This window comes from Peribacillus sp. Bi96 (assembly GCF_918698115.1).
Classification (GTDB): Bacteria; Bacillota; Bacilli; order Bacillales; family DSM-1321; genus Peribacillus.
Map to the genome: position 1 here is coordinate 1 of NZ_CAKKLV010000022.1, position 57,671 is coordinate 57,671.

Annotated in this window: 50 protein-coding genes, 1 rRNA gene and 2 pseudogenes (1 of these 53 running past the window's edge); 17 read left to right on the forward strand and 36 right to left on the reverse strand. The window is 40.9% G+C overall.

Annotated features, from left to right (window positions below; translation table 11 throughout):
- A 16S ribosomal RNA gene (locus tag LQ203_RS21340) occupies positions 1-202 on the reverse strand; the annotation flags it as partial.
- Positions 203-1,038: 836 nt separating this feature from the next.
- Between LQ203_RS21340 and LQ203_RS21345 the strand changes: the two genes are divergently transcribed.
- Entirely contained in the window at positions 1,039-1,797 is a 759-nt protein-coding gene (locus tag LQ203_RS21345) for an alpha/beta fold hydrolase (protein WP_230161150.1), read from the forward strand.
- 79 nt (positions 1,798-1,876) lie between these two features.
- Complete coding sequence (locus LQ203_RS21350) at positions 1,877-2,047, forward strand: CsbD family protein (RefSeq protein ID WP_230161152.1); 171 nt, start codon at positions 1,877-1,879, stop codon at positions 2,045-2,047.
- A gap of 66 nt (positions 2,048-2,113) precedes the next feature.
- Here the strand turns inward: LQ203_RS21350 and LQ203_RS21355 are convergent, their stop codons facing one another.
- From LQ203_RS21355 to LQ203_RS21375, 5 genes are all read right to left on the reverse strand, one after another.
- A complete protein-coding gene (locus LQ203_RS21355; protein WP_230161153.1) occupies positions 2,114-3,256 on the reverse strand; it encodes a fused response regulator/phosphatase in 1,143 nt (380 codons plus the stop codon).
- Between the two features lie 274 nt (positions 3,257-3,530).
- A complete protein-coding gene (locus tag LQ203_RS21360; protein ID WP_230161155.1) occupies positions 3,531-4,364 on the reverse strand; it encodes a protein-glutamate O-methyltransferase CheR in 834 nt (277 codons plus the stop codon).
- Between the two features lie 32 nt (positions 4,365-4,396).
- The gene (locus LQ203_RS21365) at positions 4,397-7,198 is read right to left on the reverse strand and encodes a response regulator (protein WP_230161158.1); all 2,802 of its coding nucleotides are present in this window, start codon (positions 7,196-7,198) and stop codon (positions 4,397-4,399) included.
- 322 nt (positions 7,199-7,520) lie between these two features.
- The gene (locus LQ203_RS21370; protein ID WP_230161278.1) at positions 7,521-8,819 is read right to left on the reverse strand and encodes a hemolysin family protein; all 1,299 of its coding nucleotides are present in this window, start codon (positions 8,817-8,819) and stop codon (positions 7,521-7,523) included.
- 189 nt (positions 8,820-9,008) lie between these two features.
- Entirely contained in the window at positions 9,009-9,380 is a 372-nt protein-coding gene (locus tag LQ203_RS21375; RefSeq protein WP_230161160.1) for a MerR family transcriptional regulator, read from the reverse strand.
- 574 nt (positions 9,381-9,954) lie between these two features.
- Between LQ203_RS21375 and LQ203_RS21380 the strand changes: the two genes are divergently transcribed.
- Positions 9,955-10,380, forward strand: a complete 426-nt coding sequence (locus tag LQ203_RS21380) for a DUF4395 domain-containing protein (RefSeq protein WP_230161162.1) — start codon at positions 9,955-9,957, stop codon at positions 10,378-10,380.
- 40 nt (positions 10,381-10,420) lie between these two features.
- Here the strand turns inward: LQ203_RS21380 and LQ203_RS21385 are convergent, their stop codons facing one another.
- The 4 genes from LQ203_RS21385 to LQ203_RS21400 all read right to left on the reverse strand — a co-directional run bounded on the left by LQ203_RS21385 (position 10,421) and on the right by LQ203_RS21400 (position 15,047).
- Complete coding sequence (locus LQ203_RS21385) at positions 10,421-12,172, reverse strand: FTR1 family protein (protein ID WP_230161165.1); 1,752 nt, start codon at positions 12,170-12,172, stop codon at positions 10,421-10,423.
- Between the two features lie 85 nt (positions 12,173-12,257).
- Positions 12,258-13,544, reverse strand: a complete 1,287-nt coding sequence (gene efeB / locus LQ203_RS21390) for an iron uptake transporter deferrochelatase/peroxidase subunit (RefSeq protein WP_230161166.1) — start codon at positions 13,542-13,544, stop codon at positions 12,258-12,260.
- Complete coding sequence (gene efeO, locus LQ203_RS21395) at positions 13,545-14,390, reverse strand: iron uptake system protein EfeO (RefSeq protein WP_230161168.1); 846 nt, start codon at positions 14,388-14,390, stop codon at positions 13,545-13,547.
- Positions 14,391-14,564: 174 nt separating this feature from the next.
- Positions 14,565-15,047, reverse strand: coding sequence for a MarR family transcriptional regulator (locus LQ203_RS21400; RefSeq protein WP_230161170.1), 483 nt, complete (start codon positions 15,045-15,047; stop codon positions 14,565-14,567).
- A 129-nt stretch (positions 15,048-15,176) separates the two neighbouring features.
- On the opposite strand from LQ203_RS21400, the gene LQ203_RS21405 reads away from it, so the two are divergent.
- Positions 15,177-16,691, forward strand: a complete 1,515-nt coding sequence (locus LQ203_RS21405; RefSeq protein WP_230161172.1) for an MDR family MFS transporter — start codon at positions 15,177-15,179, stop codon at positions 16,689-16,691.
- A gap of 135 nt (positions 16,692-16,826) precedes the next feature.
- A complete protein-coding gene (locus LQ203_RS21410) occupies positions 16,827-17,522 on the forward strand; it encodes an SGNH/GDSL hydrolase family protein (protein ID WP_230161174.1) in 696 nt (231 codons plus the stop codon).
- A gap of 35 nt (positions 17,523-17,557) precedes the next feature.
- On the opposite strand, the gene def is transcribed toward LQ203_RS21410, so the two are convergent.
- The gene (gene def, locus LQ203_RS21415; RefSeq protein ID WP_230161177.1) at positions 17,558-18,136 is read right to left on the reverse strand and encodes a peptide deformylase; all 579 of its coding nucleotides are present in this window, start codon (positions 18,134-18,136) and stop codon (positions 17,558-17,560) included.
- Between the two features lie 257 nt (positions 18,137-18,393).
- Between def and LQ203_RS21420 the strand changes: the two genes are divergently transcribed.
- Positions 18,394-20,118 (forward strand): AAA family ATPase, encoded by a 1,725-nt coding sequence (locus LQ203_RS21420; protein ID WP_230161179.1) that lies wholly within the window; start codon positions 18,394-18,396, stop codon positions 20,116-20,118.
- Positions 20,119-20,251: 133 nt separating this feature from the next.
- Here the strand turns inward: LQ203_RS21420 and LQ203_RS21425 are convergent, their stop codons facing one another.
- Together LQ203_RS21425 and LQ203_RS27730 are read right to left on the reverse strand one after the other, a co-directional pair.
- On the reverse strand, positions 20,252-20,491 hold the full coding sequence (locus LQ203_RS21425; protein WP_230161180.1) for a hypothetical protein: 240 nt from the start codon (positions 20,489-20,491) through the stop codon (positions 20,252-20,254).
- Between the two features lie 26 nt (positions 20,492-20,517).
- On the reverse strand, positions 20,518-20,793 hold the full coding sequence (locus LQ203_RS27730) for an alpha/beta hydrolase-fold protein (protein WP_356715050.1): 276 nt from the start codon (positions 20,791-20,793) through the stop codon (positions 20,518-20,520).
- Here LQ203_RS27730 and LQ203_RS21430 point away from each other — a divergent pair.
- Positions 20,780-21,244, forward strand: a pseudogene (locus LQ203_RS21430) (ABC transporter ATP-binding protein); the annotation flags it as partial. The gene LQ203_RS27730 and the pseudogene LQ203_RS21430 sit on opposite strands and share 14 nt — an antisense overlap.
- Positions 21,245-21,301: 57 nt before the next feature.
- On the opposite strand, the gene nagE reads toward LQ203_RS21430, so the two are convergent.
- Entirely contained in the window at positions 21,302-23,212 is a 1,911-nt protein-coding gene (nagE, locus tag LQ203_RS21435) for an N-acetylglucosamine-specific PTS transporter subunit IIBC (protein WP_230161182.1), read from the reverse strand.
- A gap of 312 nt (positions 23,213-23,524) precedes the next feature.
- Here nagE and nagA point away from each other — a divergent pair, with 312 nt between their 5' ends.
- The 4 genes from nagA (at position 23,525) to LQ203_RS21455 (ending at position 26,960) form a co-directional block, all read left to right on the forward strand.
- Positions 23,525-24,703, forward strand: a complete 1,179-nt coding sequence (gene nagA, locus LQ203_RS21440; protein WP_230161184.1) for an N-acetylglucosamine-6-phosphate deacetylase — start codon at positions 23,525-23,527, stop codon at positions 24,701-24,703.
- Positions 24,703-25,437: a glucosamine-6-phosphate deaminase gene (gene nagB, locus LQ203_RS21445; RefSeq protein WP_230161186.1), complete on the forward strand. Its 735-nt coding sequence runs from the start codon at positions 24,703-24,705 to the stop codon at positions 25,435-25,437. Before nagA ends, nagB begins: the two co-directional genes overlap by 1 nt.
- 15 nt (positions 25,438-25,452) lie before the next feature.
- Positions 25,453-26,175, forward strand: coding sequence for a GntR family transcriptional regulator (locus LQ203_RS21450; protein WP_230161188.1), 723 nt, complete (start codon positions 25,453-25,455; stop codon positions 26,173-26,175).
- 62 nt (positions 26,176-26,237) lie between these two features.
- Positions 26,238-26,960: an SIS domain-containing protein gene (locus LQ203_RS21455; RefSeq protein WP_230161190.1), complete on the forward strand. Its 723-nt coding sequence runs from the start codon at positions 26,238-26,240 to the stop codon at positions 26,958-26,960.
- 117 nt (positions 26,961-27,077) lie between these two features.
- On the opposite strand, the gene LQ203_RS21460 is transcribed toward LQ203_RS21455, so the two are convergent.
- A complete protein-coding gene (locus LQ203_RS21460; RefSeq protein WP_230161192.1) occupies positions 27,078-30,194 on the reverse strand; it encodes an MMPL family transporter in 3,117 nt (1,038 codons plus the stop codon).
- Positions 30,195-30,659 (reverse strand): MarR family transcriptional regulator, encoded by a 465-nt coding sequence (locus LQ203_RS21465; RefSeq protein WP_230161194.1) that lies wholly within the window; start codon positions 30,657-30,659, stop codon positions 30,195-30,197.
- Positions 30,660-30,827: 168 nt separating this feature from the next.
- Here LQ203_RS21465 and LQ203_RS21470 point away from each other — a divergent pair, with 168 nt between their 5' ends.
- Complete coding sequence (locus LQ203_RS21470; RefSeq protein WP_230161197.1) at positions 30,828-31,352, forward strand: YtxH domain-containing protein; 525 nt, start codon at positions 30,828-30,830, stop codon at positions 31,350-31,352.
- Positions 31,353-31,719: 367 nt separating this feature from the next.
- Here LQ203_RS21470 and LQ203_RS21475 read toward each other — a convergent pair whose 3' ends face one another.
- The 9 genes from LQ203_RS21475 to LQ203_RS21515 form a co-directional block, all read right to left on the reverse strand.
- A complete protein-coding gene (locus tag LQ203_RS21475; RefSeq protein ID WP_230161199.1) occupies positions 31,720-32,610 on the reverse strand; it encodes a peptidylprolyl isomerase in 891 nt (296 codons plus the stop codon).
- A gap of 303 nt (positions 32,611-32,913) precedes the next feature.
- Positions 32,914-33,987, reverse strand: coding sequence for an ABC transporter substrate-binding protein (locus LQ203_RS21480; protein ID WP_230161201.1), 1,074 nt, complete (start codon positions 33,985-33,987; stop codon positions 32,914-32,916).
- On the reverse strand, positions 33,984-34,787 hold the full coding sequence (locus LQ203_RS21485; RefSeq protein WP_230161203.1) for an ABC transporter permease: 804 nt from the start codon (positions 34,785-34,787) through the stop codon (positions 33,984-33,986). The genes LQ203_RS21480 and LQ203_RS21485 overlap by 4 nt, the downstream gene beginning before the upstream one ends.
- A gap of 1 nt (position 34,788) precedes the next feature.
- On the reverse strand, positions 34,789-35,592 hold the full coding sequence (locus tag LQ203_RS21490; protein ID WP_230161205.1) for an ABC transporter permease: 804 nt from the start codon (positions 35,590-35,592) through the stop codon (positions 34,789-34,791).
- Positions 35,582-36,691, reverse strand: coding sequence for an ABC transporter ATP-binding protein (locus tag LQ203_RS21495; protein WP_230161206.1), 1,110 nt, complete (start codon positions 36,689-36,691; stop codon positions 35,582-35,584). The genes LQ203_RS21490 and LQ203_RS21495 overlap by 11 nt, the downstream gene beginning before the upstream one ends.
- 71 nt (positions 36,692-36,762) lie before the next feature.
- On the reverse strand, positions 36,763-37,305 hold the full coding sequence (locus LQ203_RS21500) for an XRE family transcriptional regulator (RefSeq protein WP_230161208.1): 543 nt from the start codon (positions 37,303-37,305) through the stop codon (positions 36,763-36,765).
- 176 nt (positions 37,306-37,481) lie between these two features.
- A complete protein-coding gene (locus LQ203_RS21505) occupies positions 37,482-38,867 on the reverse strand; it encodes a protoporphyrinogen oxidase (protein WP_230161210.1) in 1,386 nt (461 codons plus the stop codon).
- Between the two features lie 339 nt (positions 38,868-39,206).
- On the reverse strand, positions 39,207-41,240 hold the full coding sequence (locus LQ203_RS21510; RefSeq protein WP_230161212.1) for a Na+/H+ antiporter: 2,034 nt from the start codon (positions 41,238-41,240) through the stop codon (positions 39,207-39,209).
- Between the two features lie 366 nt (positions 41,241-41,606).
- Complete coding sequence (locus LQ203_RS21515) at positions 41,607-42,497, reverse strand: diacylglycerol kinase family protein (protein WP_230161214.1); 891 nt, start codon at positions 42,495-42,497, stop codon at positions 41,607-41,609.
- A gap of 522 nt (positions 42,498-43,019) precedes the next feature.
- Here LQ203_RS21515 and yhfH (LQ203_RS21520) point away from each other — a divergent pair.
- The 5 genes and pseudogenes from yhfH (LQ203_RS21520) to yhfH (LQ203_RS21540) all read left to right on the forward strand — a co-directional run.
- A pseudogene (yhfH, locus tag LQ203_RS21520) lies at positions 43,020-43,112 on the forward strand (protein YhfH); the annotation flags it as partial.
- A 45-nt stretch (positions 43,113-43,157) separates the two neighbouring features.
- Positions 43,158-43,295, forward strand: coding sequence for a protein YhfH (gene yhfH, locus LQ203_RS21525; RefSeq protein ID WP_098372156.1), 138 nt, complete (start codon positions 43,158-43,160; stop codon positions 43,293-43,295).
- Between the two features lie 28 nt (positions 43,296-43,323).
- Positions 43,324-43,461, forward strand: a complete 138-nt coding sequence (yhfH, locus tag LQ203_RS21530; protein ID WP_230161216.1) for a protein YhfH — start codon at positions 43,324-43,326, stop codon at positions 43,459-43,461.
- Positions 43,462-43,489: 28 nt separating this feature from the next.
- Positions 43,490-43,627, forward strand: a complete 138-nt coding sequence (gene yhfH / locus LQ203_RS21535) for a protein YhfH (protein ID WP_230161218.1) — start codon at positions 43,490-43,492, stop codon at positions 43,625-43,627.
- 28 nt (positions 43,628-43,655) lie between these two features.
- Positions 43,656-43,796: a protein YhfH gene (gene yhfH / locus LQ203_RS21540; RefSeq protein WP_230161219.1), complete on the forward strand. Its 141-nt coding sequence runs from the start codon at positions 43,656-43,658 to the stop codon at positions 43,794-43,796.
- A 139-nt stretch (positions 43,797-43,935) separates the two neighbouring features.
- Here yhfH (LQ203_RS21540) and LQ203_RS21545 read toward each other — a convergent pair whose 3' ends face one another.
- The 11 genes from LQ203_RS21545 to LQ203_RS21595 all read right to left on the reverse strand — a co-directional run.
- Positions 43,936-45,570: a PucR family transcriptional regulator gene (locus LQ203_RS21545; RefSeq protein ID WP_230161221.1), complete on the reverse strand. Its 1,635-nt coding sequence runs from the start codon at positions 45,568-45,570 to the stop codon at positions 43,936-43,938.
- 262 nt (positions 45,571-45,832) lie between these two features.
- Positions 45,833-46,048, reverse strand: a complete 216-nt coding sequence (locus LQ203_RS21550) for a hypothetical protein (protein WP_230161224.1) — start codon at positions 46,046-46,048, stop codon at positions 45,833-45,835.
- A 17-nt stretch (positions 46,049-46,065) separates the two neighbouring features.
- Positions 46,066-47,550 carry an NCS1 family transporter gene (locus LQ203_RS21555; protein WP_230161226.1) on the reverse strand — a complete coding sequence of 495 codons (1,485 nt, stop codon included), beginning with the start codon at positions 47,548-47,550 and terminating at the stop codon, positions 46,066-46,068.
- A gap of 44 nt (positions 47,551-47,594) precedes the next feature.
- Entirely contained in the window at positions 47,595-49,013 is a 1,419-nt protein-coding gene (gene hydA, locus LQ203_RS21560) for a dihydropyrimidinase (protein WP_230161228.1), read from the reverse strand.
- A gap of 14 nt (positions 49,014-49,027) precedes the next feature.
- On the reverse strand, positions 49,028-50,314 hold the full coding sequence (gene preA / locus LQ203_RS21565) for an NAD-dependent dihydropyrimidine dehydrogenase subunit PreA (protein WP_230161230.1): 1,287 nt from the start codon (positions 50,312-50,314) through the stop codon (positions 49,028-49,030).
- Positions 50,315-50,340: 26 nt separating this feature from the next.
- Positions 50,341-51,699 carry an NAD(P)-dependent oxidoreductase gene (locus LQ203_RS21570; RefSeq protein WP_230161280.1) on the reverse strand — a complete coding sequence of 453 codons (1,359 nt, stop codon included), beginning with the start codon at positions 51,697-51,699 and terminating at the stop codon, positions 50,341-50,343.
- A gap of 702 nt (positions 51,700-52,401) precedes the next feature.
- Entirely contained in the window at positions 52,402-53,664 is a 1,263-nt protein-coding gene (hflX, locus tag LQ203_RS21575) for a GTPase HflX (protein ID WP_230161232.1), read from the reverse strand.
- A gap of 271 nt (positions 53,665-53,935) precedes the next feature.
- Positions 53,936-54,664 (reverse strand): anti-sigma factor, encoded by a 729-nt coding sequence (locus LQ203_RS21580; protein ID WP_230161234.1) that lies wholly within the window; start codon positions 54,662-54,664, stop codon positions 53,936-53,938.
- Positions 54,657-55,220 (reverse strand): sigma-70 family RNA polymerase sigma factor, encoded by a 564-nt coding sequence (locus LQ203_RS21585; RefSeq protein ID WP_230161236.1) that lies wholly within the window; start codon positions 55,218-55,220, stop codon positions 54,657-54,659. Before LQ203_RS21585 ends, LQ203_RS21580 begins: the two co-directional genes overlap by 8 nt.
- Before the next feature lie 192 nt (positions 55,221-55,412).
- Positions 55,413-57,536: a heavy metal translocating P-type ATPase gene (locus tag LQ203_RS21590; protein WP_230161238.1), complete on the reverse strand. Its 2,124-nt coding sequence runs from the start codon at positions 57,534-57,536 to the stop codon at positions 55,413-55,415.
- Positions 57,529-57,671, reverse strand: partial view of a metalloregulator ArsR/SmtB family transcription factor gene (locus LQ203_RS21595; RefSeq protein ID WP_230161239.1) — the 3' end only. Its footprint extends 229 nt past the window's final position; only the last 143 of its 372 coding nucleotides appear in the window; the start codon falls outside the window, past its right edge — the gene reads right to left on this strand; it ends in the stop codon at positions 57,529-57,531. Before LQ203_RS21595 ends, LQ203_RS21590 begins: the two co-directional genes overlap by 8 nt.

Consider the following 57,671-nt stretch of genomic DNA (forward strand, 5'->3'; position numbering starts at 1 on the left):
CTTCTCTCATGCGAGAAAAGAACGTATCCGGTATTAGCTCCGGTTTCCCGAAGTTATCCCAGTCTTATAGGCAGGTTGCCCACGTGTTACTCACCCGTCCGCCGCTAATCTCAGGGAGCAAGCTCCCGTCGATTCGCTCGACTTGCATGTATTAGGCACGCCGCCAGCGTTCGTCCTGAGCCAGGATCAAACTCTCCGAAGAAATGTTTGACTTGCTCATTTGCTTTTTTAATAGTGTGTGCTCACTTAAAATTTAACGTTGGCGCTTTGTTTTGTTCAGTTTTCAAAGAGCAATTTCACAAATCGTTCTTTCGAACATTTGTTTATTCATCATAACACGCTATTGATTAGTTGTCAACTTCTGCGAAGTTTTAAACTTATTTTAAATCGCTGTGTTTTTCAGCGACCATTTCATCTTATCATTTTCATAGTAAGAAGTCAATAGTTATTATTTCTTTTAGTTAATCTACCAAAAGTGGATGAAGTTTTTTGTTTGTCGTACTTGGTGCTTATTTATATTAATCCTATTTCACTTTAAAGTCAATGCTTTTTCTATGTAATGATATATTTTATTTCCTGACCAGTTTATTAGCTTATTCTTGATCAACCATTCAAAGTCAGACAGTGCCTTTATAATAGAAAGAGTTGAAAATACACTAGGTTGTCTTGTTGTTGATTAAGTAGTATCCATCTGCCGTGGTATAAAGTAGAAATATAAAAATTCGCCTTGTCCCTCCTCTCAATCAAATCATCTTTTTCCCCTTATTACTATCGCGTCTGTCGGTTCCTTCTCCTCGGAAAAAGCATTCATCAAGGAAAATGAAGATTCCACTGCAGCGATCCACCCTATCCAGCACCATAGATAGGATATCAGGGGTTTTATGCAACATAAGCAGCTTCTTATTCTAATGAAGATAGAGATATATCCAAGTTGACTATCCAATTCCCATTATGCTAATATATAACCAAGTAATATAATCGGAATAGTTAATATTGTGCGTTTACACCTGACTTTTAAAAATTAAAGGAGATGGATATATGACAGCAGCAAAGGTAATACCAGGTGCGGAATCTTTTTTCTTACCCGGCAATTCTATCGGTATCCTCATTTGCCACGGTTTTAATGGAACACCACAAAGCGTAAGGTATTTAGGTGAAAACTTTGCTGCCAAAGGCTTTACTGTCTTCGCTCCTCGTTTGGCTGGTCACGGAACGGATGAATTTGAAATGGAAACGACCCTTTATAAGGAATGGATACATGATGTTGAAATGGCCTATGCAAAATTAAAGCGAACCTGCACCCATGTTTTTGCTATCGGACAATCGATGGGTGGCGCTCTTATCCTTGATTTAGCGACAAAGGTAGCTTGTGATGGGATTCTCACGATCAACGCCGCTCTCCAAGTTCCGGAATATGAAGTATATCGTAACCAATTGGATCCACGCTTCATTCCTGAAGGCAAAGCTGACATAAAGGACGATACCACTAAAGAAATCACCTATGACCAAGTTCCCTCTAAAGCGATTAAACAATTGCTTGATATAATGGAACATACAAGTCAACGACTCAAGAACATTACTTGTCCAATACTTATCTTCCATTCTCCAGAAGATCACGTTGTACCAGACTTATGTTCCTATCAGATATATGAAACTGTCACATCCGATGATAAGGAAATGGTATCCCTTGAAAATTCATATCATGTGGCATCAATGGATCATGATAAAGATCATATTATTGAAAAGTCTTATCAGTTCATTCAAAAGCACAGTAAAAAGGCATCAATTGCTTCGTAACCTCTTTCCTCTATACTAATTGGTTTACGTATACACTTCACGGGTATATATAGTATATAAAGAAAAGGGAGGTAACATAATGAGCGGATTATCAGACAAAGTTAAAAGTACTGTAAATAAGGTAAAAGGTGAAACGAAAGACCAAGTCGGAAACGCGAAAAATGATCCTCACTTACAAGCAGAAGGTAAAGTCGATAAATTAAAAGGCAATCTTCAAGATGACATTAGTAAATTAAAAAATAAACATTAACGAACATTCTAACAGGATCCCACACTATAGAGAAGAGGCGGCAGATAATCTGCCGCCTCTTCCTTTTCAATTAGCTTGAATAACCACAACACACATATCATCGGGTTGATCTTGCTGCATATCCGAAGGCATCACAAAATCAATAGGGGCGGTTTCTTTACAATCAAACCATCTCGTCGTGACCGCTTCTTGTATTTGGTCCAGCCCTTCCGTCCCTTCTCGATCTATAGCCTCCATGACTCCATCCGTGAATAACAGAAGCTGAATCCTTTCTTCATAATGAATGGTGGATTTCTCTATTTTCATCTCAGTGAAGAAACCAACGGGACATGTCCCTTTTGAAAGCGAGGCCACTTTTCCATCATCCATTAAAGCAAAGCCTGGGGGATGTCCAGCATTAACATATTCCACCGTTTTTTGCTCTGTATCTATGATCATATATATCGCGGTAAAATAATAATGCACTTGGTTGTCTTCCTTGTTAAGGATACTCATCCAATGATTCATTTCATTTATGACTGCAACTGGATCCGTATGCGTTCTAATGGCATCCCTCAAAACGGATGAAATGAACATACACACAAGGGAGGCGGAAATGCCATGCCCCATCATGTCCAACAGGATGATCCCATAACGATTTTCATCAATACGATGCCAATAGTACATATCCCCTGCTAATTTATTTGCGGGCAAGTAGGATGCTCTTATGGTTAAATGATCACCTACAATGGGCTCACTTAACAAGCTGCTTTGAACCTGCATGGACAGATCCAATTCGTTGCGAATTTTTTCATCCTGCGTTTTATGCCAATCTTTTTCATATTTAAGCCTTAACCCTACGCGTATTCTCGCGAGTAAATCTATTTTATTTATAGGCTTCATAATATAATCGATTCCGCCCACATCAAGTGCTTCGGCCACTTTGTTTGAATCTTCGAGAGCGGTCACAAAAATAACGGGTATATCTTTAAGGTGAGGAATGCTTTGAAGTCTTCTGCATGCCTCTATCCCATCGATCTCCGGCATCATGATATCAAGAAGAATGATGTCAACGGAAGTCTCTTTTGGTTGCGGACTATCCACCTGTAAATATTCAAACATCTCAACAGCTGAAGTTAATGATAGAAAATCCGTATAGCCAGCCCGTTTTAAAATTTTCTCTATAACGAAAAGGTTTACCTGGTTATCATCTACGATTAAAATCGTCATTCTTTCATTCCCCTTTTGGCTTATATCGAGCGGCAACATTATCTTTATATAGGATCAGTACATTAATAAAGCTCCCATAACGTGTTTATTTCTATTTTATTATAACGAAATGTAGGCTCTAATAATAATAATAGACCACGATGGCAGTTATGCTTGCAGACTAACTTCTTGTATATTCCCTTTCCTTTCGCACCATAAACATAAAAATATAAAAAAACTGAAAAATTCTCTAAATAAAAAAGAAAGAGTCCGCATATAAGCGAACTCTTTCCTTTTATAATTTCCGATAAATTCGTTCTTTTGAGTCAAAGTCCTCATATTCTTCCAAAAAGGTTGATGAATGAAGTGTTTCCTTGCTCCCAACTGCAAGGAATCCATCTTTACATAGACTGTCATAAAACAATTGTTTAACATAGGTCTGCAATTCACCGGTAAAGTAAATCATCACATTCCTGCACATGATGATATGAAACTCATTGAACGAACCATCAGTAACTAAATTATGCTGGAAAAACACAATGTTTTTAAGAAGACTCGAATCAAGATAAGCATTTTGATAATCGGTTGTGTAATACTCCGAAAATTCCTGGTTACCGCCAGCGTGCATATAGTTTTTCGTATAAGACTGCATTCTATTTAAAGGTAGTATTCCTTTTTCCGCGTGACGGAGGACATCTTCATTCATATCGGTCGCATAAATCCTTGCCTTATCATAAAGCCCTTCTTCCTTAAGGATGATGGCCATGGAGAAGGCTTCTTCACCAGTCGAACAACCCGCATGCCAAATTCTGATTTCGGGAAGGTTTTTCAAAAGCGGAACAATATTCAAACGAAAAGCTTTAAAGAATTCCGGGTCGCGAAACATCTCAGTGACGTTTATCGAAAAATCCTTCAAAAGCTTCTCAACATACCCTTTTTCATATAAAACCATTTCAATCATTCCGCTAATTCTGCGAATATGGTCCAGCCTCATTCGATTTTCGATTCTTCTTTTAATTGAAGTACGCATATATTTGCGAAAGTCAAAGCCGGAAACAGAATAAATCGCCTGTAACAATAATTCGATTTCTATATCTTCACGTTCTTCAACAGTTAAAGTATCCTTCATGCAAAACCTTCCTTACCCGTTCTATCAATCAATTAATCAGTCAGCCATACCCTCAGAACCGATAGTAACTGATCTAATTTTAATGGCTTGCTGACATAATCGGACGCGCCGGCCTTCAGGCATTTTTCCCTATCGCCCTTCATCGCTTTGGCAGTTAGCGCGATGATTGGAAGACTCTCGAACTTATTCTGCTCGCGAATTCTAGTCATCGTTTCGTAACCGTCCATGCCTGGCATCATGATGTCCATTAATATTGCATCTATATTATTTCCTTTTTCAAGGAGTTCCAAACATTCATAGCCGTTTTCAGCTGTAAGGATTTTCATTCCCTCGTGCTTCAGGGCATTTTTCAGCGCAAATATATTTCGGTGGTCATCATCGACGACAAGTACTGTTTTATTGCAGAAAGGTTTTGCCTCATTCGGACTTTCTTCATTTTTTATTCCTGCATCAGATTCTTTCTGATCGTCAAAAGGTGCAGCAGACTCATCATGGTTAGCTGCTGCCACTTCTGGAGAAGCAGCTATTGCTTCACCAACATTTTTGAAGCCATCTGGCATGCTTGGAATAAAGAAAGTAAAGGTACTGCCATGCCCCTCTTCACTATCTACAATGACCCAGCCTCCCAAGAGTTTAGCAAACTCCCGGCAAATGGATAGCCCAAGACCTGTTCCTCCATATTTTCTCATTGTAGCTCCGTCACCCTGTTGGAACGCCTCAAAGATAATTTTTTGCTTTTCTTTTGAAATTCCGATGCCGGTATCCGTCACCTTGATTTCAACCCAATTGCTTGCTCCTTTTGTCTGTATCCATTGAGCAACATTTTCTTCCTCAGCTTTTTTGATTCTGACAGTAACTGAACCTTTTTCTGTGAATTTAAACGCATTGGATAACAAGTTTTTCAAAATTTGCTGGAAGCGTTGTTCATCCGTAAAGAAAATATCCGGAACATTTTTATCTTTTTCTATTTTAAAGTCAATGTTCTTTTTCTTCGCTACATGGTCGAAGTTACGATGCAATAACTCAGGGAGTTCACTCATATTCATTTCGTCAAAGACCACTTCGAGCTTTCCAACTTCAACTTTGGATAAATCCAAAATATCATTGATCAACGTTAATAAATCTTGGCCCGATGAGTTAATAACACGGGCGAATTCCTGTTGCTCTTCATTTAATTTACTTTCATTTGTATCAGAAAGCATTTCTGATAAGATCAAAATACTATTGAGCGGTGTCCGCAATTCATGGGACATATTTGCCATGAACTCCGATTTATATTTTGAACTTAACTTTAATTCTTCCGCTTGTTTTTCAAGGTTTAGTTTTGTAACTTGAAGCTCTTTCGATTTATCTTCAGTTTCACGGTTTCTCTCTTCCAATTGTTCATTGATCATTCGTAACTCTTCAGCCTGTGTTTGCAGTTCCTCTGATTGGGCTTGCATTTCCTCTGACTGTGATTGCAATTCTTCTGATTGAGCCTGTAACTCTTCGGTCTGTGCCTGTGATTCTTTCAATAAACGCTCAATTTCCATCCGGCCCTCTACATTATTAATCGTGATGCCTAGAGTATCGAGAACCTGATATAGAAAATGTTTTTGCATCTGCGTAAAGTCTTCCAAACTTGCCAATTCGACCATCGCTGCAACTTCATCCTCAAAAACGACTGGCGCTATGACAATGCTTTTCGGGTTGACTTCACCTAGCCCTGTTGTAACCAACTGGAAGTTTTCAGGGATATCGTTAATGACTTTCGATTTCTTTTCAAGGGCACATTGTCCAATCAAACCCTCTCCCAATCTGAATTCACGTCTGCCTGAGTCCTTGCCATCTCCTGCAAAGCTGGCAAGCTTCACAAAACGCATATCGTCACCCTGACCTCGCTTGACGTAAAAAGCTGCGATTGAAGCTCCCATCATCGGTGCAAGTCTTGTAATGAACCGGTCAGCCAGAACTTCCACATCGACAATGCGCTGATACATGGTGGCCATATCCGCAACACGGGTCTGAATCCAGTTCTGCTCACTGATCTTTTCAGTGAAATCTTTCTCTTTTTGATTATAGACTTCGAGCGATTCCGCCATATCATTAAAGGACCGGGCGATATCACCAATCTCATCATTCGTTCGAACCGGTATTCTTGGTACTACCGATAAATTTTTAAAATCGATATTATTGATGACCTTCGTAATGGACAGCAGATCCTTTGAAGTACTACGAATCATCCAAACAACCGTAACAGAAATAACTAAAATGCTTAGAATAACAGCAAAAATTACAAAACCAATCATATCTTCATAGGTTTGTTTCGAATTACTTAAGGTATCATTCATGACACCTTCTTGGTAATCTTTAAAGTCATCCATTGTACTGATGACTTTCGTCCGTTTTTCCCTTTGATCATCCATCAAATTGGAAAGACTATCCGAAGCGTCTCCCGCTTGTATCTTTTGAATGATTTCAGCCTCTGTTATGGAGTAAGAAGCATATTGAGTTTCGAACTCTTTCAATAATTGCTTTGCTTTTACCTTATTTAATGAACCTGATAAACCAGCAATTTTTGATTCAATCAAACTATGATTCTCATTGATGATTTCAAGGCTTTTTGCTCTTTCTTCTTTGTTTGCATCATTTGCAGCGAACAAAATTTCACGGTCCGACCTTGAAAACAGCTGACGAATTTCCATCGAAGCTTGAACTTTTTCATAGCGATTTTCAACGATTTCAGTCATGCTGCTTTTTAAATTGTTAAGCGTAAACATCATGAAAGAAAGTAATATAGCCAAGAAAAGCAAGATTAAACCGAATCCTAACATTTGCTTCTTCTTAAAACCCATTTTCCCCCCACCTTCAATACTTATTTATAAACAGCCAGTAATAAACGGCAGTGCAAAATAAATCTTTATACTATCAATCAGTAATACTTCATTTCCTTATATGCTTTCATTTAACATGATATATAGATAGATTCATTGCTCAAACTCCATTTTAACATTTTCCAACATAGAATGGTTATCTACAGGGTTATTTAATATGAATTCATTTTCCAATTAAGTGGAAGTCTGCCTTTGCCATGGTCATAAAAAACCAAAGGTCATTCAATATGAACGCATAAAAAAAACCGAAAATTTCACTTTCGGTTTTTTATTGCGGTCCTGTTTATTGAGTTTTCTTTACTTCAACATATAAAACATGGTGGCCGTCCATTTCCTTTACGGTAAATTCATATCCGGCGTATTCAATTTTATCCCCGACCGCAATCTCAAATCTTCCTGTCAGGAACCATCCGCCCAATGTATCGATATCTTCCTCTGGCAAATCTATCGCAAGGGTATCATTGACATCTTCAACTAATGTTTTTGCGTTGAATACATAATGTCCCTCATCAATTTTTTGAATAAGCGGACGTTCATCTTGGTCAAATTCATCACGTATTTCCCCGACAATTTCTTCAAGAATGTCTTCCACCGTAACCAAACCTGCAGTTCCACCATATTCATCTGTCAAAACTGCCATATGAATCCGTTCCTTCTGCATTTTCAGCAGCAGATCATGAATGGCGATCGTTTCAAGAACACGAATGACAGGAGTAACAAATGAATCAACCGTCAATGCTGATACATTTTCTTCTGTAATCGTCGCGGTATAAAGACGCTTGATATTGACCATGCCCACGACATTATCTTTATCACCGTCAATGACCGGGTATCTTGTGTATTGCTCCTCTTGAATCAGTTCAACAACTTCCAATAAAGGCATGCCCTTTTCAATAACAGTCATTTCCGTACGCGGAACCATTATTTCATTGGCTATACGCTCATCAAATTCAAATATCTGATTTACATATTTGTATTCCGATTGATTGATCTCACCGCTTTTATAGCTTTCTGATAAAATGATGCGCAGTTCCTCTTCCGAGTGGGCCATTTCGGACTCAGAAGCCGGCTTTAAACCGAATATGCCTGTTAGGACACGGGCAGAACCATTCAGTAACCATATAAAAGGATACAAAATGCGGTAAAAGAGGATTAATGGCTTGGAAAAAAGTAAGGTTACTTCTTCCGCTTTTTGAATCGCAACAGTTTTTGGCGCCAGTTCCCCTACTACAACGTGCAGGAATGTTACAGAACCAAATGCGATTATGAATGAGATGATGTGACCTACGGATTCCTCTAATCCCCATTTAGTGAACAACGGTTTTAAAATTGCCTCAACGGTCGGTTCACCTAACACCCCTAAGCCTAATGCCGTTACAGTAATACCTAATTGACAGGCAGATAAGTACTCATCGATATGAGTCGTCACTTTCTTGGCTGCAAGTGCATTTCTATGCCCTTCTTCAATCAATTGGTTGATGCGGGAACTTCTGACCTTTACGATTGCAAATTCCGAGGCAACGAAAAATGCGGTTAATGCTATTAATACAGCTACTGCTAATAATTTTATAAAAATCTCCAATATGTGCGGGTTGACCATGAAAGACCTGCCCTTATTACATTTGGACTGGACATACACGGTTTAATCCCAAGCACCTCCTGTATAAATGGTTATTTTTGTTCCAAAAAGCGATTGCCTTATAACAAAACCATTTAGCCTATATCGTTAATATGCACCTTTATGCATTAAACTATAGGGAATAAATTTGAATCATACTAGCAAAACTAATAATGATTGGATCAAGGCCATGCTTTCATGGGAAATCTGTTTTTTTAGAAGAAGCTCATTTTTTTCGTCCTTTTTAATCAGGCTGATGACCTCTTGAATTTCCTCGTTCAGGCCATCCATTTTGTGTTTCAGTTGAAGCCCTGTTTCTTCAATTGCTAATGCAGCTTCCTTGTCTTGTTTCATTATTTTTTTTATGTCTTCTAATGAAAGGTTTTTTCTTTTATATCCCTCGATCAAGCGTAGCCTTTCAAGTTCACCGACTGAATAATAACGGTAATTGGAGGCGGAACGTTCTGCTTTAAGCAAACCTAAATTCGTATAATAATCAACGGTTCGTTTCGTAACATTAGCCATTTCCGCCAACTCGCCAATTTTTAATGTCTCGTTCCCAATATAACCCCTCCAAACCGTCGCGTGATGGTTTAGACAAATTGATTATGTCATTTCCACCGTGACGTTTTATTCTATCCTCTAATCGTACATTATTTTAACTGAAATGAAAAATATTTATTATTGGATAAACAGATATTATATTGCTTTATCTATCCCCTTCATGGGAAAACAAAAAACCGATTAATTGAATAATCGGTTTAATCTATGATTTGACCTATGGATTTTATTTTTTAATTGTTAAATGATTGCTCAATATTTTAGGACCGCACTGGCATAGGGAAGAATGCTTTAGTTTTTTTATTGGTGTCCCGCATGTTTCACAGACTTTTGCTACCATTTATACTGTCCTCCCAACTTTAATAATGCTTGTTAAATATTATTATACCACCTTTCAAGTGATAATCAATACTAAATTAAAATTATTATAAACAAGAGGTAAGACTTTTCATTTTCACCTTTTTAAAGCATCTCACTTCACAAGTGATTATAATAAAGATAAAATGTAACAAAACTCATCAGGAAGGTTGGTATTAGTATGACGAATGAGATCCGCCCAATCCCCCGTCCCTTGGTCCGAACGAATCAATGGGTCATTTTATTAAGCGTAACCACTGCCTTATTAACGGGGCAAATATGGATATTACTGATTCCTTTAGCAGCAGGACTTTCAGGTCTTCTCTTTCATTTCAATCTAGTTATGCGTCTTGCAAAGCTCTTTCTGAAAAAAAAGCCCTCCGATTATATTCCTGAAGATCATTCACAGCAACAGTTCAACCAGGTTATTGCCGTCGTTTGCTTAGGTCTCGGATTAATTTCTTTCTTGCTTGGTTGGACCTTAGTCGGTTATATCTTCACTTTGATGGTCGGATTAGCTTCCCTCATAGCCATTCTTGGATTCTGCATCGGCTGCTTTATCCTTTTTCAGTGGAAACGATATTCCCATCAACGATCTCTTCACTAAAACTAAAAAGATGGGACTGACATACGACAGTCCCATCTTTTTATTCGGATGCATGTAAAGAATTGCTCCTTTTAACCCAATAAGTTGCCAACACGATCAAAAGAATTAAAACAGCTTGCGGCACCAGCGTTTCCACTGTTGGATAAAGACCTATCCATTCTACGAACGGGAAGGAGCTGATTGTATTTGTCTGTATCACTTGCGAAACCTGGAGCGAATGGATAGAGACGCCAAGAATCTTGAAAGCTAAGGCATATATGAGTATCGTTGCCACTTTAAAGAATAGGGTCATCGGTAATTTCACACTGTAGCGCAGCATGATGAAACCAATGACCAATAAAATGAGGAAGGCCAAGAGTATTCCGCTCAGTAGCTGCTTTAATTCCATATAAGGCGCCATTCCAGCATAAAAAATAATGGTCTCCGCCCCTTCACGGAATATGGATAAAAAGCTAATAAGCGCGAAAGAAAGGATACTTCCCGTTGCAATGGCGTGGTTCATTTGCTTGCCGATATACCTGTTCCATGCATGGACATTCGATTTACTATGAAGCCAAAGACCAATTGTCAACATCATCAATACCGCTATTACCCCAGTGATTCCCTCAATATATTCCCGGCTTGACGCAGCCGTAATCTGAGAGAAAACAATATTGATAATGACCGCCAATACGGAGCTGGCAACCAAGCCTGCACCAACCCCTGTCCAAATCCATTTTTGTTTGTCCGCTTGTCCAATTTTCTTTAGGAAAGACAATAATGTAGCTACAATCAAAAGTGCTTCTAACCCTTCACGTAAAAGTATCAGTGCGGCATCCCATGTTGTATAACTCGTATCATCAATCAAGGGGAGTAACCTTGTATTTAAATCGGATACGATTCCCTTCGCTTCCTCAGCCTTTACTTTTTTCGATTGCAATAAGCTGATTGCGGTAGGGACTTTCGTTTCCATATCGCTGTAAAGCTTGCTGTCCCTTGTTGAGACCTCTCCTTCGACATTAGGCCAAATCGTTAAAATTTTGTTTAACTGATCAACCGCCGAATCGATGTCATCCTTATCAATATTCGTTACACTTCCTTGTAAGAGCTGCGTTACATCTCCAAGTGAATAGGTCTTCTGACTTCCTTCTGCAACCTTACCAGCAAGGAAATCCTCCAATAGACCTTTCAATTCAGCCAGGCTCTTTTTGGCTTTATCCGAATCAGGCGGATCTTGTGTAATGGCTATTCGCACAAAGGCCATATTTGTCTCAATTTCACCATATGTAGCAACACTTTTCTCCCTTATAACGACCTCTGCGTCGGTCCATTGATTCAGCAAGTTCGTATATTGAACTTTGGCTTGATCAAAGTCACCTTCCGTTATCAAAGCGTCCAACTCATCTATTAAAGGGATTATCGCTTGTAACCGATCATTATAGTCCGTCTTGTCAACAGGGTTTTCATTCGTATCATATGTAACAAGAGCACTAGATAATGCCGATAGTCGCTTTTTGATTTCATCTTTGTTGGCTTGATCTCTCACAGCACTTTTTACGGCGGATAGTTGCGTATCGACTTTCTTTGCATCTTCGCTGTCCGTTTTAATCGCTTTCCAATCTTTCTCGAATCGATCGATATTTTTCGATACTTCTTCAAGATCCCCGGCTTTTACCTTCATTAAACTATCGCCGATATAAACAAAAAGCTGATCATGGTTTTCACCCGCTGAAACAATCCTTACAGGAGATGAAATTAATAAAAGACCGACTATTAAAATCAATATCCCACTCTTCCATTTAGAAACAGTCATACTGATCCCTCCTATCATGAACTAAAATCGCCAACCCGGATAAGCATCCATGCTGGCGATTTCACGTCCTCGTTTTATATTCCATTTATCTAAAAAGGGAATCTCCAATATACCCGCCCTTTTGCGCACCTGGTAGACAAGCGAACATGGCGCTCCCCCGGTGAACGATATATTCATTAAGCTTATCATTTTTCGCTAGTCGCTCCTGTATAGGAATGAATTGTTTACTAGGTCTGCGCTGAAAACAAATGAATAGCAGGCCCGCATTGAAACTTCCCGTCTTAGGATCCATTCCGTCTGCATATGAATAAGGACGCCGCAGTATCTTTGCTTTTCCGTCACCCTTGGATAGACTCATATGCGAATCTTCTGGAATGATCCGATTTCCATTTGGATCTTTGGCTTCTAAATCCACGCTATCAAACTCTTTTTTCATCCCTAGTGGAGCTCCGCTGTCGCGATGTCGCCCAAACGTATTTTCTTGCTCCCTCAATACGGTACGATCCCAAACCTCAATGTACATCTGAATTCGGCGCACTACCATATAACTGCCGCCAACAAGCCAGTCAGGCCCGTCCCCTGCCTTTACCCATACATGCTCATTCATTTCACTGCTATTATTCGTATCTGGATTGACAGTCCCATCCTTAAACCCGAATAAGTTACGCGGTGTCGTTTTTTGTGAATCGGCTTGCTTAGTTCGTTGAAAACCTGTCTGTGCCCAATGAATGATCACTTTCCCTCTTCCGATTCTCACTAAGTTTCGGACGGCATGAAAAGCGACTTGAAGGTCATCTGCACAGGCCTGAATACAAATATCCCCACCGTTCCATGAATCTTCTAAGGCATCTAAAGGGAATTTGGGCAAGTCCTTTAATTCAGCAGGGCTTTTAGATTTCAAACCAAATCGATCTTTGCCATCTTTCGAAAACAGTGTCGGACCCACTCCAAAAGTTATCGTTAAATTGGAAGGTGATAATTCCTTTGCTTCCCCCGTATCTTTTGGAGGCATATTAGCATTAAGGGATGCTTCACCAATCAAATTTCCCGCCGTCATCTGAGCAGCAGCCTCTGTCCAGTCCTTAAATAATTGGATTAAGTCGGACCTTTTATCTGTCGTAACTTCCAATGATGCAAAATAAAGGTTATCCTGCGTTTCAGTGGTGATGCCAGCTTGATGAGCACCATAAAAGGGGACGACATCTTTAGTTTGCCCCTTTGCCTTTGAATCTGAAAGAGTTAACAACCCACCTAATCCAGATGCTCCTACCATGACTCCGATTCCACCGACTCCTGCTGTCTTTAACATATTTCGACGACTTACTTTTTTAGTAAAAAGCTCGATTTCGTCATTCGGCGTTTTATCTTTCAATTATGATTCCTCCGTTACAATCCCTATTTGCGAAAGTGGTTCAGCTAATGCATCAATGGCTTGGCTTAACTCTTTCACTTCGGACTCTTTTAAATCCGTATAAGAGATATAGCCATCACCATCTTTATGCTTTTCAAGTAAGCCGTATACATCGTCAAAACGTTGTTGGATTTCCGAAGCAAGCTTCTCATCCTTTTCTTTAAGTGCGGGTGTCAACAGTTCGTAAATTTTTTCTGCACCTTCAACATTTGCCACGAAATCATATAAATCCGTATGAGAGTATCGGTCTTCTTCTCCCGTAACTTTACTGGTAGAAACTTCATTCAATAAATCGACCGCACCTGTGATTAACAAATCCGGTGTTACCTCAACCGTTTCAACTTTGGCACGAAGCAGATTGACATCACTCATTAATTGCTTGGCATATTTCTCGTACCCTTTGGTTGTGTTTTCTTCCCATAATCCCATTTCGATTCGGTGGTAACCGCCCCACTCTTCATCTTTGACGTCCCCTTTGCGAGCATCAATTTTGGGATCAAGGTCACCAAATACTTCGGCAATCGGTTCCGCTCTTTCATAATGCATACGGGCTGGAGCATATACTTCCTTCGCCTTTTCAATATCACCAGTTGAAACAGCCGTCGTAAATTCTTCCGTTGCTTTTACAAACTCTTCTATTTCACCAATCGCATATTCACGGTACTCACTAGATACATCATCGAGCTTGCTTGCACTCGTTTCTTTGGCGTTATCATCTGCCGGCTTAGTATCTTCCTTTTCCTGCGAACAGCCAAATAATAGGCTGGTTGATAGTAAGACTGCTAATGACGCTTTTGCTTTCTTCATATTGTATTCTCCCTTTGAATTGTTTTGTAGATTCATATTAGCAGATAATGAAAATCATTATCAATATATATTTTATTGGAAATGTAACATTTTTCATTTCCTTCGAAAATCTTCACCCATGTGACCTTTTCCTTCCCTACAAAAAGCGCCCCTACTTTCAAGGTAGCCTTCATATCAGCTACCTTCACGCTCACTCATTAACTTGTCATTTTCTTTGTCCATGATTTTTGTGATATCCTCAACAAATTGAATGATAAATTTTAACTCTTGCTCACTATAAACGGAACATAAATTTTTGGTGGCACTGGAGAGCGATTGATAGTGTGATTTAATCTGATCCTGTCTTTCGGAAATCGGTGCAATCATAACCCGTCTTCCATCATTTTGATCTCGTTCTCTTTTAACATACCCGGATATCTCAAGGCGATTGATCAATGCGGTAACAGAACCCGTACTCAATCCTGTAATTTTGGATAGTTCACCAGCGGTTATCGGTCCTGTTTCATTCAATATTTCAGCAGTCTTTAAGTCTGTATGGGTCACCCCTATTTTCTGCGCCATGTTTTGTTGAAATAAAACAGATCTCATCCCATACCGTTGCAAGCTATGTGTTAAACTCTCTAACAGAACTGAATTGACCCCATTATCGCTTGACATAAAATGCCACCCCTTTTACACTTGAATTTATCTTGATTTTCAAGATAAATGTTTGGATTTATCTTAACGTTAGCCTTTCAACCATGTAAAGGAAAATCATGAAGTGGTTGATACGAAGGAGGAAAATAAATGAACGAACAAAAAAACCAAAAATTCATTGTTACCGGTTTATTATTGGGTATCTTAATGTCAGCAATGGATAATACGATTGTTGCGACTGCAATGGGAACGATTGTTTCTGAATTAGGCGGGTTTGATAAGTTTGTATGGGTGACGTCTGCCTATATGGTCGCCACGATGGCAAGCATGCCTATTTTCGGTAAGCTTTCCGACATGTATGGACGAAAAAGGTTTTTTATTTTTGGTCTCATAGTCTTTTTAATCGGTTCCGCTTTATGTGGCATGGCGCAAAGCATAGTGCAGTTAAGTATCTTCCGTGCAATCCAAGGGATAGGCGGAGGCGCTTTGATGCCAATTGCCTTTACCATCATTTTTGATATTTTCCCGCCTGAGAAACGCGGAAAATTAACAGGCCTTTTCGGCGCTGTTTTTGGGGCCTCTAGCGTATTGGGCCCGCTATTAGGTGCTTATATTACCGAATATTCGAGCTGGAATTGGATTTTCTACGTCAATGTTCCGATTGGAATCATTTCTTTATTTTTCATTTGGAGATATTACATGGAGTCAGCCAACACACGAGAGCAGAAAATCGATTGGGGTGGCGCAGCAACTCTCGTCATTGCGGTTATTAGCTTAATGTTTGCGCTCGAACTGGGCGGAGAGTATGGTTGGGGTTCTTATCCTATCATCGGTCTGTTTGCTAGCTTTGTGGTTTTCTTCGTTTCTTTCTTCTTTTTCGAAAAAAGAGCAAAGGATCCAATCATTTCATTATGGCTGTTTAAAAGGCGATTGTTTGCCACTTCTCAAATTTTGGCCATTCTTTATGGCGGTACATTCATTATTTTAACCGTCTATATCCCAATTTTCGTACAGGCAGTTTACGGGGGGTCCGCCACAAATGCCGGATTGATCCTCACCCCCATGATGCTTGGTTCTGTATTCGGAAGTGCAATTGGCGGGATCTTCAATACAAAGACAAGCTTTCGCAACTTAATGACGATTTCCGTCATCTGTTATTTTGCAGGGATGCTCCTATTAGGGACCATTACCCCTGATACAAGCAGGACTTTATTAACCTTGTACATGATTCTGACTGGTTTTGGCATGGGCTTTTCCTTCTCCCTTTTACCTATTGCCTCCATTCATAATTTGGAACCGAGATTCCGGGGATCGGCCAACTCAACAAACTCATTCCTCCGGTCCTTTGGGATGACACTCGGTGTCACGATATATGGAGCGATTCAGAACAATGTATTCACAAGCAAAATGACGGATGCATTTAAAGGGATGCAAGGAGGCCCAGATACAAACGGATTGATGGAGGACCCACGTCAGCTCTTCGAGTCGAATGCACGTGCCGAGATTCCGGACTTTGTCTTGGATAAAATTGTTCATGCAATGTCCGATTCGATTTCATTAATATTCACCCTGGCCCTCATTCCGATCGGACTTGCAGCGATCACCGTGTTCTTTATGGGAAAAACAAGAGTAGAAACACCTCCAAAAGAGGAATCAGTACAATAAACAAAAAAGCGCTGGACCTCCAGCGCTTTTTTTGTTGGTTTTCATCGCTTCTATATAAATAGGGGTAAAGATTGCCGAAAAATCATTCTCCCACTAAAATGATAAGTAACACATTCACATACTGAGGTGAGAAATTTGAAGATCGTATGTTTTGGAGACAGTTTAACCAGAGGCATTTCTTATGTTAAAGGCCGGCTACGCATTATCAAAGAAAATTATCCGAACTCTTTAGCCAAGCTTACGGAATCATTGCCATTTGTGGAAGTTTTGAATAAAGGGGTGTTCAATGACAACTCCGACTTATTGGTTAGCAGGGTCGAGAAAGATGTCATGTCTGAAAATCCCGATATCGTATTAATAGAGGTCGGGGGAAACGACTGTAACTTCCATTGGGACGAAGTGGCCAAAAATCCAGAAGGTGATCATCTGCCGATCGTTCCAATCGAACGCTATCTGGAAAATATCACCCAACTTGTCAGACAGGTTCAGGACAAGCATGTTACACCTTTCCTTTTAACACTTCCACCACTGGATCCTGCCAGGTATTACAGATCCATCGCTGATAAGTTCGGGCATTCGATCGGACATTTCGTTTCCCATGTCGGGGGTATCGAACATTGGCATGGGATGTATAACCGCCAATTGAAAAGCCTCGCTGAAGAACTAAAGGTGCCTTTGATTGATGTCCGTTCCTACATTAAATCCTCTGGCGAATTGGATCGCTTGATTAGCGATGATGGCATCCACCTCACTTCCGAAGGATACAAGCAAATGAGCATGGCCATATTCAGTTATTTGCAGAAGTATATGGCTGAGAGAAAAAGCAAATAAAAAAGGCAAAGCATGGCGCTTTGCCTTTTTTCGTTTTACAGACTTTTCGCTTCCACATTTTCCGGAAGCTTGAAAGGGTTCTCGGTATTGATCCGGTCATAAAACATCATCCCATTTAAATGATCTAACTCATGTTGGAACACGATTGAAGCAAAGCCCTTCAGGCGCATCTCTATTTCCTTACCATTACTATCCACCGCTTTAATTTTAACCCGTTCATAACGCGGTACATAGCCTTTAATATCACGGTCGACTGAGAGGCAGCCTTCACTTTGCGGTAAATAAATCATCGTAGCGGAATGACTAATAATTTTCGGATTCACAAGGGCATATTCATACAGCTTCCCTTTTTCATCTGGAAAATATAAGACGAACATGCGTTTATTCAAGCCTATCTGATTTGCAGACAACCCGACACCTTCACGTAAGTTGTATTTCTTTTGGAGTTTTGGGTCCTGGCTGTTTTTCAGATATTGCATCATGCATTCCAACGTTTCACGATCTTCATCTGAAATCGGCAGGCTGACTTCATCCGTTACCTGACGCAGAATTGGATCTCCTTCTCTAACAATATCCTTCATCGTAATTATATAGTCTTTTATAAATTTACTCATAAAAATTCACACTCTTCTACCATTTTATTTTTCATGACTTAGACCTTTTCACTTTAGCATTTCGTATTTAAAAAGTCTAATACGCAGGTTGGATTAAATATTTCAAAATTCCGGACACCATTCTTAACTTTTTCATAATAGAAATGATATTTTCTTGACTTTAACATTATTTACCTTCATTTTAGAGCATAAAGACCTATAGATTACATGTTTAAAAATTCTATACTGAATATATATTCCTTAAAGGAGATGAAAAGTTGAACTCGAACTCTAAATTAGTTTCGAAGTTGCTGCCGTTCTTAACGGCTTTCATTGTGATAATTGGCGGAATCAGTTGGTATGTTGTAACTCAGTCAAAGGATACGGTCATCCCATTTTCTTCGGTAGAAAAGACGATTAAAGCCCAAAATGGAGCCCTTGTCTCTATTGAAGAAAAAAGAAATGGCACTCTTCACATCACCACACCAGATGGAGAATATGTTTCTAATATTCCTCCCAACAGTCAAATGATCAATAAGCTTGTCGAAACTTATAACGTTCAATATTCTTTTTCATCAACTAATAAATCTGCGTTATGGATTTTAGGCGGATTATTGGCGGCTCTCGTTACAACAGCTGTCATTATACAGAAAAAATCAAAGGGCGGTTTGCGGATCGGCAGTAAAAAACAAAGCCTTTCCACCCCAAAGCCCTTGCCAGAGATAACATTGGATGATGTAGGCGGTTTGCAAACCGAAATCAAACAAGAAATCCTACAGACTCTTACTACATTAAAGGAACCTGAGCGTTCAGAAAAGATTGGAATTAAACCGCCTCAAGGCATTTTATTATATGGCCCCCCTGGAACGGGGAAAACCCTGCTAGCACAGGCAATCGCAAAAGAGCTTGGTGCAAACTTCTTCTCAACGAGCGGTTCAGCCTTCAACGAAATGTTTGTTGGAGTCGGTGCAGCCCGGGTGCGCAGCCTTTTCCAAAATGCACGTAAGCAATCGCCAGCTGTCATTTTCATCGATGAAGTGGACGCGTTGGCTGGTAAAAGGAAAGCTCATGGCGGGGAAGAAGGCGAAAAAACGTTAACTGAACTGCTTGTGCAATTGGATGGAGGCCATCCAAATGAAGGCATTTTATTCATTGCAGCGACCAACCGGAAAGATATGCTCGATGAGGCATTTCTACGTCCGGGCAGGATCGATTTCTCTTTCCAAGTTCCACTTCCAGATACACAAGGAAGAAAGGAAATCATCGATATCCATACGAAAGGAAAGCATCTAGCTACAGATGTCCTTGCTTCTCTGGATGAGTTGGCGGAAAGTACATCCGGTTTCTCTGGTGCTGACTTAAGCTCCCTGTTCGATACTGCCTCACGACATGCCCTTAGGAATGAACAGGATATGATTCGTAAACAGGATCTTGATTACGCCATTGACCGTACGATACTTGGAGCGACATCACGTACCTTGAATGATGTGGATACGAAGCGGCGCGTGGCTATTCATGAAAGTGGACATGCCCTGATTGCAGCTTTGACAAAGCCTGGTTCCGTTCGAAAGGCGACCATCATTCCGCGTGGGGAAGCCCTTGGATATGTAGCGCCGATACCAAAAGAACTCCATCTGGCAACAGCCAGTGAATTGCTTGATCAAGTCAAAATGATTTTAGCAGGTGGCGTGGCGGAAAGAATGTATTTAGGAGAACATAGCATCGGTGTAGGCGGAGATGTACAGCAGGCGAAACACCTGCTTGAACAAATGGTCGATACCGGAATGCTTCAAGATGGATTTACCCTCACCTTTAATAAAGGTGAGAAGGAGCAAAAGATGCAGGAATTATTCACGAAGGCGATTTCTGAAACGGAAATGTTGATTGGCTCGAATCGTCCACAGTATGAAGTGCTCGTTGAGGAGCTATTGAAAAAAGAGACACTCGAAGGATCAGAAGTTCAGCGTATCGTTGATGCTTCAGAAATAACCAGTGTATGCTAAAATGCGTAATACTCTTTTTCATTAGGTCTTAAGACCTAATGAAATATGTAGAGCCTGTTTCCAATCGAACAGGCTCTTTTTTTTTTGATCATATATGGAAGCAAGCCGCAAAGCAGAAATGAATGCGGGTAAATTAACCAGATGGAAATAACTCATCCTCAGTCAAAACGAGATGTTCCTTTGCACGTTTCAAAGCAAAACGTAAGGCCCTGTTAATCAAAGGTGGCAAAACTGAAAGATGCCCTTCCCCTTCAAACTCCTTGAATTGAACATTCACTCCACTATCCTTCAAGGATAATCGTTTTGATAATTCTAAAGCATTTTCGTTCATGCCGCTTTTATGGGGACCCTCCAGCTCTCCCACTCCTAGCAATAAGGAAATATCACCTTCTCCTTGATTTAATCGAGAAATAAACCTATCCTCCTTCTCACGGAACCACTTTTTATTCCAATGAGAGATGGGCTTCCAGCTATATAAGTTTGAAAAGCATACGGATTTTCAAAAAGAACATATATAGCGAAAAGGCCACCTAGGGAATGCCCGAAGAGCGTTTGGCTATTCTGATCGACCTTAAATCTTTTATCAATTTCCGGATTTAAATCCTCTTCTATGAATTTCAGAAAGTTTTCCGCTCCTTCATGTGAAGGCCATGGACTTCCATTGAATGGGGCCATGGATATCACAGAAACCCTTTCATTTCGAAACCGGCAGATCGCAAATTTATCCGGTGGCCAACGACAAAAGGTTTGGCTAGCAATGGCTTTAGCACAGCAAACGGAGATTTTATTACTAGATGAACCTACCACCTACCTTGATATGGCTCATCAACTGGAGGTCTTGCAAATTGTTGAAAGACTTAACAGAGAACAAAAAAAAAACATTGTGATGGTACTGCATGATATCAACCATGCGTCTCGGTTTTCACATGAAATCATAACGATGAAGGAAGGAGAAATTATTAAAATCGGTACACCGGGCGAAATCATTACACCTGCCGTTTTAGAAGAAGTCTTTCGTATTCATGCAAGGGTCATGATAGATCCTGCCAATTGGGCTCCCGTTTGTTTTGGTTATGACAATTTATCACAACAAGAAGAATATAAAGAAGCCGTTTTATCCAATTAAAAGGTGCAGCATGTAAAAGGGATGTCGACATTGTCGACATCCCTTTTTTTACACGTTTTATAGTTTTTCCAACTGGATGATACCTGCTGTATTTTGTTTCTGTAACCCTGTCTTCTGCAATTTCACTGCCGTTCCTTCAGGTAAGTTAGTGAATATGATAGGAGTGACCGTTGATGGAGCATTCCGTTTTATGAAATCTAAATCAATATCCAGAAGAGGCGTACCTTTTGTTATCTTTTGGCCTTCATGCACATGAGGTGTAAAGCCTTCTCCATTTAATTTAACTGTATCTAATCCAACATGGATCAGAATTTCCAGACCATTATTCATTTTCAAACCCAATGCATGGTTTGTCGGGAAGATACTAAGTACCTCGCCATCGATTGGTGATACTAGTTTCCCGTTGACTGGCTCGATAGCAAAGCCGTCGCCCATCATTTTCATCGCAAACACTTGATCAGGTACTTGTTCGATCGGTAAAACGGCTCCTTCAATTGGAAGGACAAAATCATTGGCGTCGATAGCTTGGTTTTCTTCCACCCCATCCTCAACTACTTGTGCAGTTGGATCCATTTTCACTTGGATTGGATTGACGTCATTTTTGACAAGTTGTTTCATTGCATTTGCAACGAATTCTACATTCGTTCCAACAATGACTTGCACACTCGATTTATTTAATTTCATGACTCCCCGCGCACCATGCCTTTTTAAGGCTGCTTCATTCACATTTCCTGAATCGGCCACTTCTAAACGTAAGCGTGTTGCACAGTTATCAATTATCTTTATATTCTCTTTACCGCCAAGATCTTGAAGGAAAAGCGATCCCATATCGGTATATTTATCCCCGGTTTTCACAATCGTTTCTTCTTCCACATTTTCCTCATCGTCTTCACGGCCTGGTGTTTTTAAATCCATGATTTTGATGACAAAATAGAAAATCACGAAGTAAACGACCCCGTATACCAATCCAATCGGTATTAACCATAGCGGTTTTTGCGCAATGCCGAAGTTCAAGAAATAATCAATGGCCCCTGCGGAGAATCCAAAACCATGATGGATATCCAACATAACAGCGAGTGCCATAGACACCCCGGTTAAAAGGGCATGTATTACATATAATACTGGGGCGATGAACATGAATAGAAATTCAATCGGTTCTGTGATTCCTGTTAAGAAAGAAGTGAAAGCTAACCCAACAAGCATCCCCGTTACCAATTTACGTTTCTCCTTCTTAGCAGCTGCAATCATCGCTAATGCTGCAGCTGGAAGGCCGAACATCATGATTGGGAAAAAGCCAGTCATGAAGGGCCCAGCTGTCGGGTCTCCTGCGAAGAAACGATTTATATCACCTGTCGCACCATTAAATTCACCAAAAACGAACCAAACCATACTATTCAGGACATGATGCAATCCTACTGGAAGCAATAAGCGATTCAATACGCCGAATACGCCGGCACCCAATGCCCCTGCACCTGTAATCCAGTCTCCAACACTATTGATTACATCCTGAATCGGCGGCCAGACAAAGCCGAATATTCCCGCAAGTATAATCATCGCAAGCGAAGTGATAATCGGGACGAATCTTTTGCCTGAAAAGAATCCAAGCCATTCAGGGAGTCTTATGTCGGAGTATCTATTATATAAAAGAGCTGCAACTATACCTGATATAATACCGCCTAAAACAGCCATATCGATATCTTTATTAATTGCTTGTGTTCCATTCGTTAAAACAAAGTAACCAACAAGACCAGCTAATGCCGCTGCACCGCTACCGTCTTTAGATAATCCTATTGCAATACCTAAAGCGAATAGTAAGGCAAGATTATCAAAAATCGCTTTTCCCGCGGCCGCCATAAATGCTATATCAAGTAAATCTGGCTGACCTAAGCGAAGCAATATAGCCGCTGCTGGCAAAACAGCAATTGGTAGCATAAGAGCTTTACCAATTTTTTGTAAAAAATTCAACATCGAACTCATCTCCCTTGTTCCTAACTTCTTCTATTGATTCTGTTGAATGAGAAGTATAAAGCGTTTTCATTTTATTAATATAATAACTTTTCTTTGGATTATACTAGCATAGAAAACATATAGATGTCTATACCAATTCAGTAGAAAAATTTACTATATCCATTAAATACAGCGGAAATAAGACATTTATGAACCTTATTAACAGCAACTGGTCTAGACAACCACTAATAAAAACGTTAAAATGAGGACAAAAATATATGAGACCAATTCATGACTCATTCATTAAGGTTTACTTCATAAAGGAGATTATGTATGAAAACATTCATTATTAACGATCTAATAGTTTATAGCGAAACGGAAACATACAAAAATGGGTACATTAAAGTTGTGGATGGAAAAATTGCCGAAGTAGGCCCTGTTAACCAGTATAAACATGAAGATGGTATTGAAGTAATCAATCTATCGCCTGATCATCAGGTCATTCCTGGTGCCATCGATGTTCATATTCACGGGGCATCCAATGCTGATGCAATGGATGCCACATACGAAGCATTATCCACTATGGCAGAAACTCTTCCCAAAGAAGGAACAACCAGCTTTCTGGCCACTACAATGACTCAATCTACCGAAGCCATTGAATCAGCTCTTCTTAATGCAGGTAAATATATCGAAAATCAGACTCAAGAACATGCTGAAATAGTTGGGATCCATTTAGAAGGTCCTTTCATTTCACCGGTCCGTAAAGGAGCACAGCCTGAAGATCATATCGTTGATCCTGATGTCACGCTATTTAAGAGGTGGCAGGAAACGGCCCAAAACCAAATCAAGCTTGTAACGCTTGCTCCTGAACAACCAAACGGATTAGACCTTGCCGCTCACTTAAGGGGAACTGGCGTAGTCGCCTCCATTGGACATTCGGATGCAACTTATGACCAAATAGATGAAGCAATCCAGGCTGGAACTACACACGTCACACATCTTTATAATGGGATGCGGGGACTTCATCACCGCGAGCCTGGTGTATTGGGCGCAGCTTATCTCAGAGACGAATTGTTTGTTGAACTTATTGCTGATGGCATTCACTGCCGACCTGAAATGGTGAAGTTAGCTTATAACCAAATTACCAGTGACCGCATGATTTTGATTACGGACTCGCTTCGAGCCAAATGGCTTGAAAAGGGAACCTATGATTTAGGCGGCCAGCCTGTGTATGTTAACGAAACGACAGCTATGCTTTCAAATGGAACACTAGCCGGCAGTATTCTGAAAATGAACGATGCCATTAAGAACACCATGCAATATACCGATTGTTCCATGATTGACATTATAAAAATGACGGCTGAAAATCCAGCCAAACAACTTCGTATTTTTGATAGAAAAGGCAGCATCCAAGTTGGTAAAGACGCCGACCTTGTTATCTTAAATGAACGATTGGACGTTGAAATGACGTTCTGCAGAGGAAATTTAGCTTTTAAAAAGGAGAATGCATAATGAATATCATTAAAGTACAGGACTACGCGGAAATGAGTCGGACAGCCGCAGAAATAGTACTCGGAAAAGTCAAAGGAAATCCGGATATCAAGCTGGGCTTGGCAACTGGCGGTACGCCTAAAGGTATGTACGATACGTTGATTGAAGACCACGTGCGTAATCATACTTCTTATGAACATGTAACATCTTTTAATCTCGATGAGTATATCGGCTTAAAACCAAATGATCCAAACAGTTACCATTATTATATGGATGACTCCTTATTCACTCACATCAATATAAATAAAGAGCGCACTCACCTACCAAATGGCACAGCTGATGACACTAATGGAGAATGCAAACGTTATGACGAAATGATTGATTCAGCAGGGGGAATCGACCTTCAGATACTTGGTATTGGACAAAATGGGCATATTGGGTTTAACGAGCCTGGAACTTCTTTCGCCTCAGGTACACATGTCGTGACACTTGAGGACTCAACACGCCAAGCGAATGCACGTTATTTCGACTCCATAGACGAAGTTCCGACACATGCTGTTACAATGGGCATATCCACCATTATGAAAAGTAAAGAGATACTTCTGTTGATATCCGGAGAAGAAAAAGCCGAAACCTTGAACAAATTGATGGACGGTGATATTACAGAGGATTTCCCTGCATCTATCCTAAAAAAACATAATAATGTTACAATAATCGCAGACCAAAAAGCGTTATCCGGAGTGATCATACCGTAAAAGGAGCGAAAGTCGATGATTGATAAAAGCTCACCTCTTCCGATTTATGCTCAAATCGAAGAACAAATAAAAAGACAAATAGAAAACGGTGAGTTCCAGGCGCACCATGCCCTTCCATCTGAACGTGAATATGCAGAGCAATTCGAAATTAGCCGGATGACCGTCCGGCAAGCCATAAATAATTTGGTTAATGACGGCTACTTATACCGTCAAAAAGGAAGGGGAACCTTTGTTGCCGATAAAAAGCTGGAGCAGCAGCTCAATGGACTGACCAGCTTTACAGAGGATATGAAAGCCAGGGGTCTAAATCCGAGCAGTAAGCTACTGAGCTTTGAAATCATTCCGGCTAATAAGAAAATTGCCAGTGAATTGCACATTTCCCTTTATGCTCCCGTTTATGAAATAAAACGTATTCGGTTGGCCGATGATGTTCCAATGGCGCTCGAGACTGTGTATATGTCTGCGAATTTAATTAAAGGATTAACGGAAGAAATCATTAACCTTTCCCTTTACCAATATATAGAGAATTACGTTAAACTTAAAATGGACTATGCTACACAAACTTTGGAATCATCGATTGCTTCTGAATTGGAAGTCACCCATTTAGCGATTCCAAAGCACTCGCCCATATTATTCATTCAACGGAATACGTTCCTAATAGATGGAACCCCCCTTGAATATGTTAAATCAGCTTATCGTGCGGACAGGTATAAGTTTACTATCACCATAACCAGATAACTTGAATATTTTTGCCATCACTATAATCTTTTCTTGCTAAAGGTAATCGGAGGGTGTCATATATGAACTCATATTTTGAAGAAGTGCAAGCTTTACTATCAACTGTGGTTGAACAGGAAAAGCATTCTATTAAGGAAGCTGTGAAACACATCTCAAAAGCAATATTGTCGGATGGAGTCATCCATCTATTCGGGAGCGGGCACTCTCATATTTTGACGGAAGAGGTATTCTACCGGTCAGGTGGGTTAGCGGCCATTCATCCTATTTTCGTAGAAGACTTGATGCTTTTTAAGGGAGCATCAAGGTCATCGCAACTTGAAAGGCAAAATGACCTATCTGAGAAATTCATGCTTGATGAGGATATCCGTCCTGGCGATGTCTGTATTGTCATTTCATCGTCTGGTGTGAATCCCGTTCCCATCGATGTCGCTATAATCGCAAAAGAAAAGGGCGCCTTTGTCATAGGACTAACATCACCGGAGTATGCAAACAGTTGTCCTTCACGGCATAAAAAGAAGCTTTATCTCCACGATGTCGTTGATTTGGTCATAGACAATCATATTTCTAAAGGTGATACATTGCTGAAATCAAACAATATATCATTTGGATCTGGATCGACCGTAACTGGAGCCGTCCTCCTTAATATGATTTTCACACAAGTCATTGAAGCGATTATTGAAACAGGGGTGACCCCTCCCGTATTCCTAAGCAGTAATATCGAAGGGGCAGATGAGCATAATCAACAGCTTATCGCGAAATATAAAACAAGAATTCCCGAATTGTGAATCATTTCTGCCATTAAGGAATACATAAAGTTTTTTATTCCCCATAAGGAAATCATTATGCAAAAGTAAAGAAGGCATCCACTCGGATGCCTTCTTTACTTTTAGAGGTACTCCCTTTTATTCCTTGTTTTTCAAAAATGGCCACCAATTCGCGTTTCCAAACGTTGCAACCATCACTGGAATGAACAACGGCAATATGACAAACGCATATAAAGCAAGCCCCACCAATATTAAAGTGGCAATCTCCAAGAGCGAAAGAACTCCTGCTGGCATCATGGCAGCAAAGGTACCGCCCAGAATGACCGCAGCCGAGATGATCACCGTTCCCATTTTTCTCATGGATAGTAACATCGCTTCCTTGACAGGTTTATCTTTCATCTCGTTAAAGCGATCCATCAAGAAAATGCTATAGTCGATGCCCAGCGCAATCAAGATGACGAAAGCAAAGAAAGGAACGGCCCAGCCGATGCCTGCATAACCGAGAATATTTACAAAAATCAACTCTGTAATGGCTGCCGCTGTATAATATGTCAAAACAAGCGACACAATCAGGTAAATCGGCATGACCAGGGATCGCAGCATGAAAAAGAGAATGATTGCGATACCCGACAACATCAATACGACAGTACGTGAGAAATCCTCCTCAGACATCATGCTCAAATCATGATGTGTACTTGTGATTCCACCTATCGCCACCTGCGCATTTTCAAGCTTTGTATCTTTCGTTACTCTTTCTACCGTTTCCTCAATCGAATCGATTTGCTCGATTGCTTCATTAGAATATGGATTAGCCTTAAAGACAACATCCATTGTCATGACTTTACCGTCTTCGGATAAATACGCGTTCAATGCTTCTCCAAATTCTTCACTTTCCACTACTTCTTTGGGAATGTACATACCAGTTACTGTCTTATCCGTTTTTGCAAGTCCTGATAAATAGCCCTGTGCATCCGAGAGGCCATCATGGACTTCATTCAGTCCATCCGCACTTTGATTCAAGCCATCCGTCAAATCAGTCAATTGCCCGCCAAGACTTGAAAAACCATTTAGGAGTTCTTGCTGCCCATTATTTAAGCTCGTAAGTCCTCCTTTGAATTCTGACAGATTATTAATGACTTCACCCTGACCATTCGCCATCGTGCTTAGACCTTTTTGTAAAGTATCTACACCTGAAATCAATTGGTTCAGCCCTCCTGCTAAAGAGGTTTGACCATTTACGATGTCAGCCATATTTTTGTTCGCTGTATCCAAACCGCCGGATACTACCCCAAGATTTCTGTTGAGCTCGGAAAGACCTGCTGACATGGGCTCCAAACCACTCTGCGCCCCTTGTACCGTTTGCTTGATCGTTTGATAGGAAGCATCTGCTTGCAATTCTGGATAATTGCTTTCCATTTGCTCAAAGGATGGATTCAAACCAGCAAGGCTTTGCGATACGGTCGTCAGGTTAGTTTGTATCTCCTTGTATCCACCTGTAAGTTCATTTAGTCCATTAGCCGATTGTCGATAGCCTTCGAGGAGCTGTCCGCTTCCAGCTGCGAGCTTCTCCAAGTTGGCCTTGACTTCATTCAGCCCGGATTTTATATCACCTGTCCCTGAAGAGCCGTCACGAATTCCTGCTTCTATGCTCGTTAACGCCCTCTCCACCTGACCTACTCCGCTCTTTAATTCATCGGTACCGGAGATGAGTCCCCCTATCCCGTCCGTTGCTTGCTTCAAGCGTGGTCCAGAATCGGAAAGCTCACTGCCTGCGGTTTTTAAACCGTCACTGATTTGCTTAATTCCTTCATTTCCTTCCCCGATTCCCTTTTCCAACGTTTCGGCTTGTTTGGAGACAAATAAGTCCTTGATGGGCTCACCTGCCGGGCGGGTCATGGATCGAACTACATCGACTTCATCCACCTTGATGACTTCCTGGCTGATTTTTTCCGCAAGTGCGACGTATTCTTCCGAATCCATACGTTCGTCATTTTTTATGACAATCTGTGTTGGCATCGATTGTCCCGGGCCGAATTCATCGGAAATGATATTGAATGCCATGATGGAAGGAACATCATCCCCCGCTTCCTCAAGGGAGTTATAAGAAATTTCCCCATCATACATAAACAAAAAAGGAACACAGATGATGGCAACGATTATTAGTGCCAACAATGGACGGTTCAAGGAGAAATTACCAAGATTCCCCCATAATTTACTTTCACTATGCGCAAGCTTCCCTTTTGCCGGCCAAAATAGCTTTTTGCCAAGAACCATCATGAAAAATGGTACGATCGTATATAGGGCAATCATTAAGATGAAAACCCCTATGGCAACGGCTGCAGCAGATTGATAGAGTTTAAAAGTAGAAAAACCAATTGCCGCAAAACCAATCATTACCGTGAGCCCGCTAAAAAAGACCGTTTTACCAGCAGTTCGGTATGTCTCCACGATCGCTTCAAGTAAAGATTCCTGTGACGATAGTTCCTCTTTGAATCGACTAAGCAGTAGAATGCAATAATCGGTACCGATTCCAAATAAAATACCAACCAGGAATATTTGGGTGTAAGACGAAATCGGAAAGTCCCATCTATCCACTAGGAATGAGACGATGGATTGTGAACATAAATAAGTGAAACCGACCGTGATTAACGGAATGATCGGTGTCACCACTGAACGGAAAACTATCAGCAATACCGCCAAAATGAAGACAACCGTAATGCCTTCCGTTTTTTTCAAGCCTTCTTGGGAATTGGTATTAAGATCTTCATCGATCATCCAGCTGCTTGTGTAATAATGCTCGACATCCACTTGTTCCAATTCTTTATAAAGGGCATCGATCACTTCCTTAGCTTCTCGGTCACCCTTTACCATTTTGATGGATGCCAAGACCGTGGATTCATCTCCCGAGACCAACTGATCCTTAAGTGAGGGATCTTTAAAGTGGGTCATGACCTCAGTTATGCCAAGCTCTGTTTTATTCTTCTCAAGCTTTTGGATGGCAAGGTCTATTTCCTTCAATTCCGAGGAAGATAATTTCTTATTACCATGAAATACGAGAGCTACCCGTGACTCGTCCTCATCCTGTATCTCCTTCATAAGTTCATTGGCCATTCCAGATGAATATTCTGCCGGTACATCCAACTGTCCCTTATCCCGGACTAGCTCCGCCATATTCGGGGCCGCAAACAATAAACCCGTTGTAATGGCCACCCAAAGGATAATGACGAACCATCTTCCCTTTATGATCCCCCTCATTTATATTTCCTCCTGTTCCCCATTCTTCATTTGAATGAAAATTTGTGAAAGCTTCTCATATGTATCAAGGAATTTAACAATCTCTTCATATTCAAATTTCGTCATGATTCTCTCCACCAAATTATGAATCTTATTTTCCGTTTCCTGTAACAATCCTTCACCCTCCTTGGAAAGCTTCAAGTGAAAGACCCTCCGGTCATCCAGGTCCTGTTCCCGTTCGATCAATCCTTTGCCTTCAAGCCTGTTGATGTTGGAAGTGACGGCACTCTTATTTATATAAAAGGCATCACTGATTTCCGTCGAGGTACATAATCGTTGTTGTTCGATAAACCGTAAAGTGTAGTATTGTTCGTTCGTCAGCACATCACAAATTTGATCTTTTATTAAAAGTTCACCCATTTTATTAACATAGAAGGAAACTTTCATATATCGATCAATCAATCCAGAAACTTTTTCATTAGTCATGGTTACACCTCTTAAATATTAGTTCAGTCATTTAACTATATGTAGCTTACTACTGTTTTATTTATTGTGTCAATCCCATTACAGTTTATTATTTCCAGTTTAACCTATGGTAAATAAGGGAAAAACATATTAAGCAAACAATCTACTATTCTTAAGGAGGAAATATTAATGACTCAATCGACTATCGAAACTCAAAGGAATAGCAAACTATTAAAAGGAATTCTCATCGGAGGACTCGTTGGCGGTGCTTTGACATTACTTGACTCCAACACAAGGAATAAAGTAAAGCGGTCAGCCGTCCTTTTAAAAGACAACTCCATGAATATGATTGAACAAGTTAAGGAAAACCCCGGAGAAATGAAGGAACAGATGGTGTCTGGAGTCAAAGGGGCAACCGAGACGATTAAAGAGGCAATCAATGACGTGGGAACCTTATATGAAACCGTCAATGAAGACGTTGTGGGAAAAGTATCCGAAGTAAAAGATATCTCCACTAATGCTCTTGGTACAGCTAAGGAAGCAACAAATGAAATAAAGGACATCAGCTCAAAAGTGGTCGTTGCCGGTAAACAACTGAAAGAAACGCCAGCACAATCGATGAATTCCGATCATCGAAAAGATGAAAAAGAGAGTGATGAAATCGTTACACAATCAGGATTATCCAATGAAAAATCCATTTCATCCAACTTTTAATATATAAAAAAGCTGAGGCATTACGCCTCAGCTTTAGTTTGTAGACAAAGGGGTCCGGAAAATGCACCCTTCATCAAATGAAGTTCCCGAACCCATTGACCCAAAGTAACACCTTCAACTCCATAGGTATGATTTCTATCTAAATGTTATAACAAACTTGATCGGAGCGGATGGTGCGAGACTCCTGCGGGAAAAGCGCGTCTAGGGGAGACCCCGCAGGCGCATGCCGAGGAGGCTCCCCGGCCGCCCGCGGAAAGCGAGTGCCTGGAGCGGAAATCAACTTCCATTGTATAAACCATAAAAAAACAAAAGCTGAGGCATTATGTCCCAGCTTTTGTTTTTCCATATATCATTTCACTTGATGATCTTAGTTAGAACCCTCTAATTTATTCGTTATCTCATGGTCTTTTTTTACTTCTGCTAACCAAACGGGATATTCCTCTTGTAATCTTTCAGAAAGAAGCGTTTCTTTAATGACTTCTTTACTGTCTTCTAAATTAGCTTTTTTTGCTTCCTTCTTACCTGTTACTTTTATGATATGGTACCCGTAATCGGATTTGACTGGATCACTGACTTTATCTATACCAAGATCAAAGGCAACATCTTCAAACTCGTCCACCATTTCACCTTTTCCGAAATACCCTAAGCTTCCACCGTTATCGGCCGTTTTTGTATCTGTGGAATACTCAGCTGCCAATTTAGCGAAGTCACCGCCGTCTGCAATTTCTTTCGCAACTTTTTTAGCTGTCTGTTCGTCTTTGACTAAAATATGACTAGCCTCCACTTGTTCCGCTTGATCAAATGTATCTTTATTATCTTCAAAATACGTACTGATTTCATCATCTGTCACGGTAATTCTCGGCTCGATCATCTTTTTCGTTTGCAAATAAACGACGATGTCTTTTTTCAAGGCATCCATGGAAGAGCCGCTTGCTTCCAATTGCTCTTTGAATGTTTTTTCATCACCATAGGATTCAACCATCGTATCGATTTCTTTCTGGATTTCTTCATCCTTTATTTTAATTCCTTCTTTTTCCGCTTCCAATTCAACCAATTTATTCGTAATTAAAAGTTCTAACGTATCAGTTCCATACCCCGCAACAAGCGCGTCGTATAGTTCATCCTTATTGATTTTCTCGCCATCGATACTCGCCATTGTCTTATCCTTGGACGAAACCATAGCAAATACCATGATACCAGCAATGATTAAAATGCTCCCTGCCCAAATATATGCCTTCGTGCTTCTTAATAGTTTCATGAATGCTCTCCCTTAATTTTTCTATTATGATAGCTTTGAAATATTAATTAATCCTTAAGATTTTAGTTCCACCTTCAATATGTACTAACTCAATCATTATACTAACATACTTATATCCCTACAGATATTTTAGAGTATTTTATTCTGCTACAATTTACATTGAGATTTTGGTTGATCATTACAAAAAACGAAATTATACCGTTATTTGGACTTTTGATATACAGGTAACAAAGTGCCAAAAACACAGAAACGAAAAAGCATGGTGTAAGGAGGTAATTCCTACACCATGCTTTTTTTGTTGTGTTATTTACGATGCATCTTAAATTCAAGGAAGAGTTCGTTGTAACGGGCCAAGTTTTTCTTCCCTAGGTTTTCGTACACTTCCAGCTTCTCGGTCAGCTCTGGTGATGGATAGAAACGTTCGTCCTTCACCACTTCTTCCGGCATATATTTCAGTGCTTCCTTATTGGGTGTCGAGTAGCTTACATAATCAGCATTCTGTGCCGCCACTTCCGGGTCCAGCATGAAGTTAATGAACTGATGAGCCGCCTCGACATTTTTGGTCGTTTTCGGGATGACCATATTATCAAACCATAAATTGGACCCCTCTTTTGGAACCACGTATTCAAGATCCTCATTTTCAGCCATGATTTCTGAAGCCACTCCAGACCACACAAGACCAATCGCCGCCTCCTGGGCTTCCAATAGCATACGGCTTTCATCTCCAACGATCGCTTTAATGTTCGGAGTGAGTGCATCAAGCTTGGACTTCGCCTCTTGGAGATGTTCATCATCCGTATCATTCAAGGAATAATTCAAAGAGTTCAGCCCCATCCCCATCACTTCTCGGGCCCCATCCGTCAAAAGGATTTCATTTTTTAAATCTTTATCCCATAAATCCGCCCAGGCTGTTATCACTTTGCCGCCGAGCATCTTGGAATTGTAAACAATCCCAACCGTCCCCCAGAAATATGGCACGGAATATTTATTCTCCGGATCGAATGGCAGATCGATGAATCGCTCGTCGATATTTTTCAGGTTGGGAAGCTTGGAATGATCCAATGGGACCAGTAAGTCTTCTTGTCGCATTTTATCGATCATATATTCAGATGGGATGGCAATATCATAAGTCGTACCGCCCTGTTCGATTTTAGTCATCATCGCCTCATTGGAATCGAACGTCTCATATATGACCTTTATGCCCGTTTCTTCCTCAAAGCGGTCGATTAATTCCGTATCGATGTAATCGCCCCAATTATAGATGGTAAGCGTATTGCTGCTCGTAAACCCCTGCGATGAATTCAATCTTGAAATCGCATATAACAGCAACGCGGATACAAGGGAAATGACTAAAAACATTTGGACAAGCTTCTTCATCGTTTTCCCCCCATTCCCGTCTGCCTGACACGTTGAGTGATAAAGTAATAAACGACAACCAGCAGTAATGTCACAACGAACAGCAGTGTTGATAACGCATTAATATTCAAGGAAATCCCACGTCGGGCCAATGAATAGATTTCCACGGAAAGAGTGGAAAATCCATTACCAGTCACAAAGAACGTCACCGCAAAATCATCAAGTGAATAAGTCAATGCCATAAAAAAGCCTGCAAAGATACCTGGTAAGATATAAGGAAGGATGACCTTCGTCAATACATCCCATCGGCTTGCCCCTAAATCTCGAGCCGCATCAATTAAGGTAGGGCTCATTTCCTGAAGCTTTGGAAGGACCAGCAGCACAACAATCGGAATGCTGAAGGCAATATGCGACAACAATACTGAGTAGAAACCAAGCTTGATTCCAGCCATTGTGAATAGAATCAGGAAAGAAGCACCTATGATCACATCTGGGCTGACAATCAATACGTTATTCAAGGACAATACTGTATTCTTGGCTTTACTGCTCGTAAAGGATCTAATTCCAATGGCTCCAATCACCCCAATGATCGTGGCGATCAATGCAGATAATAAAGCAATCACAAGCGTATTCAATACAATGATCAACAATCTTGTATCTTGGAACAACTCCTTGTACCACTCCATGGTAAACCCTTTAAAGTCATACATCGTTCCGCCGCTGTTAAACGAGTAAAAGACTAAAAAGAAAATCGGTGCATAGAGGATGAGAAATATCAAAACGAGAAACGCTTTTGATAGTGGTGATAATTTATTACTCAATTTACACACCCTGCTTTCGGTTACCCGTTACAAACATAATCAGGAACATTATAATGATCAAAAATACAGCAATCGTGGAACCCATTCCCCAATCCTGTGTCACGAGAAAATGCTGCTCGATGGCCGTACCAAGGGTAATGACACGGTTACCGGCAATCAACCTCGTAAGCATGAACAATGAAAGTGCCGGGATAAAGACGACCTGGCATCCCGTTTTTACACCATCTATCGTCAATGGAAAAATGACGCGGCGGAATGTCATCCATCGGGACGCTCCCAAGTCATTGGCCGCATCCAAAAGGGTTGGATTCATTTCATCCAGCGCATTGAATATCGGTAAGATCATAAACGGGATGAATATATAAACCGAAACGAATATGAAGCTGAAATCCGTGAAAAGAATTTGCTGCTTGCCGATTCCCATCGCTTCCAGAAAACCATTCGCCACACCATATGTGCCAAAAATGCCAATGAAGGCATAAGCTTTTAAGAGTAAATTAATCCAGGAAGGTACGATAATCAGTAAAAGCCACAACTGCTTATGCTTTGTTTTCGTTAACAAAAAAGCAGTAGGGTAAGCCACTAAAAGGGATATGCCCGTAATCAGAAAAGCATACCAAAATGAGCTTATCGTCATTTTTAAATATACAGGTGTAAAGAACTTTTGATAGTTAATCAAAGATGGATTTCCTTCAATATCGAAGAACGAATAGTAAAGGATTAGCAAAATGGGTGCAATTACGAATAGAGCAATCCATAAGACATAGGGTATGAAGTAAATATTCCTGGATAATTTATTCTTCATGACTTTCCCCATCATGATACGCTTCAAGGCGCTTATCGAATTCTTCTTCCGTTTCACCCAATCGCATGACATGAATCGATTCAGGATCGAAATAAAGTCCTATTTCATCGCCGACTGTCACCCTTTTAGTTGATTGGACAAGCCATTCATTTCCATCATGGTCATAGCAGCTTATTTCATAATGAACACCGCGAAATAGCTGAGAGTCCACCCGAACTTGCAGCTTACCGCGATTCGTGGAAGTAATCTGTAAATCTTCCGGACGGATGACGATATCAACAGCTTCATTACTGTTCAAACCTTGGTCGACACATTCGAACTGCCTTCCGACGAATTCCACTAGGTAATCCTCAATCATTTTTCCTTTAACGATATTCGACTCACCAATGAAATCGGCAACGAACCGATTAAGCGGTTCATCATATATATCCGTTGGAGTTCCGCTCTGCTGAATTTTCCCTTTGTTAAGAACAAAAATCTCATCAGACATCGCTAATGCTTCCTCTTGGTCATGAGTGACGAAGATAAAGGTAATGCCCAGCCTTTGTTGCAGTTCCCGCAATTCATATTGCATTTCCGTACGCAATTTCAAATCAAGGGCAGATAGTGGTTCATCTAGAAGGATGACCTCCGGTTCATTAACGATTGCCCTGGCAATCGCTACCCTTTGTCGTTGTCCGCCAGACATTTCCCTGATCTCCCGTTTTTCATAGCCATCCAAATTAACAAAGCTTAGAGCTTCCTTCACCTTTTTTTCCACTTCCGGATTTTTCATTTTCTTGATCCGAAGACCGAATGCTACATTTTCAAACACATTTAAATGCGGAAAAAGGGCATAATCTTGAAAAACCGTATTAACTTGCCTTTTATTGGCTGGTACATCATTGATCTTTTTTCCTTCAAAATAAATATCCCCTTTGGATGCTTCCGTAAATCCGGCAATCAAACGAAGGATCGTTGTCTTCCCACAGCCGGAAGGACCCAAGAGCGTATAGAACTTACCTTTCTCGATTTCAAAACTAACGTTATCGAGAACGACCGTATCATCATCAAAGTGCTTCGTCACTTGTTCGAAGCGTATTATATTCTCGTTTGCCATAATAGCTACTTCCCTCTTTCCTTACTTCATCTATCTTTACCATAAACAAACGGTTGCCGTTGTTTTGAATTCTATAGGTATGATTCCGTCACAACGAGCAATAACTCGGATGGACCTTCAAAATCATTGATGATTTGATGTTCATCGGAAGCATGAAAATAAATGGATTCCCCTGCATTGACGAAATAAGTATGTATACCAAGTTTCACAATGACCCTACCTTTTAATACATAACCGAATGTTTCCGACAAGGATGGTTCGAATTGTTTGAACTCCCCTTTTTCCTGAAGAGTCAGGCGAATTGGTTCCATTTCCTTCTCATTCGATTCAGGTACAAGCCATTGAATTTGATAGCCTCGTTCCTCATCGATGAAAAAGGTTTGTTCTTCTTCTTCATAGACCACTTTTTGGACCTGATCCTCTTCATCGAAAAACTGCTTCGGCTTGCAGCCGAGTACCTCTAGAATATTGAAAAGCGTTTCAATTGATGGGGAGCTTAAGTCTCTTTCCATTTGTGAGATATATCCTTTGCTTAAATCCGTTCTTTCTCCCAACTCTTCCTGGGTCAATCCTTTTTTCAAGCGAAGATTCTTTATTTTCTTTCCTATTTGCATCGTATTACCCTCAATTTTGTTTACTTATAGTAAACATGCAGTAAAAAAAGTTTTGTATAAGTAAACTTTTAGTTTAATTTATCGAATATTATTATACAGGAAATATAGGAAACTTCAAACGAATTCCCAGGATATCCAACACAAAAAAAGAGGGCTGCCAACTGGCAGTCCCCCTTTTACAACTTCGCACAAATCTCTTGCGCTTTCTTTTCTCCATCTGCAATACAGTCCGGTATTCCGACACCATTGTATGAACAGCCCGCAAGTAAAACATTCGGATAGTTCTCGGAGATTTTAGCCTCCAGGGATTGAACGATTTTGGGATGCTTTATATGGTAGTTCGGCATATTTTCATGCCATCTCGTCACTTCACTCGTCATCGGAGTTCCAGTAATGCTCAAACTATTTTTAATGTCGCCTAAAGCGACATTCATTAATTCCTGTTTTGTAAGGGACCGTAACCGTTCATATTCCGGGCTTGAGCTTTTATAAAAAAGCCTTACTAAAAGCTGACTGTTTTCAGAAGTATGCTCCCATTTCCGGCTCGTCCAAGTACAGGCATTGCAGATCAAATCACTATTATCACCTGCAATGAAACCTGTCCCGTCATTAGGAAGCATGCTGTCCGGTATATCGAACCCAATGTAAACGCTAATCATGGAACTATCGATCAAGCCGTCAAAGTCCTCATCCAACTCACGATCACCCAATAGTTTCTGGGCGCTGGTATGCGGCGTACTTAATACGATATAGTCCGTTTCCAGCTTTTCACCGTTTGCCAATGAAAGGATATACCCCTTATCATTCTTTGTGATTTTTTCCGCCTGGACACCCTTTAAAATCTCCACCATATCAAGGCTTTCCACAATACGATCAATCAATGCTGATAAGCCATTTTTAAACGAAAGGAACTTCTTATTTCCCTTGCTTTGGTATTTCTGCTTATTTTCCGATAGACCGCGTATGATACTGCCATATTCATTTTTATAATCCAGCATTTCCGGCAGTGTTTTAGCAATCGTCAATTCATTTAATTTCCCTGAATAAACACCCGAAAGGACAGGCGAAATCTGTTTTTGCACCAATTCCTTACCTAAGAAACTTTCAAGAAATAAGCCGATTGAGTCATTCTTCGTAAACGTCTCGTTTTTCGTATAGAAATCCTTTAAGGCGTCTACCTTTCCTTGTGCAGATACCAGATCGCTGTTCGCCAAAGACTCAATGCTCATTGGAATTCCAAACAAGGCGTCTTCAGGGATTTTCTTCAGCATGCCATCCGTATGGATAAATGATTTTCCCGTCGCATTATAGACCACTTGATCCTCTAGATTCAATTCTTCAAGAAATGGTTTTATATTTTGTTTTCTGGCGACGATCGAATCGGCACCCGCTTCTATTTTAAATGGACCGTCATGAACCGTCCTGATTTTACCGCCTAATTTCTCATTACCTTCTATTAATATTAATCGCACGGAAAGATTCTGTGCTTTAGCCGCTTTTTGTAAATAATACATGGTTGATAAGCCGGTAATGCCTCCGCCAACGACTACGACCGTTTTCATTAGGACTACACCTCGATTAACGTAATTTTCATAAGTAAAGTGTACCATAAGGCAGCAGTATTATTAAAAGCTTCCCTCTAAATCAGCCAGTTTCCTAAAGCGACATGTAACAAATTGGACAAAGAAAAAGACCTTCCCCCTATCGAAAAGTCTACATGCCCTCATATATGATACTCCGTATTTCATTATTCCAAGGTAAAGCGTTAAGGCGATGGTCTCGATCTCCTGGTCCCATTCCACCCAAGCACACTCCTTATTTATTCGATGCCTCCCCTAAGAATTCCTCCACTAACCTTAATAAGCGCCGCCGAATATATCGGCAGCGCTCTTTCATTATGTTCAATAGGTGTTTTCATTGATCGTTAGTGCTTCCCGCAAATTGATTTGCTGGCGAAGTATGTTGGCAACCTCACGGGGGATTTGTCGTTTTTCAAACATATCCTGTACTTCGTCCCTTTCCGCCTGGATCGCTTTATAGAACAGCTCTCTTTCATATTCGGCCATTTTACTAGGGATACGGCCTCTATTTTCTCGTTTGCATTTTAAAATCAGCACTTTATACTCTTCAATGATCATCGATGAAGTTGCATGATTTTCAGATATAATGCCTGCTTGTATCTCTTGGATGGCAGCTTTATACATCCGGATTTTAAGATCCCTGACTTTTTCCAATCTCTCAAGATTGATTTTTCTTATTTCACTTTTATTAGGGAAAAATAATTTAAAAACCCTCAGCATGCTTCTTCTGAAAAGCGTGACGGACCTGAAAAAACGGAACTTCAATCGATTTGTTACAGCACCTTCCATACGCTGGATGTATTCCTTGCATATATACGCCGTCTCCCGGTCCACTCTTTCATCCTTAATAAGTTTATCCAGGAATCTTTGCTCTGCTTCAAGGGCCTTAAAGCGAAGGACCTTCTCTTCTTCCCTTAATGCAGCTGGGTCTTTCTCTTGTTCTACATAGGACAATTCATTGATCTTGGTATAGTACCTCGAAATGATCGATAAGGCAGCTTCCCGGTTTTCATCTGTCATTTGGGACTCAACTACCCGAATAGCCGCTTGATGTGTGTGAATAGTCGCAGCTTTTGTTTTGTCAGCCTGCTTATCGATTACTTCCTCTTCTTCTGACCGTGCTATGATTGGCAGAAATACACTCGCAACAATCAAGGTCAGCAATATGACTCCTGCGGCAATGAAGATGATTAACGAACGCTCAGGAAAAGGACTTCCATCTGCCAACACATACGGAATCGAGAACGAACCCGCTAACGTTACAGCTCCGCGAACCCCGGAAATGGTTATGATTCCGGCTGCTTTGAAGTCTGGTTTTTGGGCGCCTACTTTTTTCGTGATCCAGCCAATCGACCAGGCAGCCGTAAGCCAAATGAATCGTAAAGCGAAGAGGAAAAGTGTAATGATCACGATATAAAGGATCACTTGTCCATTATTGAAGGCCGGATCTTGAAAGATCGTTTTCGCAACGCTTGGGATTTGCAAGCCAAGCAAAACGAAGACTAGTCCATTCAATACATATAAAATGACGGACCATGTACTCTTTGAGACGACCTGAAGTTCTATTGTTGGTGATATTTCCCGATCTCGTTCAATGGCATGGACAATTCCCCCAGCCACAACCGCTAAAATCCCAGAAAGGTGGAAATGTTCCACAGCGAGGAAAATAATAAAAGGAGTTAGGATTTGGATCAGCATATGCATCGTGACGTCTTCCATCCCTAAGCGGCGAAGAAATACACGAAGCCTGATAATGATGAAAGCTATTATTGCTCCACCTACAAACCCGCCAATTGCAATCCATATGAAACTGAACGTAGCATCCACTAAGGAGAAAACACCAGTGACTGTAGCTGCAACCGCAAACTTAAAGGCAACTAGACCTGAGGCATCATTCATTAGCCCTTCGCCTTCAAGAAGGTGCATGATGCTCTTAGGTAACTTAACTCGACTCGCCAAAGCGCTAACTGCCACTACATCCGTAGGTGACAAAATGGCCGCTAAAGCGAATGCAGCCGGCAATGGAATCGAAGGAATCATCCAATTGATTAAGTACCCGCCTGACCAAACCGTAATGAATACCAGGCCTAATGCAAGCATGAGAATAGGTGCCCTCAACTTCCATAGTGCTGTGCGGGGTACATTTTTCCCATCATTGAATAAAAGGGGTGCGATGAACAACAGCAAAAACAGCTCTGTCTCCATCTCTACATGGATACCAAAAGGTAAAAGCGCCAATGTAACACCCAGTGCTATTTGTATTAATGGTACAGGTATAAAGGGTATAAAATGGTTAATTACATTAGACATTCCAATTAATATTAGAAGGGCTAATATAACAAGAAAAAACTCCATACTAACATCTAACATCCTCTCTCATCTATTTACATAACTATAAGCGTAACATATTTATACCCAACCATTCATGTATTAACTATTCTTGCCTAGAATCCTCCTGATAATGATATCTTTTATAAACGCTTATAACTTTATGATAGCGTGTGAAGGAATGTCATAAGGATGGGGGATTTGATCACGCCAGTCATGAGTGGAATCCTGCCCTCTTCCATGATGTTAACCTCCACAAAAAAAACTGATGAGGCGACATTGCCCTAATCAGCTTTTCCCACTTGTTTCAATGAGGATGGTCTTTTAGACTAACCACAAACAAGTTGGCTTATGTTCATTGCACACACTATGCTTGCTATCTTTCTGCAACACTCATTTTGACCCCGGGACAAATAGACGAAGGTGTTTGTGCAGTACATTTGCCTGTAGAGGAAGAAGGAACCCTTCATCACCATCGATATTGACTGCAAGTTCCTCTGATGTGGATAAATGGAGCTTGGAAGTTTGAATATATTCAACTTCATCATGTCCCTTAATCTCCCCCCTCATTAAACTCGGAATGATCTTGACGACAAGTGGAAGGGATAAATCTTTAATAATGAATGTATGCAGCTTTCCATCATTCACTTTTGCCTCTGGTGCAAGCTGCTCGAAACCGCCGACAGAGTTCGTCATTGTGGCAATCAGTAAATGAGCCTCACCCAGCCACCTTCCCTGATCATGTTCAACCGTTAAAGGAAACGGATTCTTTTTAATAATTGCTTTTGCTCCTTCGATGATATATGCCATTGAGCCAAGACGGGTCTTTTGTTCAACGGAAACATTATAGGTAGCCTCGGCAATGCCACCGACTGCCAACACATTCATGAAGTAATGATCATTGATCTTCCCTATGTCGGATTCCTTAATCTGCCTATCCTTTATTATCTCTATAGCTTCAATAGGATTCAGGGGTATACCCAAAGATCTAGCAAAGTCATTAACGGTCCCTAGTGGAACGATTCCGAAAATTGGCCGATGTTCCTGTTCTCCCAACCCATTCACAACCTCATTCACCGTTCCATCCCCACCCATGGAAATGACAGCATCGAACCTTTCTGTACAAGCTTCATTAGCAAATTTCGTAGCATCTCCCTCTCCTTCAGTTTCACGAACGATCACTTGATCAAACATACCACCAAGCGCTTTTTTTGCATTCGGCAAAATCTTCGCTGCCTTTTCCTTACCTGAAGATGGATTAATGATAATCATCACTTTGGACATACTCTACCTCCCATTAATGTACTTCTACTAGCAAGTTACCTCTTTCCTGAAGTACTAAAACCATACGGACACTTTTTTTGGTCGTTCGTATCGGCCAAGAGCTCTCATATAATAGCTGCCGATTGCCGATTTTCTCAGACTTTTGAGCAACATGGAATGTGAAACAGGTAATCATGAACTTCAAAATCACCTGTTCCATATCTGTTACATTAATTTCTTTTTTAATCGATTAAAAATTGCCTATCCATCTCATTCACTCTTTGTTTTTTTCCTTTACAACATGTATTTTTCTTTAATTATCTAATAATTGAGAAGAAAAAAAAGTTGACAATCCCCATCGCTATAGGGTTTTCAGACTTGTCATGAAATAAATTTTAAATTTTCTGTAAAATACCTATACAATTTCCAAATTCGGGTATATACTGTATTATAACAACAGACAAACAATTTTATCTGTACTATAAAGAGGAGGAGCGAGACATGCAAATAAATCAATCTGATTCATTAATAATCAATTCATTTAAACATTGCCCAGAATGTGGTGAAACACATGTGGACCACTCAGATTCCTATCTGCTGGAATGCGATCGCTGCCTTTCTAAACGTGATGAATAAATAGAAAACAAGAATTAATTAACGATTTAAAAGGAGGAAATGACTATGCAAATGAAAAAATCCATTGAATTTTTCAACAATATCCCTGCTAAACATTGCCCCGAGTGCGGTGACCATATTATTGAACACGCTGAATCTTACTTAATGGAATGTGACCGCTGCCTTTCCAAACGCGAAGACTAATTAACCAAATCTTAAGGAGGAACTTACCATGCAAACGAAAAACCCGTTGGAATTCTTCAGGAACCTGCCACCTAAACAATGTACGGAGTGCGGCACTCCTATCACTGAACAAGCTGAATCCTACCTTTTGGAATGTGATCACTGCCTTTCCAAACGCCAAGACTAATTACACCTAATCTTAAGGAGGAAACATTATGCAAACGAAAAACCCATTGGAATTTTTCAGGAACCTGCCACCTAAACAATGTACGGAGTGTAGCACTCCTATCACTGAACAAGCTGAATCTTACCTTTTGGAATGTGATCACTGCCTTTCCAAACGCCAAGACTAATTACACCTAATCTTAAGGAGGAAACACTATGCAAACGAAAAACCCGTTGGAATTCTTCAGGAACCTGCCACCTAAACAATGTACGGAGTGCGGCACTCATATCACTGAACAAGCTGAATCTTACCTTTTGGAATGTGATCACTGCCTTTCGAAAAAAGATGAATATTAAAAAAAGATGCTGACATCAAAAAAGCTATAAAGGCCATTTTGATGTCAGCATTATCCCTGTATTCACCAGTTTATTAAATTCCCTCTTCTTCCGTTCAAAAAAGGATGTCCTTGGGACGCCCTTGATTCACACTTATTTTTTACTTACCAATATATTTATCCACATACTTTCCACTGACCTTCCTGCTGCTATACTGTAAGAAGTCCAATGCAAAAATCATGAATTCGAGGCCCAGACGCTTATCCGAACGCATAAAATCGGAACCTAACAGTTTCTCTAACTTTTCGAGCCTATGATAAAGTGTTTGCCGAACAATGAATAGTTGTTTTGAAGTTTCCTGTTTAGATCCGTTACAAGCTAGATAGGTCTTTAAGGTAGGCATTAATTCCCCATTGTTTTGCCTGTCATATTCAATGACAGGACCTAAATATTCGTGCACCGTTTCCTCCAGATTACCATGTTTATTTATGAGGGAAATCATGCGGTGCATATGTAAGTCCTGATAAAAAAAGCTTCTGCTCTCCTTTGGTAAGGTATCCTGAAGCAATAGAGTCTCTCGTGCCGTTTCATAACTTTTATAAATCTCACTTAACCTTTGAACATGCTTTCCAAAACCAATAGAAAGCTGACTCATGCGATTACGACCGCTTACATCCATTTTCATAATACGATCAACTGCGCCTGTCACCCTCGATTTCCAATCTTCAGATGAACGATTATCGCCTAAAATAAAAACAAGATGCTGGTGTACTTCCATAGAAAATATCTGAAAGCCGTATTGTTCAAAGACTGTCCTAAACATTATCTTGAAATAAGTTCCGTCCAATTTTGCAGAACTTTTATTAAACCTTGGATGCTGCTTGCAAATGCAGACGATTCCGCCATCTAACTGCATTTTCGGATCAACATAAGAAAGCCTCTCTCGGATAGCTTCATCACTATACTCACCTTCAATCCAATTTGTCAGCCATTTACTCTCTTCCGACATTTTCTTTTCTTCTATATATAAATCCCTTAATAGATGTTGTGCCAAAGCGGTAGCCGTCCGATCCAAAATAAGTGAATCAAAGTCCGTCAACGCTCTGTCGTTGCTGCAAATGAGCAGTTCCGCATAATTCTCACCAAGCACTTGAATCGGCTGTCTAAGAACGGTTTTATCCACATTCCGCTTTTCTTCATATACGTCCGCTACCATTTGATAGGTTACCTTTTTATTTATTTTTGGAATGCTGGCTATATCATTTTCATTAAAAATAAGAATAACCTGTACATTTAAGTAGCTATGGAGAAATTTTAGAATTGGTTCATAATGGTCAATTTCGAGGAGATATTTATTTAACTGCTGGGAGTAGTTTTCTAAGTTGGAGATCATTTGATATTGTTTATTAATGATTAGGGAATGAATATCCTGAGTGATTTCCACGAAAGGGACTTCTTCATGAAAAAGGATGATAGGGAATTGTTGTTCATTCGCAAGATCAATGGCACACTGCGGCACTGCCATCGTGTTGGAGCCAATCTCAATACAGAGCCCAGCCGCATTGCATTCAATTAACTGTTTTAAATAGGAGAGAAGCGTTTCATCACAATCTTTCCAACCTAAACCGGTGGACAGAATAAGTTCATTTCCATTTAACAAATGGCTGATTTGGGTGACTTCCATGCAGTGGACCCACTTCACTCGACGCTTTATCCCACTGCTACCTGCGATTATATCCGTCAGATTGAAATGCTTGCGCGTTAGAATTTCCTCGATTGTAATCGACGTATTCATCCATCCACATCCTTTTATAAACTGCTTTAAAATCTATTATAAACGGACAATCCTTAAACCTCCAGACACTTGTCAGAAAATCTAACGTCAAAATTCTACATAAAATTCGGCGTTTTTCCATCCACATTGCTGCCAGGCAAACCAAATCCCTCTGTTCATTCACGTTTTATCCGTATCATTTCCCTATTAAAGCAAACGTCTAAACACGTACAAAAAAGGACCCATTCATTGAGGAATAGGCCCACTTCAAACCTTTTTCATTTTAATTCAACTTCTTGAAAAGCAGCGTAGAGAAGTATTTTCTTCCTTCCGGGGTTTTGATGTTCAACTGTTTCCATTCCTGCTTCGTCCCTTCAATCAGTTCAAAATCGAGAAAAGCCCCGCTTAAATTTTCTGAAACCCGGGTGATTCGATATCCTCTTTCAAGTAAAAAATCGATTTGTTCCCTTTCTAAGCGATAATCTTGATATTCGGACATTTCCATTCCCCCTTTCTTCACACGTTCTCCCGGCCTGTTTCAGCCGTGATAACCATCTCTTCTTCGCGTTCTACATCTTTTTTGATTTTCCAATCCCTTCCGACTGTAATACCCAAATATTTCTCATCACTGGGATCCATGATTTCAGCTTGCTCATATTTCTTGAACCACCAAAACTTAGCTAATGTATAATAACTTGCACTGCCCAGAACAAAACCAACAATAAACGAATAATTTGAAAAAATCGTTGCACCGATTCCTCCAATCGCCCAAGAAATGATTCCTGCCCAATTCACTCCATTCAAATATTTATACTGACCTTCACTTTCATAGAGTGCTAGTACATTGACTCGTCGTTTGCGGAGGAAGTAATAATCTGCTACCAGGATGCCGACAATGGATGCCAGGATTCCACCTATTATTAATAAAACCTTTATTATAATACCGAACAAGCTCCATGGCTGAACGACTATCCCTATGACCCCCGCTACAACGACCCCCGCCCAAAACGGTATTTTAGGACCCATGATATTGGAGAAAATGGTAGCTGCGGGTATGACATTGGCCGTAGTATTCGTCGACCATTGAGCAAATACAATCATGATTAATAGGACGCCGAGAGCAATTCCACTTGCGGATCCCTGAATAGCAACTACGGGGTCGTAATTGGAAACGGCCATATAAGAAACCGCTCCGATAATGACCATGAACGTCTGAGTGATGGGATAGGTGATAATATTCCCAATTATCTGGCCCTTATTGCGCTTGAACCAATTTTTTTCATTTTTTGGTGCCTTTATATAGCGGGAGAGTGTCGGCATATCTGCCGTCAATGTGCCCCAGAATCCCATATTTGCCATAATGACGACCATGAAAGCCGTAGCGGCAGCCCCGCCTGTGACCGGACTTTCAATCCAGGACCATACATCTCTTCCTTGGGCCACAGCTTGATCGGAAAGGGTAAAATACATCCAGCCAGAAATCAAAATGATAACGGGTGCTGCCAAGTCCGCAAAACGTTCTATCGACTTGATTCCCATTGCCGTGTTCACTAATTGTAAAACGGCAAAAATGAGGAAGCAGATAAACCAATTATCAAAATCAAAGAGGGTTGCAAAGATTGCATTCATTGCCGTTGCTCCAAAGTAGGTGTTAAGACCAAACCAGCATGAAGCTACAAACCCCCGTACAACCGATGGGATATGGGTGCCAATCGTACCGAACGGCGCCCTCATATAGACAGGGAAAGATATGCCATGCTCAACTCCTATATCGCCTGTCATCGTCATCAAAAAGCCAAGAGCCACACAGGCAATGACCGTTGCTAGAACAACCCAGCCTAAGGATAAACTTTGAACACCGTTCCCACCAATTGCGAAGGCGGCCAATACTACGGCCATGCCCACCCAAATAAAACCAAATCCGGCTGCACTTATGTTTTTCTCACTATGAGGTATAGGCAGCAAATCGGGAGACTTTAAATAATCATTCTTCCCACTCATATCAAATCCCCCTATATTCATTTGCATGATTCCTTACCAAAGTTTCAGACTGGTAGCTTTTTCCCAGCAATCAGTTTTTGAGCTGTATTGTATTTTGCCCTTTTCAAGAATTGCCCTTTTCCAGCATCACCTACAAATTGTTTATCTTTAATGACGAATTGCCCTCTAGATAAGACAGAAACCGGTTCTCCTGTAATCTCCATCCCTTCAAAGGCATTATAATCAACTGCCATATGATGAGTATCTGCAGAAATGATCCTTTCCACCTTCGGGTCAAAAATGACAATATCAGCATCCGACCCAACTGCAATCGTCCCTTTCTTAGGGAATAATCCAAAAAGTTTGGCTGCACGTGTAGAAGTTAGATCGACGAACTGATTCAAGGTAATACGCTCTTTCAAGACACCTTCAGAAAAAAGGATACTCATGCGATCTTCAATCGTGGGACCGCCGTTCGGTATTTTCGTGAAATCTTCACGTCCCAGGTCCTTTTGCCCTTTAAAATCAAAAGAGCATTGATCCGATCCTATCGTTTGCAGCTGTCCCATTTTTAAAGCATTCCATAGTACTTCCTGATTCTTCTTCTCCCTTAATGGAGGGGACCATACATATTTAGATCCCTCGAAATGAGGCTTTTCCAGGTAGGACTGATCAAGGACCAAATATTGCGGACAAGTCTCCCCCCAAATATCAACGCCTTTATTCCTTGCCTCAATTATCTTTTCTACTGCCTCTTCACATGTGACATGTACGACATACAGCTGACCGTTTGCCATTTCCGTCAGTTTAGCTGCCCGTCCAGTTGCTTCTCCTTCAAGCTCCGGCGGCCTTGTTAATGCATGGTATATTGGATCGGTGTTACCTTCAGCAAGCGCCTGCTTTGTAAGATAATCGATGACATCACCATTTTCAGCGTGAACCATGACAAGCGCGCCAAGTTCCTTCGCTTGCAGCAAAGTGCGATATAGCGTGGCATCATCGGCTTGAAAAACATTCTTGTAAGCCATGAACACCTTAAAGGAAGAAATCCCTTCATTATCGATGATACTTGGCAACTCAGCCAATACATCATCATTAATCTCACTGATCATTAAATGAAAACCATAATCTATGGCGGCTTTTTCATTGGCCTTTTCATGCCATGTTTCAATCGCTTTCTTTAACGGCACCCCTTTTTCGGTCAAACAAAAGTCGATGACCGTTGTCGTGCCTCCATATGCAGCAGCAATCGTACCCGTTTCATAATCATCCTTTGTCGTTGTCCCGCCAAACGGCATATCGAGATGTGTATGTGGGTCAATGCCACCCGGAAAAATATAAGCACCTTTTGCATCGATGACTTCAGCCCCCTCTGCCGGCAGGTCCTTGCCAATCATTGCAATCTTCTCATTTTCTATTAATATATCGGCTTGATACGTATCTGCAGCAGTTGCGATCGTTCCGTTTTTAATGATTTTCTTCATATTAGACCCCTCCATCATTTTACGAAATCAACACTTTCATTACCTATGCCTCCAAGGAATTCTTGGCGTTCATTCCACGTCATAGGTGGTAATTCATTCGTTAATTCGATCATATCGATCGCCCCATCGACCGGGCATACGATCGAGCAAAGATTACAGCCTACGCAATCTTCTTCACGTACTCTCAAGAAGGAGCTGCCTGATGTGCCCTTTAACATATCTATACATTGATGCGAAGTATCTTCACATGCAATATGACATTTGTTGCAATTGATGCACACCTCATTATTAATGCGCGCCACGACCTTATAATTAAGATCTAAATTCCCCCAATCGGAATAGCGCGGTACAGACTTACCGACAATATCCATCACAGAGGATATCCCTTTTTCATCCAGGTAATTGGACAGGCCATCAACCAAATCTTCCACTATCCTAAAGCCGTGATGCATGGCAGCCGTACAAATTTGCACTCCCGTTGAGCCCATCAGCAAAAACTCCACTGTATCCTGCCAATTTGATATTCCTCCAATTCCGGAAATGGGAACATTAATCGCTGGGTTCCTTGCACACTCTGCCACCATGTTTAAAGCGATGGGCTTCACCGCAGGACCACAGTACCCTCCGTGAGCCCCCTTGCCGCCTACATGGGGAATCGTGTTCCATGAATGGATATCCACTCCCGCCAAGCTGTTAATCGTATTGATCATACTAATTGCATCCGCACCACCGCGTACCGCCGCTTCCGCCGTAACCGTAATGTCTGTTATATTGGGGGTAAGCTTGACAATGACAGGTTTTGTTGCAGCTTCCTTTGCCCAATATGTTTGCTTTTCCACTAGTTCTGGAACCTGTCCTGAAGCGGCCCCCATCCCACGCTCAGCCATTCCGTGCGGGCAGCCAAAGTTCAATTCGTAACCATCAACCCCCACGTCCTCTATCCGCTTGATGATCTCATGCCACTTTTCCTGTCGTGGCTCTACCATTACGGATGCAATGATTGCATGATCGGGGAACCTTTTTTTCGTTTCATATATTTCTTTCAAATTCACTTCAAGCGGCCGATCCGTAATTAATTCTATATTGTTGAACCCGGCGACTCTCTGCCCATTAAAACCAACAGCCGCAAAACGTGATGAGACATTCAGGATGGGATCGCCCAATGTCTTCCAAACAGCGCCTCCCCAGCCAGCTTCAAACGCCCGTTGTACTTGATACCCCGAATTCGTAGGTGGTGCTGAAGCAAGCCAAAAAGGATTGGGAGATTTAATACCTGCAAGATCAATTGATAAATCAGCCATGATTAGCCTCCTAATTTTCATTATTATTAAGCAATATCCACCGTTTCGCCCCTTAAAGTCAGGTCGATTTCATAGGCTGTCTTCTTTCCTTGCTGGGCAGCTGAAACAACCATTGCCTCACCTTGGCCTTTTCCAAAAATCACATCCCCGCAGGCAAAAACCTTTTCATTCGATGTTTTATAGGAATCCCCTTCCAATATAACGACGCCATCATCATGTTGTATGCCAAACTGCTCAATCAATCCTACATATCTGGATTGACCTATGGCACGGATGACTCCATCTACTGGTATGACGAACTCTGATCCAGAAATCGGGACTGGACGGCGCCTCCCATCTTCCCCAGCCTCGCTAAGCACCATTTTCACACACTCGATGCCCGTTACCTGACCGCTATCATTCGATAAGATCCTCGAGGGATTAGTCAGCCAATGAAACCCGACACCTTCTTGCTTGGCGAACTCATATTCAAAATCATAAGCTGTCATTTCCTTTTGGGTACGACGATAGATAATCCCCACTTGTTCGGCACCAAGACGTACAGAACAAGTCGCGGCATCAATCGCTGTATTCCCAGCCCCAATTACCGCCATCTTCTTCCCGATGAATTTATCAGTAAGGGCCTTTGTTTTCGTTGCCTTGACGAATTCGATTGCATCATAAACCTCAGCTAAGTCTTCTCCTTCAATTCCAAGCTTGGGAACATCGGACATGCCGATTGCTAAAATGACAGCATCATAGTCGGCAGTTAGCTGATTTGCAGAAACATCAACCCCGACACGTGTATTGGTTTTAATTTCAACATCAAGACTCTTTACTTGTTCGACTTCCCAATAAGAAATGCTCTGAGGCAAACGAAAGGATACAATTCCGTAAGTATTTAAACCGCCTGGATTTTTTTCAGCTTCGAAAATGGTTACACTGTAACCAAGCAAGGCTAATTCCCTTGCTGCAGATAAGCCCGCTGGACCGCTTCCTACAATGGCAACCTTTTTGCCATTCTTTTTCCCGGCCTTGAATAGAGCTTGTTTATTTTGGATGGCCCAATCTGTGGAATAACGCTGGAGATTGCCAATCATGATTGGCTTTGTAGAATGATTTAGGACACATGCCCCCTCACATAACTCTTCAGTCGGACATACCCGCGCACAGCTGGCACCGACAGGATTGGCCGTCATGATCGTCTTGGCCGACCCTTTAATATTGTCTGAAGCTATTTTCTTAATAAAACTTGGAATATCTATCCCAGTTGGACAGGCTTGGATACATGGGGCATCATAGCAGTATAAACATCGATTCGACTCTTCCAAAGCTTCCCTTGGGGACAAACCCCTCTCCGCTTCATGAAAGTTCATTTCAAGGCTACCTTTTATCGGGCTCGACATACTCATCTACTATTCTCCTTCCAAACATTCATTTGTAAAAAATAAAAAAGGAGGAATTGTGCATAAATACATTTCCCATCCTTATATTCAAAGGATTCAAACAGTGCCTACATGGTTTTTCAACATTTATTCATCAGACAATCATGGCGATAGATTTAAAAATCCTCTCATTCCTTTTTTGTTTTCTATCATTCTCTCACTGGCCATGCCTCGGTCCTTGCTTCCTCCAGTCATTAATGCCCCCCTATTACTCTTAAAAACTCAAATTCCGGCATTTAACCTGATAAATGAGTATTCTTTATTTTATACTGATAAAAAGTAAGATACATTATACAAAGTGTAAAGTATTACCAGTTGCTACATATGCAATATGTAATATTCATGTTATATTTCCTAACAATAAATGATAAGCATCGTCATTTTTCTACAACCACTCTTACTATTCATCAAACTTAAAGGATGTTCATTCCTGATTTGCCCTGAAAACCAACTTATCAACACTTTGTCCACATAAGTAAAAGCCCAGAAACTTTATTCGAGTTTTTCTGGGCTTTTTATCTTTATCCACAGTTTATACACAAAAAACATGACTTGAATCTCTGTGATTGTGCAGGACAGAAGCATTCACTTAAAAGTTATCCACATTCACAAACTTATTTTCCCACTTATCAACAATTCGTCACCAACTTATCAACAGGCATTTCATTCTGGGTGAATAACGTATGAATGATATTTCTCATAATCTGTTTTCTTGCACTCAAGCCTTATTCGGTATCCATTTTCCTCATATTCCGTTTCCGTTATATGGCCATTTTCATTGAAGTAAGAAACCAACTGTCCTTGATCAAATGGAATCAGCATTTCACAGCGAATATAGTCCACAAAAATATGTACGCGAATTTGATCGATCAATTCCTCGATGCCCACTTTGTTTTTTGCTGACATATATACAGACTCACGATTCACCCGCGGAATTTCCAAACTAGTAAGATCCGCTTTATTATAAGCGAAAATCGTTGGAATCCCTTTAATCCCTATATCATCTAAGGTCTGTTCAGTTATCTCTATTTGCTGCTCATGATTGGGATTGGAAAAATCGACAACATGGATCAATAGGTCCGCTTCTACCACTTCTTCCAGTGTAGATCGAAATGCTTTCACAAGATGATGCGGCAATTTAGAGACAAATCCCACCGTATCCGTCAATAAGAATTCCTTCTTATCCGGGAGCGGAATGTTTCGTACGGATGTCTCAAGAGTAGCAAACAGCATATCCTTTTCCAAAACCCGCTTCTCGGCTGTTGGATGAAACATCTCAATTAAAGCATTCATGATTGAAGATTTCCCTGCATTCGTATAACCGACTAAGGATACGACAGGGATGGCATTCTTCTTCCGCTGCTTCCTCTGCGTTTGCCTGTGTGCAACAAGGTCCTCCAGTTCTTTATTCAATACTCTTATATTTTCTTCGATTCTCCTGCGGTCAAGCTCTAGCTGCTTTTCACCGGCTCCTTTGTTTGTACCGACTCCGCCACTCTGACGGCCTAATGATTCCCTTAAACCGACGAGACGTGGGAGCATATACTGAAGCTTTGCCACTTCCACCTGAAGCTGCGCTTCCTTCGTTTTCGCCCGATGCGCAAAGATGTCCAGAATCAAGATTGTCCGATCGATCACCTTGCAATCCATGTCCCTCTCCAGATTCCGTAGTTGCGAAGGGGAAAGCTGATCATTAAAAATGACAACGTTTGCTTCTTTGTAGTCAACGAGACTTTTTACTTCCTCAACCTTTCCAGTACCGATAAAATGTGATGAGGTCACCCGTTGCAAATTTTGTGTGATGGTCCCTACAACCTCTACCTCACATGCCTCCGTTAAATTTGCCAATTCCTCCATCGAATACTCAAAATCCTTTTGGCCATTGAGATTAACTCCAACCAAGATTGCCCTTTGTTGTAATTCCATCCTTTCAAATCCCTTCTTTACATGCCTTACTCCTTATAACCGCATGCTGCTCTAAAAGTCAGCCACATTGTAGCATACTACCCACCACATGCATAACGATTGCTTGTCCGAGCGAAATGTTCTTATTAGAATTCCTTTAATTAAAAAGATAATTCAACAAAAAATGACAGGACTCATTAAACTGAAGGTTCGGATTCTCATAAATCGCCTTGGACCTTTCTTATGATTTTTCTTAGAAAAAAAAGCAGAGAGTTTTCTCCCTGCCTTTTCGCTATAATTCACTGCTTAATATTATATCCCCTTTTGGAGCTTTGCTTTTTTCCGTGGGCTCAAGCGTAATTGCAACGGTATCCCACTTATGCTCCTCCGTTTCATCCAGTCGATATGACACGGCGCCCAGACCATCGCTGTTCGGTACGAATGTTCCAGCCCTGTATGGCTTTCCCTCCTCTAGAAGCCAAACTTGATACACCTGTGAGCCTTCCACGGGTTCAAGGTTTTCGGCTTGAATGATCATTTCCGTTTCATCATTTTTCTCCACCAGCGTTGCCCTGCCATTCATCGGAACTCCTTCACCCGGTTTCAGGGCTACACTAGTTTGGAGCCTATCAATGGTTTCTCGTTTTTCCTCTTTGCTATTATCCGTTTTATCTTGGGATAGCAAGGTATAGGCATTTCCGATCAAAGATGCGAATAAGACGGCCGCCAATAATGGCTTTATCCATTTATTTTCCCTTCTTTTTTCCTTAATCTGCTGCTTTGGCTGCTCGGCTTCCTTCTCCGATTGAAACACATTACCAAGAACCCGCTTTTTCATCTCACTTGGCGGTTCCACTGGTGTAACCGTATATGGCAAATCTTCCGTTAGCATGGCTAATTCATCTAATTCAGCACGGCATTCACGGCAGTCTGATAAGTGGTTTTCAAACTTCCTCCTAGGGACTTCATCCAATTGTCCGTTGAAGTAATCAAGAAGCCATTCACATGGATTATTATTCATCACTCTCTCCCCCTTTACGTAACTTTTGCGGGATAATCTTTCTTAAATGCTTGAGCGCCAATCGCACTCTCCCTTTTACGGTACCCAAAGGAATTTCAAACTCTGAGGCGATGCTCTGTTGTGACAGGCCCTTAAAATAAAATAGGTGAATCATTTTTTGTTGCTCCTCGCTTAATTCCGATACGGCCTGCCTCAGCATAGTTCCTTCTTCCTTCCACTCAATGAGATTTTCGACACTTGGGCTCTCACTCGGAATCTGTTCATATTCAAAATCGGAGGGTATATCTCTTCTTTTTCTTAGCTGATCAATACTTGCATTCCTTGTCATCGTCATGATCCAGCTAGAAAACTTTCCTTTGGATGAATCATACGTCCCCTTTTTCGTCCAAATTTTTATGAATACTTCCTGTACTGCTTCCTCAGCCAATTCCTTCTGTCCAGTAATTTTATAAGACAAGGAATATAAGAGCTTTTCATAACGATCATATATTTTTTCAAGGGCCTGCTTATCCCCCAGATGAACTTTTTCATAAAGCTCTACATCTATATCGTTCATTTAAGTCCCCTTCCTACCATGATTACTTATTATAGCAATGTCTGAATCACCCTTAACATTTTCTGTGTTCTAATCTATTTACGTTTTCAAAAGAAAAATGGATGCATTTTTTCAAAGTTTCACATGAAACAATTGGAAAGTTGCGTAAACAAGCTCCCCAGCACATAAAAGCACGGGGGAGCTACTATACTTTTATTCTTTTATTCTCAGTAATCGAAGACTGTTCAATGTAACTAATAAAGTCGCACCCATGTCGGCAAAAATCGCCATCCACAGTGTTAACCAGCCCGGCGCGATCAATAATAAGGCCAGGATCTTAATCACCAAGGAAAACGTGATGTTTTGCTTAATGATCGTTAATGTTTTGCGACTTAAGCGGATTGTATAAGGCAACTTAGATAAGTCATCACCCATTAGGGCAATATCGGCTGTTTCAAGGGCCGTATCAGTACCCGCCCCTCCCATCGCAATTCCTACCGTGGAAGCTGCCAAGGCCGGGGCATCATTGACACCATCGCCTACCATGGCCACTCGATTGTATTTTTGCTTCCATTGTTTGATGATGGTCAGTTTATCTTGGGGCAATAACTCCGCCTCAATCTCATGAACACCAGCGGCTGCTCCAATCGCATTTGCCGTGCCGATATTATCCCCGGTCAGCATGATCGTTTTTTCAATGCCCAATGCATGCAGTTTCCGAATTGCTTCCTTACTGCTTTCCCTTATTTCATCAGCCACCGCGATAATTGCCAGGGGCTTTATTTGATCACCAAGCACCATCACCGTTTTTCCTTCTTTTTGAAAGCCGCTGATTTGTTTGAGGATGTCATCAGAAAACTCTAAACCCGCCACTTCTTCAAAGAGATGTGGTTTGCCAATGTAATAGATTTCGTGATTGATTTTCCCTTTTATGCCTTTCCCAGTGATGGCAGTAAAATCATCTACCAATATAGAAGGATAGTCCACGTCATGCTTTTCAGCCCTTTTGAGAATGGCTGTGGCAAGGGGATGTTGTGATCTGCTTTCTAAAGCCGCAGCAATTCCCAGCACGTCCTGTTCATTTAACCCATCAGCCAACACTGTGAAATCAGTCACTTCAGGTACGCCCTTTGTTAAGGTACCCGTCTTATCAAACGCAATCGCATTTATTGCTCCTGCTTCCTCCAGATGGACCCCGCCTTTAATCAAAACCCCATTTTTCGCGGCATTCCCGATGGCTGTCACAATGGCGATTGGCGTAGAAATGACCAAAGCACAAGGGCAGCCGACAACGAGTACAGCCAATCCACGGTAAATCCATTCACTCCAATCCCCGTTCATTACAAGCGGAGGTATTATAGCAATGGCCAAGGCAATAAGCATGATCGCGGGCGTATAGAATTTTGCAAATTTATCCACGAAGGCTTGGGAAGGCGCTTTTTCAGCCTGTGCTTCTTCAACAAGGTGAATGATTTTTGCTATCGTCGTATCCTCGACTCGCTTCGTGACTTCTACCTCCAGCAACCCTTCACCATTTAATGTTCCGGCAAATACTTCACCATCAACCGCTTTAAAAATCGGCTCGGATTCGCCGGTAATGGCTGCTTGATTAAGTGTCGAAGCCCCTTTTAGGATTCTTCCATCCATAGCAAGCTTCTGACCCGGTTTAACAATCATGATGTCGCCCACTTCAATCTCATCGACACCAATCATGATTTCGTGATGCCCTCTGCGGATCAAGGCTTCTTTTGGCGCGATATTCATTAATGATTCTATAGAATTCCGAGCTTTATCCATCGAGTATTTTTCCAGTGCTTCACTGATTGCGAATAAAATGACGACAGTTGCCCCCTCGCCCCATTCACCGAGCACGGCTGCTCCAATGATGGCAACCGTCATCAGTGTGTGCATATCAAAGCGAAGAGTGACAAGATTTTTCAATCCATTGAGGAATAACGAATATCCTCCAACTATGATGGCAGCAGCATAACCGAATATCGGCATGATGCTTTCATCACCATATTGTTTATCCAATAACCAACTGATTAACAGAAGGATAGTCGAGAAAACCACTTTAATATTTTCTTTTTGCTTCCAAAATGGTTCCTTTTGTGTCACCTGTTCCTGTTCATCCCGGATTCTCAGGTTATCAAACGCCCCTGCCTTTTCAATCTCCTCAATTGTCGCACTTCCCTGTACCGAAATCTTCGAAGCCCCAAAGTTGATTTTGGCATCCTTCACACCGTCTAGATCACGGACATTGTTCTCAAACTTAGCCGCACAATTCGTGCAGGAAAGACCCTGAATACGATACGTTTTTAATGGGGACTCAGCCATCGACCCTTACCTCCTGCTGATGTTCTAATGCAATGAGAATTAATTGCTTTATGTGGTGATCATCCAATGAATAAAAAGCTAACTTTCCTTCTTTTCGATATTTTACGATTGCATGTTTATAAAGGGTACGAAGAT

Coding starts and splice junctions, on each gene's coding strand:
- nagA (WP_230161184.1), top strand. CDS start 23,525: ATGAAAACATTCATTATTAACGATCTAATAGTTTATAGCGAAACGGAA.
- yhfH (WP_230161216.1), top strand. CDS start 43,324: ATGCAAACGAAAAACCCGTTGGAATTCTTCAGGAACCTGCCACCTAAA.
- LQ203_RS21375 (WP_230161160.1), bottom strand. CDS start 9,380: ATGGCTAATGTTACGAAACGAACCGTTGATTATTATACGAATTTAGGT.
- LQ203_RS21350 (WP_230161152.1), top strand. CDS start 1,877: ATGAGCGGATTATCAGACAAAGTTAAAAGTACTGTAAATAAGGTAAAA.
- LQ203_RS21450 (WP_230161188.1), top strand. CDS start 25,453: ATGATTGATAAAAGCTCACCTCTTCCGATTTATGCTCAAATCGAAGAA.
- LQ203_RS21360 (WP_230161155.1), bottom strand. CDS start 4,364: ATGAAGGATACTTTAACTGTTGAAGAACGTGAAGATATAGAAATCGAA.
- LQ203_RS21505 (WP_230161210.1), bottom strand. CDS start 38,867: ATGAAAACGGTCGTAGTCGTTGGCGGAGGCATTACCGGCTTATCAACC.
- LQ203_RS27730 (WP_356715050.1), bottom strand. CDS start 20,793: ATGGCCCCATTCAATGGAAGTCCATGGCCTTCACATGAAGGAGCGGAA.
- LQ203_RS21515 (WP_230161214.1), bottom strand. CDS start 42,497: ATGTCCAAAGTGATGATTATCATTAATCCATCTTCAGGTAAGGAAAAG.
- LQ203_RS21480 (WP_230161201.1), bottom strand. CDS start 33,987: ATGAAGAAGCTTGTCCAAATGTTTTTAGTCATTTCCCTTGTATCCGCG.
- efeO (WP_230161168.1), bottom strand. CDS start 14,390: ATGAAGAAAGCAAAAGCGTCATTAGCAGTCTTACTATCAACCAGCCTA.
- LQ203_RS21500 (WP_230161208.1), bottom strand. CDS start 37,305: ATGCAAATAGGAAAGAAAATAAAGAATCTTCGCTTGAAAAAAGGATTG.
- LQ203_RS21580 (WP_230161234.1), bottom strand. CDS start 54,664: ATGAATAATAATCCATGTGAATGGCTTCTTGATTACTTCAACGGACAA.
- LQ203_RS21405 (WP_230161172.1), top strand. CDS start 15,177: ATGAACGAACAAAAAAACCAAAAATTCATTGTTACCGGTTTATTATTG.
- nagB (WP_230161186.1), top strand. CDS start 24,703: ATGAATATCATTAAAGTACAGGACTACGCGGAAATGAGTCGGACAGCC.
- LQ203_RS21380 (WP_230161162.1), top strand. CDS start 9,955: ATGACGAATGAGATCCGCCCAATCCCCCGTCCCTTGGTCCGAACGAAT.
- LQ203_RS21465 (WP_230161194.1), bottom strand. CDS start 30,659: ATGACTAATGAAAAAGTTTCTGGATTGATTGATCGATATATGAAAGTT.
- LQ203_RS21345 (WP_230161150.1), top strand. CDS start 1,039: ATGACAGCAGCAAAGGTAATACCAGGTGCGGAATCTTTTTTCTTACCC.
- LQ203_RS21555 (WP_230161226.1), bottom strand. CDS start 47,550: ATGAGTGGGAAGAATGATTATTTAAAGTCTCCCGATTTGCTGCCTATA.
- LQ203_RS21570 (WP_230161280.1), bottom strand. CDS start 51,699: ATGTCGAGCCCGATAAAAGGTAGCCTTGAAATGAACTTTCATGAAGCG.
- LQ203_RS21470 (WP_230161197.1), top strand. CDS start 30,828: ATGACTCAATCGACTATCGAAACTCAAAGGAATAGCAAACTATTAAAA.
- hflX (WP_230161232.1), bottom strand. CDS start 53,664: ATGGAATTACAACAAAGGGCAATCTTGGTTGGAGTTAATCTCAATGGC.
- LQ203_RS21460 (WP_230161192.1), bottom strand. CDS start 30,194: ATGAGGGGGATCATAAAGGGAAGATGGTTCGTCATTATCCTTTGGGTG.
- yhfH (WP_230161219.1), top strand. CDS start 43,656: ATGCAAACGAAAAACCCGTTGGAATTCTTCAGGAACCTGCCACCTAAA.
- LQ203_RS21400 (WP_230161170.1), bottom strand. CDS start 15,047: ATGTCAAGCGATAATGGGGTCAATTCAGTTCTGTTAGAGAGTTTAACA.
- LQ203_RS21510 (WP_230161212.1), bottom strand. CDS start 41,240: ATGGAGTTTTTTCTTGTTATATTAGCCCTTCTAATATTAATTGGAATG.
- hydA (WP_230161228.1), bottom strand. CDS start 49,013: ATGAAGAAAATCATTAAAAACGGAACGATCGCAACTGCTGCAGATACG.
- LQ203_RS21475 (WP_230161199.1), bottom strand. CDS start 32,610: ATGAAACTATTAAGAAGCACGAAGGCATATATTTGGGCAGGGAGCATT.
- LQ203_RS21590 (WP_230161238.1), bottom strand. CDS start 57,536: ATGGCTGAGTCCCCATTAAAAACGTATCGTATTCAGGGTCTTTCCTGC.
- yhfH (WP_230161218.1), top strand. CDS start 43,490: ATGCAAACGAAAAACCCATTGGAATTTTTCAGGAACCTGCCACCTAAA.
- LQ203_RS21455 (WP_230161190.1), top strand. CDS start 26,238: ATGAACTCATATTTTGAAGAAGTGCAAGCTTTACTATCAACTGTGGTT.
- LQ203_RS21365 (WP_230161158.1), bottom strand. CDS start 7,198: ATGGGTTTTAAGAAGAAGCAAATGTTAGGATTCGGTTTAATCTTGCTT.
- LQ203_RS21585 (WP_230161236.1), bottom strand. CDS start 55,220: ATGAACGATATAGATGTAGAGCTTTATGAAAAAGTTCATCTGGGGGAT.
- LQ203_RS21550 (WP_230161224.1), bottom strand. CDS start 46,048: ATGTCCGAATATCAAGATTATCGCTTAGAAAGGGAACAAATCGATTTT.
- LQ203_RS21495 (WP_230161206.1), bottom strand. CDS start 36,691: ATGGCAAACGAGAATATAATACGCTTCGAACAAGTGACGAAGCACTTT.
- LQ203_RS21355 (WP_230161153.1), bottom strand. CDS start 3,256: ATGACGATTTTAATCGTAGATGATAACCAGGTAAACCTTTTCGTTATA.
- yhfH (WP_098372156.1), top strand. CDS start 43,158: ATGCAAATGAAAAAATCCATTGAATTTTTCAACAATATCCCTGCTAAA.
- def (WP_230161177.1), bottom strand. CDS start 18,136: ATGAGTAAATTTATAAAAGACTATATAATTACGATGAAGGATATTGTT.
- preA (WP_230161230.1), bottom strand. CDS start 50,314: ATGGCTGATTTATCAATTGATCTTGCAGGTATTAAATCTCCCAATCCT.
- LQ203_RS21490 (WP_230161205.1), bottom strand. CDS start 35,592: ATGAAGAATAAATTATCCAGGAATATTTACTTCATACCCTATGTCTTA.
- nagE (WP_230161182.1), bottom strand. CDS start 23,212: ATGTTGAATTTTTTACAAAAAATTGGTAAAGCTCTTATGCTACCAATT.
- LQ203_RS21385 (WP_230161165.1), bottom strand. CDS start 12,172: ATGACTGTTTCTAAATGGAAGAGTGGGATATTGATTTTAATAGTCGGT.
- LQ203_RS21545 (WP_230161221.1), bottom strand. CDS start 45,570: ATGAATACGTCGATTACAATCGAGGAAATTCTAACGCGCAAGCATTTC.